Genomic DNA, 57671 nt, shown 5'->3' with positions numbered 1-57671 from the left:
AGCGCTACCATGGCAATAGAGCTATGCCCAATGCCGAATAGATTTATAAATAGACCGGCTGTAACGGTATATAAGGCTGCTAGTATGGTGAAAGTGGTAATAAAGCTAATTATAGCATAAAACCATAAATATCCTTTACCGCGATTTAAATAGCCCTCTATTAAGGTTTTATTGGTGACGTTTGTATATCGAACGCCGAACTCGAAGAAGGGGTATTTTAATATGTTAGCTAAAATTATAGGAATAATCATCAGCCAGCCATATTGTGCTCCGGCTTTGGTAGATAAAACAAGATGCGACGTACCGATGGCCATACTTGCAAACAGAAGACCGGGACCTAAGTTTTTAAGTATCGTTTTTAAATTGAGCATTCTAATTGGTTTTGGTCGGTGCTCCTAAATGTAGTATATTTTATTGTACTAAATTTTGCGACTTATTTTATCTCTATAGCGGTACCGTAGAATTTTGGTTGGGTGTTTAGTATCATATCAATAAATACTTTTACCCTAGCTAAGTATTCTCTTATTTGAACTTTTAACCCTTGACTTGCGGAAACATCTTTAGCATTGAAACCAATTGCATTCAGCCCTTTTTGTTTTGCAATATAAATAGCTCTTTCGTTATGGAATTTTTGAGAGATAACCGTTACGTCATCTAAACCGAAAATAAACTTTGCCCTGAACATAGAATCTAAAGTTCTAAAACCTGCATAGTCTAAGAAAATAACCTCTTCTGGTATGCCTGCTTTTACTAAGTCTTTCTTGAAGGTATCGGGCTCATTGTAATAGATGCTTCCATTGTCTCCGCTAACTAGTATGAATTTAATCTTACCCGCATTGTAGAGCGCTTTGGTTGCGTTTATGCGATAAGTGTAGTATGGGTTTGGAGAGCCGTTGGTTAAGCGATTAGAAGTACCTAAAACAAGACCGACTCTATTGGCTGGTATTAATGCTACGTCTGAATATGTTCTGTCTTCTGCAGTACTTGAAATAATACTATTACAGGCAAATATGATTAGAATTAACGCTATTAGTATTAACCCTGATATTTTTAGTATTTTTTTTAGCATGCATTTGTAATGATAACTAAAGTTAATGAATAACTGAAGACTTCAATTTGAAAAGTATATAAAATAAAAAACCCTTGAAAATCTTTAGATTAACAAGGGTTTTAGTACTCGAGGCGGGACTTGAACCCGCACGCCCCAAAGAGCACAGGATTTTAAGTCCGGCGTGTCTACCAATTCCACCACTCGAGCATACTTGGCTTTAAAAAAAATGTTGACCGGCAACATTTTCTGAGCGAAAAACGGGATTCGAACCCGCGACCTCCACCTTGGCAAGGTGATGCTCTACCCCTGAGCTACTTTCGCAAATTTTTAAGAACGTGCATCTCTTAAAAGATGCGGCTGCAAATTTAAAACAATTCTGTAAAAACCAAAGTAAAAAAGTGCAAAAGAATTAAAAAATTTATGAAGTAGCCTTTTTACCCTTGGTTAACAGCCTTTTAATCTCATTTAATTTCATTAAAGCTTCTACCGGAGTTAGTGTATCTATGTCTAAATTCGTGATTTCGTCCTTGATTTCTTCCAATAAGGGGTCGTCTAAATTGAAAAAGCTCAATTGCATTTCGTCAGAATCACTTTTTAATTTGGCTCCGACATCTTCACTTACATGTTTATTTTCCAACTTCTTCAAAATTTTATTTGCCTTTTGAATTACTTGTTGGGGCATACCTGCCATTTTAGCCACATGAATACCAAAACTATGTTCACTACCACCCGGAACCAATTTTCGTAGAAATAAAACCGTATCCTTTAGCTCTTTTATAGCGACATTATAGTTCTTAATACGATTAAAGGTGTTGGTCATTTCATTGAGCTCATGGTAATGTGTCGCGAACATTGTTTTTGCTCTTGCTGGGTGCTCATGTAGATATTCAGAAATTGCCCAAGCAATAGATATACCATCATATGTACTTGTACCACGACCAATTTCATCTAATAAAACAAGGCTTCGCTCAGAGAGATTATTAAGTATCGATGCCGTTTCGTTCATTTCTACCATAAAGGTAGATTCGCCCATTGAAATATTGTCACTTGCACCAACTCGGGTAAATATTTTATCTACAACACCAATTTTAGCTGATTCTGCAGGTACAAAACTTCCCATTTGTGCAAGTAGTACAATTAATGCTGTTTGTCGTAGTAATGCTGATTTACCACTCATATTCGGACCAGTAATCATTATAAATTGTTGATTAGATCTGTCTAGTTGTAAATCGTTGGCAATATACTGTTCGCCTAAAGGCAGCTGTTTTTCAATAACCGGGTGCCTTCCGTCTTTTATTTCTAAATCTGTAGAATCATTAAGAGAAGGGCAGTTGTATGCGTTTTCTTTTGCAAGTTGTGCAAAACCACAAAGACAATCTAATTGAGCAATAAGGTGTGCATTATTTTGTACAGGGGCAATGTACTCTTGCATCCATACTACTAATTGAGAGAATAGTTGTTGCTCTAAAGTTGAAATACGGTCTTCTGCTCCTAGAATTTTTGCTTCATATTCTTTAAGTTCTTCGGTAATATAACGTTCTGCATTTACTAAAGTTTGCTTACGCGTCCATGTTTCAGGTACTTTATCTTTATGAGTGTTTCTAACTTCTATGTAATAACCAAATACATTATTAGAAGCTATTTTAAGGGATGTTATGCCAGTTGCGGCAGTTTCCCTTTCAAGCATTTTATTTAGAAAGTTTTTTCCTGTAGTTGCTAATCCTCTAAGCTCGTCTAATTCTTCAGAAAATCCTTTTGCGATAGTGCTCCCTTTTAAAATATTTACAGGTGCTTCTTCGCTAAGCATCTCTTTTATTTTAGCACGTAATAAATCGCAAGATTGTATTTGGTCTCCAGTTAAAGCGAGCGATTCGTTTTTAGAAGAGGTCGCTAATTGCTTTATGGGTATTAAGGCTTCTAAAGAATTTTTTAACTGTACTACTTCTTTAGGGTTTACCTTGCCTGTGGCGACCTTAGAAATTAATCGTTCTAAATCGCCCATTTGTTTAATATGGTGCTGAAATTTTTCTAAAACAATTTCTTCATCATGTAAGAAAGAAACAATCTGTTGTCTCCTTTTAATTTTTTCTAAATTTTTAAGCGGTAATGCAAGCCATCTTTTAATCATTCGCCCACCCATTGGTGAGATGGTTTTATCGATAACATCTAAAAGCGTTACTGCATTGATATTGGTAGAATGGTAAAGTTCTAAATTTTTAATGGTGAACCGATCCATCCATATATAATCATCTTCAGCTATACGCTGTAATTTAGATATATGTTGTAATTGTCGATGTTGAGTTTCGCCTAAATAATGCAATACCACACCAGAGGCAATTATACCGCAGGTTAAATGATCTACACCAAAACCTTTTAACGTATTGGTATTAAAGTGAGATGTAAGGTTTTCTAGAGCATAATCTTCTTGAAAAACCCAATCTTCTAGGTAGAATAAATGATGGTTTTTGCCGAATACCTCTAAGAATTCTTTTTTATGTGCTTTAGATATTAAAATCTCATTGGGTGAAAAATTTTGCAGTAATTTATCTATTTGCTCTTCGCTACCTTCTGAGGTTAAAAATTCACCAGTAGAAATATCAACAAACGCAATCCCTATTTTTTTTCTTCCGAAGTGAACCGAACAAAGAAAATTATTAGTCTTAGAGTTTAAGATATCGTCATTCATTGCCACCCCAGGGGTAACCAATTCGGTTACACCTCTTTTGACAATAGTTTTGGTTTGTTTAGGGTCTTCTAACTGGTCGCATATGGCAACACGTTGACCTGCTTTTACCAATTTAGGTAAATAGGTGTTTAAGGAGTGATGTGGAAAACCGGCTAGCTCGGTTCTTTCGCCACCATTATTTCTATTCGTTAGAATAATACCTAATATGCGTGAAGCCTTTACTGCATCTTCACCAAAAGTCTCATAAAAATCGCCTACTCGAAATAGCAATAATGCATCAGGATACTTGGTCTTGATGGTATTATATTGCTTCATTAAAGGTGTTACCTTTTTTGTCTTGCTTTTATCCGCCACTTTAATCTTTATCTCATTAATTTTGCACCTTCACGAAAGTATGGTTTAATCTCTTGAATTTTAATCATTGTTGATATTTGAGGATAAGTTTATAACCAGTTAAACTAATGAAATTGATTAGTAAAGTATGAGAAAATTAAGAAATGAGGAGTTAGATAGAATTGATGTTGAAGGGTATAAGCTTGCCGGTAAATCTCCTATAATTATTGTTCTTGATAATATAAGAAGCTTAAATAATATTGGATCGGTCTTTAGAACTGCCGATGCTTTTTTAATTGAGAAAATATATTTGTGTGGTATTACCGCCAAACCACCTCATAAAGATATTCATAAAACAGCGTTGGGTGCTACTGACAGTGTCGATTGGGAGCATGTTGATGATACAATGGTTTTGGTCGAAAGGTTGAAAAGAGATGGTTGTCATATTATTTCGGTAGAGCAAGCAGAAAAGGCAACTCAGCTTAACGAATACATGCCTGCCAAAGATAAAAAACAGGTGCTTATTTTTGGAAATGAGGTTAAGGGTGTTGCCCAAAATGTGGTTTCTAGTAGTGATGAGGTTTTGGAAATACCGCAATTCGGTACCAAGCATTCATTGAATATTTCAGTTAGTGTGGGTGTTGTGGTGTGGGATTGCTGGAGTAAGTTAAACGCATAAAAAAAGCCTGGTCGTAGACCAGGCTTTTTAGTATAGTTTGAGTTAGTTAGTTGCACGTATGCCTTCACAATAAAAGATTTTCTTTTTATTTACGCAAGAAATAATGCGATTTATTATTGTCATGTATTGGCTAAGGCAAAGTCTTCTATCTTAGTTAAAACAGTTTCATAATCACTTTGGTGACTTACAAAATCAAGCTCGCTTACGTCTATAATGAGTTGATTTTCTTTGGGATATGTTCTTAGAAAGTCAAAATAACCACGGTTAATTTTCTCGAGATATGTAAGTTCTATATTCTGTTCGTAGTCCCTGCCGCGTCTCTTTATTTGCTCTAGTAATCTTTCTGTTGTTTGATACAGATAAACGTATACTTTGGGCTTTTTAACTTCCTTGTACATAAAGTTAAACACCTTTCTATAAAGGTCAAATTCATTTTGTTGTAGAGTAACCTTGGCGAATATCAACGATTTATATATGTCATAATCACTTACCATGAAACTCTTAAAAAGGTCTAGTTGATTTGTATCTTCTGTAAACTGCTGATAACGGTCTGCTAAAAAAGACATCTCTAGAGGGAAAGCATACCTCGCTTGATCCTCATAAAAATTAGGTAAAAAAGGATTCTCGGCAAATCGTTCTAAAATCAATTTTGCATTAAAGTCTTCAGAAATTTTAGTTGCCAATGTTGTTTTTCCTGCTCCAATATTTCCTTCAATGGCAACATACTCCAAACTAGCAAAAAACGTATGCCTGCTTTTAAAAAGTCTTTTTATTTGTTTTGTTATGGTGCTTTTATCTTTGCACTCTTGAAGCAAATTTCTAGTGTCTTTATTAAAAATGGGATGATAGAATTGCGGAGTAATATCAGCAAGTGGTTTTAATATAAACTTTCTGTCTTGCATTTTAGGGTGCGGTACAGTTAAATTTGTAGTGTTTATTACATCTTTTTCGTAATAGAGGATGTCAATGTCTAAAGTTCTACTTTGGTAATTATTTCCTTCACTGCGTTCTCTTCCAAAATCTGTTTCTATCGATAATAATTTAGCAAGTAAGTCTTCTGGGGAAAGCAATGTCTGTAATTCTAAACAGGCATTCAAAAAATCTTCACCTTCAAAACCCCAAGACGGAGTTTCATAGACAGCAGAAACCTGCCTAATTTCGCCGGTTACTTTGCCGATTTCGAAAATAGCTTTTTGTAATAACAATTGACGGTTACCTAAATTACTGCCAATAGATAAGAATGCTGTTTTGTATACTCCCATAATGTTGGGACAAAATAACTAAAACATATCCACATTAGTTATCTTTGTTCACTATTATAATAAAGATTTAAATGAATTTTTTAAGAAATTTTCTTGCTTCCATTTTGGGTTCCCTGTTTGCATTCGGAATCATGTTTGTAATGTTTTTAATTTTTGTAAGCTTAGTTAGTAGTGGTGAAGATACCGTTGCCATTGAAGATAACTCTATTCTTGAGTTGCAATTACAAAGACAAATTTCAGATTATACAGGTAGTGACGAATTAGATCCCTTCGCAGGAATTTTTGAAGAGTCGCAAGGTTTAGATGAAATAATACAAGCTATTGAGGTTGCGAAAAATGATGACCGTATAAAGGGAATTAGTATTAATAACAATTTTATAATGGCAGGTTTGGCACAAACTCAGGCTATTAGAAAATCATTAGAAGATTTTAAGGAAGAAGGTAAATTTATTTACGCATACGCAGATTTTTTTATGCAACGCGATTATTATTTGGCTAGTGTAGCAGATTCTATTTTTATAAATCCGGTAGGGGTTTTAGATTTTAAAGGTTTGTCGACTGAGGTGCTTTATTATAAAGAACTGCAAGAGAAATCTGGAATTAAGATGGAGGTTATTCGTCATGGAAAATACAAAAGTGCTGTTGAGCCCTATCTTGAAAATAACATGAGTGAAGCCAATAGAAGTCAATTAACTTCTTTATTGCAATCGCTTTGGAATTCTATGATTGTAGATATTTCAAAAACACGATCTATTTCTGAATCAGATTTAAATGTAATTGCAGATACCTTAGGTGGTAGAACTCCGAAATACGCGAAGCAATCAGGATTGATTGATGATATTGTTTTTTATGATGAGTATGAGGGTAAACTGGTAAATGCTCTAAAAATTAAAAAAGACGACGACATTAACTATAGCAAATTAGATGACTACGTAAAGTATTCGAATAAAAAGAAATTAAAATCTGGTGATGATAAAATTGCCATTGTTTTTGCACAAGGTGAAATTTTATATGGTGAAGGTGGCCCTAACATTATTGGTCAAGGTATTATAAACGAAGCATTGATCAAAGCTCGTGAAGATGAAAATGTAAAGGCAATTGTTTTACGTGTGAATTCGCCAGGCGGTAGTGCTTTGACTTCTGATATTATTTGGAGAGAGGTTGCACTTGCCAAGAAAGTGAAGCCTGTAATTGTATCCATGGGTAATGTCGCTGCATCTGGTGGTTATTACATTGCTGCTGGTGCTGATAAGATTTTCGCCGAACCTACGACAATAACGGGTTCTATAGGTGTATTCGGTACTGTGCCGAACATGACTGAATTAGCTGGTGATATAGGTATTAATGCAGAGCAAGTTGGTACTAATAAAAATGCTGTCGATTATTCACTTTTTGAGCCTATGCAAGAAAGTTTTAAAAATCAAATTCAAGAGAGTATCGAGGAAACCTATCAAACATTTCTACAAAGAGTATCTGAAGGTAGAAATATGACGATGGCGCAAGTAGATAGTGTTGCGCAAGGTAGAGTTTGGAGCGGTACCGAAGCTTTAGAAGTTGGTTTGGTAGATGAGTTAGGTAATTTAGATGATGCAATTGAAGCGGCTGCTGAGTTAGCTTCGCTGAGTTCTTACGGAGTTAAGAAATTTCCGAAATATAAAAGCGGATTTGAGCGCTTTATGGAAGATTTAGAAGGAGCTAGTCTTCAAGTTAAAGAGAATTTATTAAAAGATGAAATAGGTGATGAGGCATATAAGGTGCTTAAGGAACTGCAATCTTTTAAAGAGCAAAAGGGTATTCAGGCTAGAATGCCGTTTGCATTAGATATTAAATAGTATATGACCTTAAAAGATAGAAAACTAGCAGAGCGTATTTATCTATATTTAGGGGCTTTGTTTATCACTTCTTTAGTGGTATCTAACCTTATATTTCAAAAGTTTTTTTATTGGAATCCCTTTGGGGATTTCACTGTTTTCGGGGTTTCGCTTTTTGAAGTATCTGTAGGTATTTTGCCTTATCCCATAACTTTTTTAATAACAGATTTAATTTCAGAAATTTATGGCAGAAAGATGGCAAACCAAATTGTTACTGCCGGTATTTTTGCATCTTTCTTTTCTATGGGTATTATATTGTTAGCAGAAGTTGCGCCGGCAATCTCTTCTTCACCTATAAATGATGAAACGTTTACAAAAGTTTTTGCGCTGTCGCCAATAGCTGTATTAGCTTCTATGATAGCTTATTTGCTAGCGCAGTATGTAGATGTTGCTATTTATCATTTTTGGAAAAAATTGACTAAAGGCAAGTATTTGTGGTTGCGTAATAATTTTTCGACATTCTTATCACAATTTCTTGACACGTTTACCGTTGTGGGGTTGTTATGTGTCTTTAAAGTATTACCGTGGGAGCTTTTTTTCGGTCTCGTAGTTAGCGGATTTATTTTTAAGATTTTTATAGCATTTCTAGACACCCCTTTTCTCTATTTCTTCGTATATATTATGAGAAAACGTTTTAATCTAAAGCCAAATGAAGAATTGGACTTAGATGTTTTAGATTAAGAATAGTAATAAAACAGTATAAAAGTATACTATGGGTAAGAAAATTTTAAAAATTGTTGGAGTATTATTAGTGTTGATTATTGTAGTTTTAATTGCGGCTCCTTTCTTCTTGGAAGCTAAAATAGGGGAGATTATAAAAAGTAATGTCAATCAGAATGTGAATGCCACATTAGATTTTTCTGAGGCTAACTTAAGCTTGGTCAGTAGTTTTCCGAATGCAGAAGTAGATTTCAAAGATGTTGTGCTATTAAATAAAGCTCCTTTTGAAGGTGATACTTTATTTAAAGCCAGTAGTCTAGATTTGACAATGGGTATTATGCAATTGTTTAAAAGTGAAGGTGATGCTATAGCAATTAATAATATTAATTTAGATGGTGCATTCATTAATGTTGTAGTTGATAAAGAAGAGAATGCCAGCTATGATATAGCAAAACCTTCAGAACCAACTGCCGCTGATGAAGAATCTAGCTCAACCGATGGTTTTAATTTGGACCTACAATCTTATGAAATTACCAACACTAGAATTTATTACACAGATAATTCAACCGGTATAGCCTTTAAATTAGATGATTTTCAACATAGAGGAACCGGAGATTTATCTTTGGCTACTTCTGAGTTAGATACGCATACAGATGCTTTTATTTCTTTAGAAATGGATAGTGTCAATTACTTAAACAAAAACAAGATTAAGCTAGATGCACTTATAGGTATAGATTTAAATGAGAACAAATATTCTTTTTTAAAGAATGAAGCATTAATCAATCAGCTACCATTAGTATTTGATGGTTTTATTAAATTAAATGAGACCAGTCAAGAAATAGATTTAACATTTAAGACTCCGTCTTCAGATTTTAAAAACTTCTTAGGGCTGATACCAGAGATTTACTCTAAAGACATTGAAAATGTAACTACTACAGGTGACTTTGCTGTTAATGGTAATTTTAATGGTATTGTTGATGAAACACATATTCCTAAATTTCATGTTGATTTAAAATCGGATAATGCTTCATTCAAGTATCCAGATTTGCCAAAAGCGGTAAGTAATGTATTTTTTGATATTCAGTTAAATAATAAAACAGGTATTGTAGAAGACACCTATGTAGATGTTAATAAAGCTTCTTTTATGATAGATGAAGATAAATTCAATCTTACATCACACATAACAGAGTTAATGGGTAACACTAAGGTAAAAGCTCATATAGATGGGGCTATGAACTTGGCGAATATTTCAAAAGCATACCCCGTACCGGCTGAGTATGATTTAAAAGGGTTGTTGAAGGCAGATATTACTACTGCTTTTGATATGCAGTCTGTAGAGAAAGAACAATATGAAAAAACAAGTACTACAGGCGATTTAAGTGTAACCAATTTTGAATACAATTCAGAAGAGTTGGCAAACCCTGTAAAATTTAACGCCGCTCGTTTAACCTTTAACCCAAAGACTGTTACTTTAAATCAATTAAATGGTACCACAGGTACCACTGATTTTGATGCAACAGGTACTATAAACAATCTATTAGGGTTTATGTTTAATGATGAAAAGGTGGAGGGTAATTTTAATCTGAAATCTAATTCTTTTGCTTTAAGCGATTTTATGGTTGCAGAGACAGAAGTTCCTGCAACTACAAATGATAGTAAGTCCACTTCTGGTGGAGCAGTACAAGAAGAAAAAATTAAAATCCCATCTTTTTTAGATGCAACTATTAATGCAGATGCTAAAAAAGTATTGTATGATGATATCGTATTAAGTGATGTAAAAGGGGTTTTGAAGATAAAAGATGAAACTGCTACTTTAAGCAATATGACTGCTGGTATGTTTGGTGGTAAAATCGGTTTTAATGGCGATGTATCCACAAAGAATGAGACGCCTACTTTTAATATGAAGTTAGACTTAAATCAACTTGGTATTCAAGAAACTTTTGCTTCTGTTGATTTGTTTAAAGCTATAGCGCCAATTGCGAAAATGTTGAATGGTAAATTAACGTCAGATATTTCTCTGTCAGGTAATTTAACCGACGATTTAATGCCAAATTTATTGTCATTGAGTGGGGACATGTTCGCTGATTTAATGACTGAAGAAGTGAATACCGAAGAGGCGCCTGTTCTAAATTCATTAGTTTCCAACTTGAATTTTATTGATTTAAAACAGCTGAATTTAAAAGACCTAAAAACCTCGTTATCTTTTAAAGATGGTATTGTGGTTGTAAAACCTTTTACTTTAAATTATAAGGATATTGCCATCAATGTTGATGGTAGCCATTCATTTGACCAAAAACTAAACTACAAAGCTACTTTGCAAGTACCTGCGAAATATTTAGGTTCAGATATTACAAAGTTAATTGCTAAGATTGATGATCCTTCTTTGGCTGATTTAACGATACCTGTTGTCGCTAATATTGGCGGCTTATATAATAGTCCAACAGTTACTACTGATATGACTTCAGGCGTAAAGCAATTAACGACAAAGCTTATTGAGGTTGAAAAGCAAAAGCTTATAGCAAAAGGAACCGATAAGGCGAAAGATTTAATAGGTGGTTTAATAAGTGGTAATAAAACAACGACAGATTCTACCAGTCAAAAATCGACCGACACTAAAACAGCTGCTAAAGATATTTTAGGAGGAATCTTACCTACTAAGAAAGATACTGCGTCTACCACATCTGTAAAGAAAGATTCTACTCCTGTTAAAACAGAAGAAGCTGTAAAGGAAAAAGCAAAAGATATATTGGGTGGCTTATTCGGGAAAAAGAAAAACGATAGTACTAACTAATAGTTAAGCCTACATAATAACCTTCGCTACCTCTTACATTGAAAACCGTGTTGTCTTCAAAGATGAGGTATTGACCTTTAATGCCTTTTAATTTACCTTCAAAGGTTGGTGTTTTGCTTAGGTTCAAGCTTTTAACTTTTATTGGGTACTGTAGTACCGGAAATTCTAATTCAGTTTCTGTATTAGAATCTAAAAAATAGGGTAGTGCCCCTTCTGGTATATATTGCTTTAGTTTATCGCGCCATTCTTGAAGATTTTCATCAACAACTGTATTTGTAAGCATGGTGCGCCAATTTGTTTTATCACCCACATGGTCTTTTAAGGCAACTTCGGTTATGCCGGCTAAATATCTATTTGGTACTTCTGCTATTTCTATGGCTTCATGTGCACCCTGGTCAATCCACCTAGTTGGTATTTGTCCTTTTCTGGTTACACCTACTTTTACATTGCTTGAATTAGCTAGGTATACTATATGTGGCTGCAATTGCACCTTTTTTTCATAAGCTAAATCTCGGTCTTCTTGATCTAAATGCGCTTTGCTTAATTCGGGTCTCATTATCCAATCTCCGGCAGATGGTATTTCAAAAAAACATGTTTTACAAAAGCCTTGTCTGTAAATGGGGCGGTCATTACCACAATTTAGACATTGATGTTTAATGAATTCTATTTTTAGTGTTTTGTCTAGAATTTGATTTACATTCAAAAAGTCAGATTCGAACAACATATAATATTGAATCGGACTTCCTATTTCTGCCTGCATTTTTTTAAGTACTCCCTCGTATTGCATTTAAATCTTGCTTATTGAATTATCATTTGAGAATGATAGCTAGATGCGCTATTTTTAACAATACAAAGATACCTATAAATGCCAATTACCCTATTTAATTCAATTGCCTCTTGGTTGCTAAAAAAACGTTACCATCAAATCGAACTTTTTTTAAAGTATCCTGATGAGGTTCAAGAAGAGGTTTTGCTTCAACTACTTGAATTTGCAGAAGATACCGAGGTTGGTAGAACCTATGATTTTGAGTCGATTAATTCGTACAATGATTTTAAAGAACGGTTACCTATAGTTTCTTATGAAGAGATTCAGCCAATTATAGAACGTACTAGAAGAGGTGAGCAAAATCTGTTTTGGCCTACCAAAGTAAAATTATTCGCTAAAAGTAGCGGAACAACAGATGCCAAAAGTAAATTTATACCTGTTAGTGGCGAGGCATTAGAAGATTGTCATTATAAGTCTAGTAAAGATTTATTATGCCTTTATTTAAATAACAACGAAAACTCACAGCTTTTTACTGGAAAGAGTTTACGACTAGGAGGTAGTAAAGAGCTTTACGAGGATAATGGGTCTTTATTTGGAGACTTATCCGCTATTTTGATTGATAACATGCCTTTATGGGCAGAGTACAGTAGTACGCCTAGTAATAAGGTTTCGTTAATGAGTGAGTGGGAGAGTAAGCTTATGGCCATCATTCATGAAAGCGTTCAAGAAAATGTTACTAGTTTGGCCGGAGTACCTTCTTGGATGTTGGTATTAATGAATAAAGTACTTGAAGAAACAGGAAAAGAAAATTTATTTCAAGTTTGGGAAAACCTAGAAGTATACTTTCATGGTGGTGTAAATTTTAACCCTTACAAAGAACAGTACAAAAAGATTCTTCCTAATGGCAATTTTAGATACTACGAAATCTATAATGCTTCTGAAGGCTTCTTTGCTATTCAAGATAGAAATGGAGCAGATGATTTATTGCTGATGTTAGACTACGGTATTTTCTATGAGTTTATTCCGATGGATGTTTATGGCACATTTAATGAAGAGGCGATACCTCTGTGGAGCATAGAATTAGGAAAAAATTATGCTATAATTATTACTACGAACTCAGGATTGTGGAGGTATAAAATTGGAGATACGGTTCGGTTTACATCTAAAAATCCTTATAGAATTAAAGTTACCGGTCGTACAAAACACCATATAAATGTATTTGGCGAAGAGCTTATTATAGAGAATGCTGAAGAAGCTTTAAAAATAGCATGTGCAAAAACGGAGGCCGAAATAATGGATTATACTGCCGGACCCGTTTTTATGGAGGGTAAAGAAAAAGGTGCGCACGAGTGGATTATGGAATTTAGAACCTTACCGGAAGACTTTAGTGCTTTTGTAGAAATTTTTGATGATGCATTAAAATCTGTCAATTCAGATTATGAAGCTAAAAGATTAAATAATATTACCTTGAATGCTCCATTAGTTCACATAGCACGTAAGAATTTATTCTATGATTGGCTGAAGTCAAATGACAAGCTAGGTGGGCAGCATAAAATTCCGAGATTGTCAAATAAGAGGGATTATATAGAAAAGCTTTTGCGAATGAACAAGTAAATAACTCTATTCACACTAATTATTAGTCTAATCACAACAAACTTTTATATAACCTTAATAGTTACTATACATTTGTCTTGATTAATGTAGTTTTTGCCTTAAACCATAGTTGTAGTTGTTTTTGTCTTACTTTATTTACGATAAAATGGACTACACCGATATTTTTAAGCGTGTAAACAATTAAATGGTTGTAAGTGCAGTTATTGTTTCAACTTGCTGAAGTAAAACTTAACCAAAACTATAAATACTATTATTATGGCAGACAAATTAGTGATTGTTTCCGATATGTGGGGTGCTAAAAAAGGACTATGGATTACTTCATACTTAGGGTATCTACAACAATATTTTGATATTACTTTTTATGATAGTCAACAGCTAGCTAATTTAGATATTCTCATTCAAACAGAAGAGAACGTACATAATGCTTTTATAGAAGGTGGTACTGAAACTGCTGCGGCACATTTATTGAAAAAAGAAACGGAAGCTTGCTATTATCTTGCTTTTAGTACAGGGGCGACTATTGTTTGGGAAGCTGCGAAAAAAGGTTTGCCTGTTAAGTCTTTATACGGTGTTTCTCCTACAAGAATCCGTAAATCAAATGATAAACCTATGGTACCTTTTAATTTGGTATATGGTGCTAATGATGAGTTTAAGCCAAGTGAAGAATGGGCAAGTAATTTAGGTGTAGATATGGAGGTATTACCTAATTACGGACATACATTATATACAGATGAGAAAATCATTCAAAAAGTATGTATGGATCTATTACAAGAAGTAACGCAAATTACACCACAGATTAAAAAAGTGGTTTGAAAATAATATAAAGAGTAAAGCATAAAAAAAGCGAAGATTTAAATCTTCGCTTTTTTTATATTCAATACTTTGATAAAATATTATGAAACTGCCTTCAGTTTTTTAATGGTATCGTGAGATAACATTTCTTCGGCATATGGTTTTGTTACTTTGAAATTTGTATCACTTGTACTTGGCATCTCGAACATTGCGTCAGTAAAAATGGCTTCGCATAAAGATCTTAATCCTCTTGCTCCAAGTTTATACTCAATTGCTTTTTCTACAATATAATCTAAAGCCTGGTCTGTAATGGTGAATGTAATATCGTCCATTGCAAACAACTTCTCATATTGTTTTATAATCGCATTCTTAGGTTCTGTCAAGATAGCTCTTAATGTCTTTTTGTCTAACGGATTCATATGTGTTAGAACTGGAAGTCTACCTATAATCTCAGGTATAAGTCCAAAATCTTTTAAATCTCTTGGAATGATGTATTGCAATAAATTACTGTCATCTAAAAAGTTATCAGATTTAGAAGCGCTATAGCCAACAGCTTGCATATTTAAACGTTTTGTAATAGCACGCTCGATGCCGTCAAAAGCTCCACCGGCAATAAATAGAATGTTCTCCGTATTTACTTCAATGAATTTTTGATCTGGGTGCTTTCTGCCTCCTTTTGGCGGAACGTTTACTACGGTACCTTCCAATAATTTAAGAAGACCTTGTTGCACTCCTTCTCCAGATACATCTCTTGTAATTGAAGGGTTATCACTCTTACGGGCAATTTTATCGATTTCATCAATAAAAACAATTCCTCTTTCAGCTTTTTCAAGATTGTAATCTGCTGCTTGTAAAAGACGGGTAAGAATACTTTCTACATCTTCACCAACATAACCAGCTTCAGTTAATACTGTAGCATCAACAATCGCCAATGGTACATTAAGTAATTTGGCAATGGTTTTAGCCATTAGGGTCTTACCGGTACCGGTTTGCCCAACCATAATAATGTTGCTTTTTTGGATCTCTATATCATCTTCTGCAGATGTAGGTTGTAATAACCTTTTGTAGTGGTTGTAAACAGCAACTGACATTACCTTTTTGGTACGCTCTTGTCCTATAATAAAAGTGTCTAAAAATTCCTTAATTTCTTGAGGCTTCTTTAAAACTAGTTCAGAAGAAAGATCGTTGGTCTTTGTCTGTTTTGATTCTTCGGCAACAATGCCGTGAGCTTGCTCTATACAGCGGTCACAAATATGCGCATCTAGCCCAGCAATCAATAAATTGGTTTCTGGCTTTTTTCTACCGCAAAATGAACACTCTAAATTTTCCTTTGCCATTATCTATCTTCTCTATTCTATTCCTTAACGATCAAAAATCGTTTTTGGTTTAAAATCCATTAATTTATTTGATTCAATTAGTCGGATTTACTTCTTTTCCCTTACCAATATTTCATCAATCATACCATATTTAAGCGCTTCATCAGCTTTCATCCAGTAATCACGGTCACTATCATCACGAACTTTCTCAATATCGGTACCAGAGTGCTCTGCTATAATTTGGTACAATTCGTCTTTTAATTTCAATATCTCTCTAGCTGTAATTTCAATATCACTAGCTTGACCTTGAGCACCTCCCATTGGTTGGTGAATCATAACACGAGAGTGTTGTAGACCACTACGTTTTCCTTTTTCACCAGCGCATAAAAGTACAGCTCCCATAGAAGCGGCCATACCGGTGCAGATAGTAGCAACATCTGGCGTAATGAACTGCATGGTGTCATAAATGCCTAAACCTGCATAAACACTGCCACCTGGCGAGTTAATGTAAATTTGAATATCTTTTTTAGCATCAACACTGGCTAAAAATAATAATTGTGCTTGTATAATATTTGCTACTTGGTCATTTATGCCAGTGCCCATAAAAATGATGCGATCCATCATTAAACGTGAGTAAACGTCCATTGCAACAATGTTCATAGAACGTTCTTCAATAATGTTAGGCGTCATGTTCGTTGGGTACATGCTGCTCATTATAGAGTCGTAATAAGTGCTGCTAATGCCTTGATCGTTTATAGCGAAATTCTTGAATTCTTTTCCGTAATCCATAAATTGTATGTCTATATTTTAGAGTAAAAAAAGGTGCCGAAAATTTTATTTCCGGCACCGTAAAGATACTTAATTTATTGTTTGGAATTTATCCGTAAACTTCTTTCACGAAATTTTCATAGGTAACTTCCTTTGTTTTAAGATTTGCCTTTTCTTTGTAAAGATTCAATAATTTTTGACTCATCAATTGTTCTGATAGTCTTTTTACTTCATCTTGGTTACCAAGAACTCTTGCGGCAATACTGTCTAATTCTTCTTCTTTAGGATCCAATTGACCAAATTGTGCCATTTGAGAACGAATAAATCCTTTTGAGAATTCTTTCAATTCATCAAACTGAACTTGTAGTTCATTATCGCGAATTATTTTACCTTCAATTAATTGGTAGCGTAATCCTTTTTCAGATTTCGCATATTCTTCAACAGCTTGCTCTTCAGATAGTGGCTCCTCACCAGTCATTTGAATCCACTTGGTTAAGAAACCAGTTGGTAGTTCAAATTTGGTATTGTCAATGAAATATTCTGTAACGTCATTCAATAATTTTTGATCGGACTGTTGCTCAAATTGCTTTTCAGAATCTTCTTTGATACGCTCTTTTAATTCCTTTTCAGTTTTTACGCTGTCAGGACCAAAAAGTTTATCGAACAATTCTTGATTTAATTCAGCAGCTTCTCTTTCGTTAATTTCAGAAATAGTGAAAGTAACTTCAGTATCTAAAGACTCAGCTTTTTGCTTATCAACACCTAAGGCGCTAGATAACATGTAATCTTCGGTGAATAAACCTTTGGTTTTTAACGTAACAACATCACCAACTTTTTTGCCTTTTAATGCATCTAGAGCTTTTTTACTCTTCAACTTGTCAGTTTCAAGTAAGGTTTTGTTATCAATTTCTTCAGCTTCATTTGTAAATGTACCGCTTACTTCATCATTCTTTCTAACAACATCTTTAGTCACAAGTTTACCGTATTGCTTTTGAATACGTTCAACTTGCTCGTCGATCATTTTTTTGTCGGCAACAATTTTATATTGAGTAATAGGTTTTTTAGTTTTCAAAGAAACCTCGAAATTAGGAGCTAGACCTAATTCAAATTCAAAAGCCAATTCATCTTGATCCCAGTCAAAATTGTCTTGTTGTTTTGGTAATGGGTTACCTAAAACGTCTAACTTTTCTTCAGTTAGGTATTTGTTAAGATTGTCTTGCAACAATTTGTTTACTTCATCAACCAATACGGCTTTACCATATTGCTTTTTAATAAGACCCATAGGAACTTGGCCTTTTCTAAAACCAGGAATATTAGATTGCTTCTTATAATCCTTTAAAATGGTATCTACCTTATCTTGGTAATCTTCTTTTGTGATAGCAACTTTAACTACTGCATTTAAATCGTCTATCTGCTCTTTCGTAATATTCATTCCTTATTATCTATTTGCATGTATAAAATGGGATGCAAAAATACTACATTTTGCAAAGTCAACCAATTTTTTAAAGTATTGAATTTCAAATCACAAGCAACTACGACTTGTCGTCTTTTAACAGTGTAAAAAAGATGGATTGTAAAAAAGATAGCAAGAGGCTAAAAATCAATGCCCACCAAATGTTGCCAACGGCAAAACCATCAATAAGTTTATCTGCCAATAAAATAATTATTGCATTAATGATTAATAGAAATAAGCCAAAGGTAATAACGGTTACGGGTAGTGTTAATATCACTAATATTGGTTTGACAAGCAGATTTAAAATGCTTAATACTACAGCTACGATTACAGCGGTCATAAAACCGTCTACAGATACGTTTGGTAATACATTTGCTAAGATAATTACAGCAACGGCGCTCAATAGAATTCTTAAAATTAGTTTCATGGGTCTTGGTTTTAAATTAGTATAGTTATTTATTCTTTATTGAAAAAGGTGAGTGATTTTTTAAAAAATTGCTCTGGATTTTCAGCATGTAACCAGTGTCCTGCATTATCTATAGTTTCTACAGTTGCTTTTGGAAAGTGGCGGTGTATGATTTCAGTGTCATTTTTGGTAACATATTCAGATTTGTCTCCTCTTAAAAACAATGTGGGGCCGTCAAAACTGTCTGTGCTATTGATGTTGTCCCCAATTTCTTCCATCTTCTCGCTGAGCACCTTTAAGTTGAATTTAAAGCATAATTTTTTATCATCATTTCTATATAAATTTTTCAATAGAAATTGACGAATGCCTGCATTTGAAATGTATTTCTTTAATTGTTCGTCGGCATCTTTTCTTGATTTCAAATTTGTGGTATCAATAGTGTTTAAACCATTAATAATTTCTTGATGATGTGGAGGGTAATATTTTGGAGCGATATCTGCAACAAGCAGTTTGTTTACTCGCTCAGGGTATGTGCATGCAAATTGCATAGCTGTTTTACCTCCCATAGAATGACCGATTATTGCAGTGCTTTCGATATTATGTTCATCTAAATAATTCAGAAAATCATCTGCAAGTATATCATAATTGAAATCTGGTGAATGAAAACTTTTGCCGTGATTTCTTTGATCTATTAGGTGCACACAAAAACCATTTTCTGCATATAAAGTCCCTAGCGTTTTCCAATTATCTAACATGCCAAGAAATCCGTGTAAAATACACAAAGGTTTACCTTCTCCTAAAATTACTGAATGTAATATCTGTTTCATTTTAATCTGTGTAAATACATGTTTACCACATTGTCAAGCCCTAAGTACAATGCTTCGCTAATTAATGCATGACCTATAGATACTTCTAGTAAGTTAGGTATATTTTTAGTAAAATATTCAATGTTGTCTAAACTTAAATCATGACCAGCATTTATGCCAATACCTAGTTTGTTTGCGCGTTCAGCGGCTTCAATAAATGGTTTTATCGCTTTTTCTTTGTTTTGTGCATAATCGGTTGCGTAGCTCTCGGTATATAATTCAATTCTATCGGTGCCAACAGCTTTTGCGCCTTCGATCATTTTTGGATCTGGATCTACAAATATAGAAGTGCGAATACCGGCATCTTTAAAGGTTTTAATGACATCGGATAAAAACTCTTTGTTTTTTAGGGTGTCCCAACCGGCATTAGAGGTAATTGCATCAACAGAATCGGGTACCAAGGTCACTTGTTCTGGTTTTAACTCAAGAACTAGTTCAATGAATTTTGGAACCGGATTACCTTCAATATTAAATTCCGTCGTTACTGTTTTTTTTAAATCTCGTGCATCTTGGTATCTAATATGGCGTTCGTCTGGTCTTGGATGAATAGTGATTCCTTGTGCACCAAAACCTTCTAAATCTTTAGATACCTTAAGTAAATCTGGAACATTACCGCCACGGGCATTTCTGAGAGTTGCAATTTTGTTTACGTTAACGCTGAGTTTTGTCATTATGTCTTATTTACCTTTTAAGAGCATCAAAAATACAAATAAGGCACGCCTTTTGATATTATTAATTGTTATTTTGCGTTATATATAGCCTATGCATATTCAAGAACATATCATTACGAACTTACCAGTATTCGATATTAAGGATACTACTGAGAAAATTCTAGAATTTTTTCAGGACTCAACCTATTCCCATATTGCTATTTTGGAGGAAGGAAGGTTTTTAGGACTTTTCTCTGAAATAGATGCAGACGGGTTGCAGCCAGATGCTAAAATCGAAGAGTTCCGGTATGAGCTGCAAAGTTTTTTTGCTCGTAGAGATACCAATTGGTTAGATGTCTTGGAGATTTTTGCGCGTAATGAAGCTAATCTTCTTCCTGTAATCAATGAGAAAGAAGAAGTAACTGGTTACTACTGTTTAACTGATATTGTTTCTGAATTTATTGATACTCCGTTCTTCACTGATCCTGGTAGTATTTTGGTTGTAGCAAAAGGAACTAAAGATTACTCTTTTAGTGAAATTGCACAGATAGTTGAAAGTAATAATGCCAAACTTTACGGTGGTTTTATTACTAATACCCAAAATGATATTATTGAGGTGACATTAAAAATCACGGCTAATAATTACAATAAGGTAGTGCAGACTTTTAGGCGATATAATTATAATATTGTATTTGGAAATAGTGACGATGAGTTTCTTGAAGATTTAAAGAATCGCTCAGATTACTTGGAAAAATACCTTAATGTTTAATATGAAAGTAGCTGTATACGGTCAAACTTATCAAGATAATGCCATTGAATATCTCATAGAGTTATTAGATGAGTTAAGTAAGGTGTCTGCCGAAGTTTATATTGAAAAGGATTTTTACGATTTATACAGAGTTAAAAATACTACCCAAACATTTTCCACATTTACAATCGATGAAGGTCTGAATGCCTCTTTTGACATGTTCGTTAGTTTTGGTGGAGATGGTACAATATTAAGAGCTACAACTTTTGTAAAAGATTTAGGTATACCAATTGTTGGTGTTAATACCGGTAGGTTGGGATTTCTCTCCACCTTTAAAAAAGAAGACGTTAGAAAAGTAGTTCGAGAGTTTAAGCAAGGTGCGTATACTGTTGTAGAACGTAGCTTGGTTCAGTTGAACACGAAGGAGCTTGATGTGGAATTCGGAGAACTTAATTTTGCATTGAACGAAATTACCGTAAGTAGAAAAGACACGACCTCTATGATAACGGTCGAAACATTTTTAAATAACGAATACTTGACTTCTTATTGGGCAGACGGATTAATTATTTCGACCCCAACAGGATCTACAGGATATTCTTTAAGTTGTGGTGGTCCGGTAATTGTGCCTACCGCAAAGTCATTGGTCTTGACGCCTATTGCGCCACATAATTTAAACGCTAGACCATTGGTAATTTCAGATGATACCGTAATTCGTTTAAAAGTGTCTGGTAGAGAAGAGAACCACTTGGTTTCTTTAGATTCAAGAATAGCATCATTAGAAAATGGTCAAGAAATTACCATTAGTAAAGCACCCTTTACTATTAAAATGATAGAATATACTTCAGAAAGTTTTTTAAAGACCTTAAGAAATAAGCTTCTTTGGGGTGAGGATAGGCGAAATTGAGCCGACTTTTAAACAATAAATGCCCTTAATCGCTGTTTATCTTTTGAGAACATAAAAATTATTGCGTTTTCAATATTAAATATAATATCTGCAATAATTGTAAAATCTATTTTATGCGTTACATAACGTTGTTAGTATTGCTTTTTTCACTGTCAGGTTTGCAGGCGCAGACGTATGAGGTGGGTATTTTTGCTGGTGGTGCCAATACAATTAGTGATGTTGGCAAAACAAATTATCTTTTGCCTTCTAATATTGCTTTTGGCGGATTGTTTAAATGGAACGTAAGTAAAAGGTATGCATGGAGGGGAAGTTTAACGTACGGTAAGTTCACTGCAGATGACAATAAGTCTAATTCGACAGCAAGACAGCAAAGGGGTTATGTAATTGATAATTCTATTTTAGAAGGTTCTGTTGGTTTAGAGTTTAACTTTGTAGAATATAATTTGCACAAACTTGGTCCTGCTTTTACACCTTATTTGTATACGGGTCTTACCTATTTTAGGTATGATTATCAGTATTTTAATGGCGGTGTTCTACAAGATATTAATCAAAGAGAAGGAAGTTTTGCAGTGCCAATGACCGTTGGTTTTAAATATCGTATCAATCAGTTTCTTATTTTTGGGGGCGAAATTGGTGCTAGGTATACTTTTACAGATAACTTAGATGGAAGTAACCCAGAGGGTTCTAACTTTGAAGAATTTCAATTTGGTAATATTTTTAGTGATGACTGGTATGTATTTTCTGGTTTAACCCTAACTTATACCTTTGGTAGAAAACCTTGTATGGATTGTTTTGAGTAATTTTTAAGATGAGTGATATAAACGATATTGATAAACTGAATGTTCCAAAGCACCTTGCTATTATCATGGACGGTAACGGTAGGTGGGCAAAAGAACGTGGTAAACTAAGAGTTTTTGGTCACGAACATGGTGTAAAAACGGTAAGAATTGTCGTTGAAGAATGTGTTCAATTGAAGGTTGACTACCTTACATTATATACTTTTTCTACAGAAAATTGGAACAGACCAAAGATAGAAGTGCAGACACTTATGCGCTTATTGGTGTCTTCATTGAAGAAAGAACTTAAAACTTTTAACAAAAACAACATCCGTTTAAATACTATTGGTAAAATAGATGCGCTGCCTACTAAGGCGTATAGAGAGTTGGTCGAAGTAATGGATCAAACAAAGCAAAACACAGGCATGACGCTGACTTTGGCTTTGAGCTATGGGGCTCGAGAAGAGCTTCAATCTATGGTGAAAGAGATAAGTACCAAAGTTAAAAATAATATAATTTCAATTGAAAACATTGACCAAGAAATTATAAATAGCCATCTTTACACGCATGATTTACCAGACGTAGATTTGCTTATCCGTACTAGTGGAGAACATCGGATCAGCAATTTCTTATTATGGCAAATAGCGTATGCAGAGTTATATTTTATTGACGTATATTGGCCTGATTTTAGAGAGCACCACTTGGTGGAGGCCATAAAAAATTACCAGAACAGAGAACGAAGATTTGGAAAAACAAGCGAACAACTCACTTAAAGATATGACTAGGTTCATATCCTTGAACCACTTTTTAACTACACTTTTATTTTTAACGACCTTTATTGCCGCCGCACAGGATGATACCTATGAGGATGGTAAAAGCTATATTTTAGGTGGTATAGACGTTACCGGGCTGCAAAGTTATAATGAGCAAACCGTAAAAACGTACACAGGCTTAAGAGTAGGTCAACCTATTATATTACCGGGAGAACAAATTAGTGCAGTCATTAAAAAATTGTGGGGTCTTGAGCTTTTCAGTGAAATAGACATCTTTATTACCAATATTGAAGAAAACACCGTTTTTCTTGAATTGAACATAATAGAACGACCTACATTGACCAATGTAAAGTTTTACGGTGTTAAAAAAGGTAAAGTAGAAGGCTTAATTAAGGATACTGATCTTAAAAAAGGAAAGAAAATTACCGAAAGTTTAATTTCTAACTCCAAAAATTACATCACCAATAAGTATAAAAAACAAGGCTATTTAAACGCTGATGTTACTATTGCTACTTCTAAAGATACTATTGAAGGTAATACCCAAAATATGGTGGTTAATGTCAACAAAGGGGATAAAGTGAAAATTCGCGATATCATATTTGAAGGTAACAATCAATTGACTGATAAGAAGTTACGTAAAGCTTTGAAAAGTACCAAACAGAAAAAATTAGGTCGTTTCTGGAAAAAATCAAAATACATTCAAGAAGATTACGAAGAAGATCTTAGTTTACTGGTAGACAAATTTGCTGAAAATGGATACCGTGATGCTCGTGTAATTTCTGATTCTATTATTAAGATTGATGAAAATAACATTGATTTAAAAATAAAAGTTGAAGAAGGCGATAAGTATTACTTTGGTAATATTGATTTCGTTGGAAATACGGTATATACAGACCGTCAATTAAATCAGGTTTTAGGTATTAAAAAAGGTGATACTTATAATGGTGTGTTGTTACGAGAAAGAATAGCAGATAATTCTAAGCCTGATCCAAGTGATGTTACTAGTTTGTATCAAAACAACGGTTACTTATTTTCTACTATAAATCCAGTTGAGATTTCTGCAGCTAATGATACTATTGATTTTGAGATTAGAATTATTGAGGGTAAAGAAACTTTCTTAGATCACGTTACTGTATCTGGTAACGATAAAACGAATGACCATGTTATTTATCGTGAATTACGAACAAGACCTGGTCAGAAGTACAACAAGGCAGATATTATTAGAACTATTCGTGAATTAGGTCAACTTGGCTTTTTCGATGCGGAACAAATTACACCAGATGTCTTAAATGCGAACCCAAATGAAGGTACGGTAGATTTAGCTTGGAATTTGGTAGAGTCTGGTTCTAGCCAAATAGAATTGCAAGGTGGTTATGGCGGCGGTGGTTTCATTGGTACATTAGGACTGTCTTTTAGTAACTTCTCTATTCAGAATTTATTTAAAAAAGAAAAGTACAAACCGGTACCAATGGGTGATGGTCAAACTTTCGCTTTACGTTTACAGGCAAGTCAGACGTACAGGGTATATAGCTTAAACTTTGCAGAACCTTGGTTAGGTGGTAAAAAGCCAGTACGTTTTAATTTAAGTATGTCTAGAACGCAACAGTTTGCAGCTTCTTTTGACACTAGTGGAGATATTGATATTGATAAGGATCAACAGTTTTCTATTACGGGTATAACTGCAGGTTTAGCAAAGCGTGTACAATGGCCAGATGATTTCTTCACCATTTCACACTCACTTAGTTACCAGTTGTATGATTTTAGAAATTATAACATAGGTCTGTTTAACTTTGGTGATGGTAAGGCAAATTCATTAGCGTATACTTTTGGTATCTCAAGAAATGCTACTCAAGGTGGACGTATATTCCCAAGAGGAGGTTCTAACTTTGAAATAAGTGCTAAGTTTACTCCACCATGGTCTGTATTTAGTGATAAAGATTATAGATCTTTGCAAGATCGTTCAGCAGAAATAGAAGATATTGCTTCAGTTAATAGAACTGCCGCTGAACAGGCAGAACTTGAAGAAATTGATCAAGAACGCTTTAGATGGTTAGAATATTATAAAGTAAAATTTAAAGGAGATTGGTATACTACGTTGGTCGACAAATTAGTACTGCGCAGTAATGCAGAGTTTGGTTTCTTAGGTAATTATAACAGTGCAGTTGGAGACGTGCCATTTGAAAGATTTTACGTAGGTGGAGATGGTTTAGGTAATTTTACATTAGATGGTAGAGATGTAGTTCAATTAAGAGGTTATGATGAACAGGCGATAACACCGTATTCAGAAGATGGGTCTGTAGAAGGGGCGTTGATTTATAATAAATTCTCATTAGAGTTACGTTATCCATTAACATTGAAGCCTTCTGCATCTATTTACGGACTGGCATTTTTAGAGGCTGGTAATTCTTTCAACAATTTTCAAGACTTTAATCCGTTTGAATTAAAACGATCGGCCGGTGTGGGGCTGCGTATCTTTATGCCAGCATTTGGTTTGTTGGGTATTGATTTTGGTTACGGATTCGATGAGGATCTTAATCCAGCTTCTGCAGGGCAAGGACCAAGCGGATGGCAAACACACTTCATCATTGGTCAACAGTTTTAATTTTCATTGAATTATTATAATCGTGCTTAGTGCTAATCCTTTAATTTTAAAAGATTTAGTAATTTTGGCACGATATTTTCTATAGGATTAAACGACATTAACAATGAGTACAAAAACAAAAGTTCTATTACTAGTTTCGGTCATCTTCATTACAATGCAGGGTTTTGCCCAAAGAGGGGTTAGAATGGCCTATGTAGATATGGAGTACATTTTACAGAATGTAGATGAATACAGAGAAGCTACCGAGCAGTTAGAAACTAAAGTACAGCGTTGGAAAGTTGAAGTCGAGCAGAAGCAAAGTGTTGTGGAGCAGATGAAGAAAGATTTAATGGCAGAGAAAGTGCTATTGACTCCAGAGCTTATTGCAGAACGTGAAGAAGAAATTCAAATTTTGGAACGTGAAATGATCGAGTACCAACAAGATCGTTTTGGACCGCAAGGAGATTTAGTTTTGCAAAAAAGAAGGCTAATACAGCCTATACAAGATCAAGTGTTCAATGAAGTACAAAAAATTGGCACGAATAAAAAGTATGATTTTATTTTTGATAAATCTGCGGATGTTGTAATGTTGTATTCCGAAAAAAGACACGATATCAGTGATTTAGTGTTAAGGGGTATAGCTAGAACAAGAAAAATTAGCAAACCGACTAAAAAATCAAATGATCGTAGTAGATTAGATGATTTTGATGATGAAGAGGAAGAAGTTGTAAGTGAAGCATTACAAGAGCGTTTAGATAAAGCCGCTGAAGCAACTGAGACAAGAGAGAAAAGTGCTGCCGATGCGAAAGCTGAGCAACTAAAATTGCGTGAAGAACGTAAGAAGGCATACGAAGAAAGAAGAAAGAAGTTGTTAGAGGAACGCGAAGCTAAGAGATTAGAAAAATTAAAGGAAAGAAGCGAAAATAAAGAAGACGAAGAAAATAGCGATACCGAAAAAGACGATAACGGTACTATTTAAATAGGTTTAACAACCATAAAAATTAACACTCAATTAGAATTAAAATTACACTCATGAAACAAGTAAAAAAAATTGCGGTAGCCTTATTGTTGTTCGTAGCAACAACAAGTTTTGTAAATGCCCAAAGTAAGGTAGCTCATATAGACGTTACTCAATTATTATCTGCAATGCCAGAAATGAAATCGGCAGAAGCTGAGCTTAAGAAATTACAAGAAACTTACAATGCAGATATTGAAGGTTCAATGACAGAGTTGCGTAACAAGTACACACAGTACCAAAACGAAGCAGCGGCGAAGTCTAAAGAAGAGAACGAAAAAAGAGCTATAGAATTACAAGGTTACGAAAAGAATATTGGTGAGGCTCAACAAAGAGCTCAACAAGAATTCCAAAAGAAACAAGCTGAGTTATTCGCTCCTATTTCTGAAAAAGCGAAAGCAGCAATTGAACAAGTTGCAGCGGCACAAGGATTTGATTACGTTGTCGATGCACAAGCTGGTGGCGGTCTAATCGTTGCAAAAGGAAAAGACCTTTTAGCTGATGTTAAAAAACAATTAGGTTTCTAATAAGAGCCTTATAGTAAAAAAGAAAGCCATCTAATTAGATGGCTTTTTTTATGCTTTGATTTTTCTTTTAATATTCGTCCAGCGTAGGGTTTTGATGAACTTGCCTTCTTCGGCAGTTACCAAATAAGAGGTCTTATTTTGAGAGGCCTGTACATAACCAGACATGTTGTTCCAAAATGATTTTACAGATTTATTTTTCATAGCCATTTTCATCGAGGCAATACATGTGATTACGAATCCATAACGCATGGTATACATAGCTTTACCTTGTAACCTTTTCGCTTTTGCATTATATGCCTTCCCTGTAGGTCTTAGATGTTTTACTTTAAGTGTTGTATCAGTATATATTGTAAAGTTATGAAACCTTGCTAAGAGCTCATCTACCGTATCCCATCCAATTGCATTCTTCAATCCTCCTATGGTTTTAAAACAAGCTTTAGAATAGGCTTTAATGGCACCTCGTACATGATCTTTATCCATTGGGTGGTTCAATATCCATTCCCCAGCGTTATTTTGCTCATATATGAATCCACCACAAATACCTAAATTCTTAATTTGCAGATAGTACGAACATATTACTTTAAAGTAATTAGAAGGTAAAATAACATCGGCATCTAGTTTTACGATAACATCATAATTATCGTCCAAAACTTCTAATCCCTTATTAAATGCATTAATTACTTTACTGCCTGGCATATGTTGTGTTGAAGAGGTTGTATTCAACTTTTGAAACAGACTGTTCGCTGTACAGTATTGGTCTATAATGTTTTCTGTGCCGTCAGTAGAATTATCATTAACTAGAACAACTTTTTTAGGGGCTAATTTCTGTTGTAAAATAGAGTCTAAAGTACTTTTTAAAAAAGCCTCCTCGTTGTGTATAGGAATAACTATGTAGTAATCCATTTTAAACATAGTCTCTTATTTTCTGGTAGCGTAAACAATATAGTACCTCGGTGTAAATAAACGTAGAAAAGGTCTGAAGCCCATTTTTTTTACTGGATGGGCCCATTTCTTAGAATCTTGAATTTCCCATCCGGCTTTTTCTAATAGCCAGTCAAATTGCCAATCTTCAAATTCATGATAATGCCTGTCCCATTTATCTGTTTTGCTTCTATAGGCAGGAGAAAACCATAATTTCAGAGGTATGCTCGCAACTAATTTAGTAGCCTTGGTATTTGAAAGTAAATTCAATGGAGCTAAAAGATGTTCAAAAATCTCGAAAGCAGTAATGACATCTGCATTTGTGTTTGATACCGCGCTATAATCGATATCTAAATCTTCACCTTGGGTATTCTTTACCGAATAACCATCTTTTACCATGATTTTGGTAAACGGATTCTCAACACCCAAATCTAATATAGATTCGTCGGTGTTTATGTGCTTACGTAAAAAATGAAGTGTGTGTTTGTAACGTTTGTTTGGAAAACTGTTTTCGTACATGTTTAGATTCTGTATACCATTGCATTGACGTTCATTCCGGCGCCAACACTAGCAAAGATAACAACATCTCCCTTTTTAATTTCCTGATTTTCTAATTTACCGTCCTTTACAAGGTCAAATAAAGTGGGTATAGTGGCAACAGAGCTATTACCTAGCTTTGAAATACTCATGGGCATAATACCTTCGGGCATTTCTTTACCATATATTTTGTAGAAGCGTTTTACTATCGCTTCATCCATTTTTTCATTTGCTTGGTGAATAAATATCTTTTTCACCTCATCAATCTTAATACCGCTGTTATCTAAGCACGACGCCATAGCAGATGGTACGTTTGTTACCGCAAATTCATAAATTTTTCTACCGAGCATTTTTATATAGTAAGCCTTTTTCTCGTCCTCTTTATTGTAAGATTCTCCAAAAAAAAGAAAGTTGGCTTCATCGTTTGCATAGGTTGCAGATTCGTGACCTAATATTTCACCACCGTCAGTAGAGCTTTCTAAAATTGCAGCACCTGCACCATCAGAATATATCATAGCATCGCGATCATTATCGTCTACAATTCTTGATAAAGTCTCAGCGCCAATAACCAAACATTTTTTGGCAATACCACTTTTGATGAACGCATTGGCTTGAATCATACCTTCGAGCCAACCTGGACAGCCAAAGATTAAATCATACGCAACACACTTCGGATTCTTTATCTGTAATTGGTGCTTTACTCTAGTGGCTAAACTTGGTAGTGTATCGCCTTGAATATAGCCCTCTTTTAAGTCACCAAAATTATGGGCGACAATGATGTAGTCTAAACTTTCTTTGTCTATTTGAGCATTCTTAATAGCTTTTTCAGCAGCGAAAAATGCTAAGTTAGACGTAGTGAATTCTTTAGGAGCATATCGCCTTTCTTCAATACCAGTAATGGCTTTAAACTTCTCTATAATAACTTCGTTATTATGTTTGAAGGATGTGCCGTCTAAATTTAAAAAATTATGGTTATTAAAATCTGTGTTAGAAATTTTTAAATCAGGAATATAGCTTCCTGTTCCCGTAATTGATATGCTCATTTTAATTTTTTGAATTGTGCCCGGCAATTTAAGTAAATTATAAAAATATTATATGCATGCATAGTAAATTTTACGATGGTCAATGCACATTTCTTAAAATAAGTCAAATTAAAAAAGCCTTTTCGAATTGTCGAAAAGGCTTGGTAGTATGGCTTTAGAGCTATTATTCAGTTTCCATGTACGCCTCAATTGGTGCGCATGTACAAATTAAATTACGGTCTCCATATGCATCGTCAACTCTACGTACCGAAGGCCAAAATTTATTTTCGGCAATGTATGGTAATGGAAAAGTTGCTTTTTGTCTTGAGTATGGAAATTGCCAATCATCTGTTGTGGCCATTTCTAATGTATGCGGAGCATTTTTAAGTACGTTATTTGACTCATCAGCATTAGATTCGTCTATTTCTGATCGAATAGAAGTCATTGCTTCGCAGAACCTGTCTAGCTCAGCTAAATTTTCACTTTCGGTAGGCTCGATCATTACTGTTCCTGCAACAGGAAATGAAACCGTTGGAGCGTGAAACCCGTAGTCCATTAATCGCTTTGCAATGTCGGTTACCTCAATGCCGTTTTTCTTGAAAGGCCTACAGTCCAATATCATTTCATGAGCTGCTCTCCCTTTTTCACCCGTGTATAAAACATCAAATTTACCTTCAAGCTTATGCTTAATATAATTGGCATTAAGAATGGCAATCTTTGTTGATTGGGTAAGACCATGTTCACCTAACATTTTAATGTATCCGTAAGAAATTAGGCAAACCAATGAACTTCCCCATGGGGCTGCAGAAATTGCTGTAATAGCATCTTCTCCACCTGTTGTTATTACTGGGTTACTTGGTAAAAATGGAACCAGTTGTGGAGCAACGCATATTGGACCAACACCTGGTCCGCCGCCACCATGTGGTATAGCGAAAGTTTTGTGTAAGTTTAAATGACAAACATCTGCACCAATGGTTGCTGGGTTTGTTAAACCAACTTGTGCATTCATATTGGCGCCGTCCATATAGACTTGACCACCATGATCATGAATTAATTTTGTAATCTGCTTAATTGATGATTCAAATACACCATGTGTAGATGGGTATGTCACCATTAACGCAGCTAAGTTGTCTGAATGTAATTTTGCTTTCTCTTCAAGATCCGCAACATCAATATTTCCTTTCTCATCTGTCTTGGTTACCACAACTTTCATACCTGCCATTACAGCAGAAGCCGGGTTGGTACCATGTGCCGAAGATGGAATCAAGCATATGTTTCTATGAGATTCTCCTCTAGATTCATGATACGCTCTAATAACCATTAACCCTGCATACTCGCCTTGTGCACCAGAATTTGGTTGCAATGAAGTGTCTGCAAAACCTGTAATTACCGAAAGATCTTTTGCTAGTTCTCTTAGAATAGTTTGGTATCCTTCTGCTTGGTCAATCGGTACAAATGGGTGAATATTTCCCCAGTTAGAAGAACTTAATGGCAACATTTCACTAGCTGCATTTAATTTCATGGTACAGCTACCCAAAGAAATCATACTATGATTTAGAGCTAAATCTTTGCGTTCCAATTTCTTAATGTAACGCATTAATTCAGTCTCTGAATGGTATGAATTAAACACCTTGTTTTCCATGAAAGCACTGCTACGCTGAATATTGTTTGGTATTGAAGTTGAGCTTAGCAAACTAGTGATTTCTGTTGCAGACTTGCCAAGAGCCTCAGTGAAAATGGATATAATCTGATTGATATCGTTTAATGAGGTAGCTTCATTGACTGCGATTGAAATAGTATCATTATCTACATAGTTGAAATTAACTTCATTTGCTTCTGCAATTGGGCGTATTTTTTTAGCATCTGCTTTTACCGTAATAGTATCGAAATAAGCTGAGTTAATCTGGTATAGACCCAAATTCTCAAGAGCATCAACTAACGTAACTGCGGTAGCGTGAATTTTTGAGGCTATGTATTTTAGCCCTTTTGGACCGTGATACACCCCGTACATACCTGCCATTACCGCCAATAATACCTGCGCCGTACAAATGTTGGATGTTGCTTTGTCTCTTTTAATATGTTGTTCCCTAGTCTGCAATGCCATTCTTAAAGCAGGCTTCCCATCGGTATCTTTCGTTACACCGATTATTCTACCAGGTATATTTCTTTTAAATTCTTCTTTTGTAGCAAAGAAGGCAGCGTGAGGACCACCATAACCTAACGGAATTCCAAAACGCTGTGTAGTACCAACAACTACGTCTACACCAAAATCTCCAGGAGGAGTCAATAGCACTAAGCTCATGATATCTGCAGCTACAGCTACCTTGATTTCATTTTCCTTTGCTTTAGCAACAAAATCAGCATAATCAAAGACTTGTCCGTATTTGCCAGGATACTGTAGTAGGGCACCATAAAAATCTGTACTGAAGTCAAATTCTTCATGATTGCCAATTACCAGTTCGATACCTAAAGGAGTCGAGCGGGTATTTAAAAGTGATAGTGTTTGCGGTAAAATTTCTTCTGATACAAAGAATTTTACAATGTTGTTCTTTTTTTGATCACGGCTTCTTACATCAAAAAGCATGGTCATTGCTTCTGCAGCAGCTGTACTTTCATCTAAAAGCGAAGCATTTGCAAGTTTCATTCCTGTTAAATCTGAAACTATGGTTTGAAAGTTTAATAATGCTTCTAATCTACCTTGGGCAATTTCAGCTTGATATGGAGTGTAAGCAGTGTACCAACCCGGGTTTTCAAGAATATTTCTTTTAATTACTGACGGAATCAAACTTTCGTGATATCCTAAACCAATATAAGTTCTAAAAACTTTATTTTTTTTAGATAACGCTTCTGTGTGTGCAAGAAACTTATGCTCACTCATTGGTGGATCTAATTTTAGGGGCTCTTTAAGGCGAATATGTTCTGGTATGGTCTCAAAAATAAGCTGTTCCAGATTTTCAACACCTACCGTGTTGAACATGGTATTTAAATCTTCATCCCTAATGCCGATATGGCGTAATGCAAACACGTCAGTCTTCATAGATACTATTGTTATATAATGTGTAAAATTACCACTTTTATGTGTTTAAATTAGTGCTGTAAGCTATTCATATCTTGAAAGTTTTTAACCAAAACAAAAGGTTATAAACACTTTAACTACTTTTGTTTAATGACCATAATCAAAAAGATTTTTGATTTTTATCTTGATGCTAGTATTCATGTCGCATTGGCGATATTTAGCTTGGTTCATGTTACTGCGCTAACTTTAAACATAAATGTACCTTTAGAACTCTATTTTTTTATTTTTTTCGGTTCTATTAGTTGCTATAATTTTGTAAAATTTGGAGTAGAGGCAGAGAAGTATATTCTTGTAGCCAACACATATCAAAAAAACATTCAATTTTTTAGTTTTGGGTGTTTGCTTGTTGCAGGGTATCAGTTGTTTTTTTTGCCTGAACGAATTTTTATTGGATTACTTGTATTGGCAGTAATTACGGGTCTTTATGCCTTACCTGTTTTGCCGAAGAATAAAAATTTTAGAAGTTTTAGCGGTTTAAAGATACTTATAGTTGCAGTTGTTTGGGCTGGTACAACAGTAGTATTGCCAGTTATTTCTAAACTAGAAATTGTTTCTTGGAATGTAAAGGTAGAGACGGTACAACGTTTTCTGTTTGTGCTGGTTTTATTGGTGCCTTTCGAAATCAGAGATTTAAAATATGATAGTGTAACTCTAAAAACTTTGCCACAAAGAGTAGGGGTGAAGGGAACAAAAATGATAGGGTATAGTTGGGCAATACTTTTTTATGCTGCTACCTTTTTGAAAACAGATTTAGATGTTACCCACATTATTGTGAAGACAGTTCTATTCTTAGTATTAATGTTGATGATATTTAAAACAAAAATAAATCAACACAAATACTTTTCATCTTTTTGGGTAGAAGCAATTCCATTATTGTGGTGGTTACTTTTTGTTATAAGTAAGAGGTATTTTATTTTGCTTTAGAAAAGGTTTCTTTCATTTTTTTCTTTTCTTCTTCAGACAGTACAGCAAGTCTAGCTTGATTGCAAAGAGAAGTTAACTTAGTATTGTCTTTACTGTGCTTTGCACAGGTTTTACACATAAATAAATGAAATTTTAATTTTATTTTATCCCAACCAGAAGCTTCTTCGTATTGAGCTTTATCGCAAATATTTGCTGCCTTTTCACATGAAATCATCATAACTAAAACCAATTTTGATTTAAACAACCCATTAAGCCTGTTCTGGCTCTATGTATCATTACCCATAGGTTAGACGCGTTAATTCCTAAAGCATTACAAATATCTTCAGTTTCCATTCCTTCAATAGTTTTCATGGTAAAAACTTGAGCTTGCTTTTTAGGTAACTTAGAAATGCAATTTTGAATGGCAAAGCCCAATTCTTCGTTCTCAAGAGCGTCATTTTCAAAATTACTATTGGGGTCGGCAATGCGTTCTTCTAACCAATCACCTTCAGCATCGGTCTGTGAACTATAGCTCATACGTACCTCTGCTTTTCCCTTTTTTGAATTAATTTTGCGATAGTGGTCAATGACCTTACGTTTGAGAATTGCAATTAGCCATGTTCGTTCTGCCGCATCACCTTTAAAGTTTTTGGCAGATTTTAGACCAGCTATAAAAGTGTCTTGAACAAGGTCTTTTGCGATTTCTGCATCGCTTACCCTAGTTACGGCGTAGTTAAATAGATAATCTGCATAGAGATCTACCCACTTATCAGGATTTAGATTGTTTATTTCCATTTTTTATTCTGCATGTCAAAAGTAATTGAATTTTGGCTATTATGTTTACTTTTGGTTCTAAACGCTATTATCATGAGAAATATACTAATTTTTCTGCTGCTTTTTGTTACTCAGTTTGCTATAAGTCAAATAGAGTCAAAGCCGATTTCTGAATTTATTGATTTTGATGAATCTGCAGAAGTATTGTTAGATGTAAGAACACCAGCAGAGTTTGAAGCAGGTTGTATAAACGGAGCTATTAATATTAATTGGCTTTCAGATGAATTCAATCAACAAATACAAGGTTTGGATAAAAGCAAAAAAATCTTTGTTTACTGTAAAATGGGGGGTAGAAGTTTAAAATCTCAAGAGAGGTTAGCAGAATTTGGCTTTAAGAATGTAGTAAATTTAGAAGGTGGTTATGATGGTTATTCTAGTAAATAGTATAACATAAATTTATTTTTGGGTGTTTATAATTCTGCTAGAATTTTTGTCAATTGGTTATCTCTTATAGGTTTGACGATGTAGTCTGATACTTCTTTTATTTTTTTTGTCTTTTCAAAATCGACCAAGTCTACAGATGATGAAAGAATATATACGGTTATTTTTTTTGTAGCTTTTGATATCAACTTAATGTATTCATCCATAAACTTGTACCCATCCATTACTGGCATATTAACATCCAGAAAAATAACATCTGGTAATATGTTATAGTTGTCAATATTTTTATTAAAAAAGTTCATTGCTTCTGCACCATCGGTAAATGGCATGATGTTGCTGACAGATTTATGAGACTGTAAGGTGTGAAGTATGGTATATTGAAAAACTTCGTCATCATCTATTACGCAAACTTGAATATTATTGTCCATCTTTTTTAATTTAAAATGATAAAAAATGTTGTTCCGACGTCAACTTTACTTTTTGCCGAAATGGAACCGCCCATAGCTATTATTTGGGCCTTTGTCAAAAACAGACCGATGCCTTTTGCATCTGGGTGTTTATGAAATACTTTGTTAAGTCCGAATAATTTGTGGCCATTACTTTTCATATCTATTCCTAACCCATTATCTTCAAATTCTAATGTTGTTCTTCCATTTACAGTATTTGAGGTAATTGAGATTTCTGGTACTCTATCTTCGGATCTGTATTTCAGTGAATTACTTACTAAATTAAGGAAAATACTTTCTAAATAGATAGGATTGTATTTTACATTTTTCGCTTTAGAAAAATCACATCTTATGTTGGCGTTACTTTCTATTAATTCGGCAGCTAATATTTCTTTGGTTTTTAACAGCGTCTGTTCAAAGCAAAGTTCTTGAGTTATCTCAACAGCTGAGTGTTTTATTGATATCGTTTCTATTAGGGCGTTAAGCGTTTCCGTCAAATGGTCTATTACGATTTCAAACTTTCCAAAAATCTCTACTTTTTTGCTCTCGTTTTTGGTGCTTTTATATAGACCTAATAGTGCGTTCAAGTTGCTTACCGGGGATCTTAAATTATGTGATGTAATATGATTGAATTCAGCAAGTTGCTTGTTTTTTGAAGTTAAGTTTGTCGTTGATTTTTCTAAACTTCTATTGGTGTTCATTATTTTTTTTTGAGCTTCTATTTGCTCAGTAATATCTTGACTAGAACCTATTAGTTCTATAACTTTGCCCTCAGAGTCTAGTATTACTTCTCCAATTAATATTATTGATCTAATAGAATTATCATTCTTTATGATTCTATGATGAAATTTGTCAAACTTTTTTGTTTTTATTATTTTTCGGCTAACATCAATTACTTTTTCGCGATCAGCTGGGTGAACTCTGTTTATATATGTATTGAAATTAAGTTTCGTTTCTTGATCAAAATCTAAAATTTTCAATAAATTTTCCGATTTCTCCATAACATCATTGACAATGTCCCATTTCCAATAACCAATACTGGAGAGCTGTTCGGCGAAATTTAAAAGTTGGTTTTTTTCTAATAAATCTTGTTCTCTTTTAATACGGTCTGTTACATCTTGTGCGGTGCCAATTAATTCTATCATTTGGTCATTACTGTCCTTAACTACTTCGGCCATTAGCTCAAGAGATCGAATTGAATTGTCATTCAAAATAATTCGGTATGATAAAAGAGTTTCGCTTTTTTGTGTAGAGACTATATGTTCTATATGCTCAACGACCTTTTCAGAATCTTCTGGATGTATTCTTGATAAGAATAAATCCATATCTATTGATATGCCTAATTCAAGGTCATAGAGTTTATAAAGATTGTCTGACCATTTTGATTTGCCTGTATGGGGGTTCCACTGCCAAGATCCCATCGAAGCCATTTCTTCGGTAAAAGAAAGTAGATGGTTTTTTTCTTTTAATAATTGTTCTGTTTCGACGATATGTGTAATGTCTTGGGTCGTACCCAATAATTCAATATTTCCATGTTCGTCTTTAGAAATTTCACGTCTAACTTCTAAGGTTTTAATTTCATTATTGTTTAATATAATTCGATATGTAGACCTTGGCTCTTCTATGCCATTTAGTAAGTTTTTGATTACTTCTTTTACCTTGTCTTTATCGGGTGGGTATATCATGGATATGGCTTTGTCCATATTTACTTCTGATCCCAGTTCAAATCCATAAATTTTATAAAGACTATCAGACCATTGAAATATATTTTTTTTTGGTTTCCATACCCATATACCTAACATAGCCATTTGCTCTGCAAGGCTGAGCTGTTGGTTGATTTTAAGTAATTCTAGTTCATTGTTTTTAGCTATAGTTATATCTTGGCATGTGCCTGACATCTCAAGAACTTCACCTTTACTGTTTAGGGTGATTTTACCGACAGATTTTATGATTTTAATACTGCCATCGTCTAGTTGAATTCTATACGTGGATTCTAGAAAATTGCCAGTTTTCATCGCTGTTTTAAGGTTGGCGACTACAGCTTTTTTATCTTCTTCATGTACATAATTAATATAAGTTTCGAAAGTTAAAGGTTCTTGTTTATCGTGACCATAAATAGCATGTAAATTATCGGACCAAAAAACCTCGTTGGTGGGTGTGTTCCATTGCCAATAACCAATCATTGCCATCTTTTCTGCAACGTTTAATTGTTGGTTTTTTTTAGAAAGTTCTAATTCTCTTGACTCATTATCCGTAACATCTAAACATGTGCCGAGTAATTCGTGCAAACCATCATTTCTGTTTTGGGTAACCTTGCCTATAATCTGTATAATTCGTATGGTGCTGTCACTAAGAACAATTCTATGTGTAAAATCATAGAATTTATTATCGTGAATAGATCGATCGATCCTTTCTTTTACGAATGCTTGATCATCTGGGTGTATTCTATTGAAATACGAACTAAAAGATAATTGCTCTGTTTTAGGTAAATCGAACATTTTAAATAGGTTGTTCGACCAAAAAACATCATCGGTTTCAGGTTTATATCTCCAATACCCCATTGTTGTCAGATGCTCTGCAAAATCAAGTAATTGGTTTATTTCTATTAACTCATGTTCGATTTTTATGCTATTGGTAATATTTCGTGCAGTACCAATTAATACCTTATCGTCACTTAAATTATTTGATAAAATATCTGCAGAAATTTCTAATGTTCTAACGCTACCATCCTTTGTTATAAGACGATGATTGAAAGTTTGCTTTATTCCACTTTCTTGAACCAACTTCAGTACTTTGTCAACGTGGTGCTTATCATCTGGGTGTATGCGAGCATATAGCATTTCAAAACTTATAGCTTGGTCAGATTCAAAATCTGTTATTTTATAAAGATTGTCTGACCATTTGAATGCACCTGTGCTTGGGTTTAATTGCCAGGTACCAGCCTCATTAATTGTCTCAGTTAATTTTAATTGTTTATTGGTATGTGAAAGTTCTTTTTTAATAGCAATGCGTTCTGTTATGTCTTGACAGGCTCCTAGCACGGTTATAATCTCACCTTTTTCATTTGGGACAACTTTACCTTTTGAAATTAGTGTTTTTATTGTGCCATCCTTTAACCGAAGTCGGTATCTAGAATCTGGAAATTCTTTTGTTTCTAAAACTGATTCGAATTTTCTAGCTATTTCTTCTTTATCATCTTCATGAATATAGCTTAAGTAAACATCATAAGATATTGGATTGCTTTTGCTATGGTTGAAAATTTTGTAAAAATTATCTGACCATATTAATTCTCCCGTGAGAACATTCCAATTCCAAGAGCCAGATTTAGCTAATTCTTCAGCATAGTTTAATTGATGTTTTAGTTGAATATTTTGTAGGCTTGAATCATTACCTAGGTTTATTTCTTTAACTATCCCATAAATACTAATACATTCCCCGTGGTATGTAATTGGCTGTGCGGTAATTTGTAATAGACGAGAATTGCCTTTTGCGGTTATTATTTCATAATCCAACTCGAACGAAACATCATTTTCTATAACATTTTTATGTGCTTGTAGAATTTTGTTTTCTGAATCAACATTCTTGAAGTTTCCATAGCAGTTTTCGATATCCGGAATATAATCTAATGGAACTTCGTGAATTTTTTTTAAAATGATGTTCCAATCTATTGACTTAGATTTTAAATCAATCTGAAATATAGCCAGCTTAGGCTCTTTGTTAAAAGACTCCGGAAATTTCTTTATATACGAAAGAGTGTTCTCTTTACTCATTCCAATTATAGATTATATAATTATGTAGAAAAGTTAAATATATTTACTGGCTTTAAAAAAATAATATTGTAGCTGTATGGCTACAAGATAATTATTAAATATTTCATTTATAGTGTGTTTCGAGATTTTGTGATTTACACGATAGACGAAAATATTGTAATTGACTCTTTTCAGAATCACAATATTTTTTAATACCAGATGTTGAAGTTAGAGTGTACTTTGATTTTTATAACTCAAACTACTATTTTAGTCAGCTTGTACCGTTACAAATAATATTTTAAAAAAATGTATGTTTAAAATTATCTCACTTAAGTTTAAAACTTTACCCAATTCATTATCAATGGTGTTGACTATTTTAGTGTTTTTTGTTTTTTCATCAATTCAAGCCCAAAACGACACTGTATTTTTCGATGCTAAATGGAAGATCACTTCTAGAGAAGAAGCTTCTTTTTTTAGACCCAAAATTGAAAAGATGGGCAACTTATACAAGGTTGAAGACTATTACATAAGTGGTAAACTACAAATGCGTGGTATGTCTTCAAGTAAAGAAAAAGACATATGGTTTGGTTTGGTTACCTGGTACAAAGAAAATGGGAAGGCTTATCGCCAAAGCACATATGCAAACAATAGGCTAGATGGTGAATTTATTTCCTATGACGGCGATGAAAAATATATAGCATATTATAAGAACGGTTCTTTTATTTCTGGCAAAATGATTTCAGATTATGGAGAAGGCCACTTTTATCAAGAAAAAGCAGGAGATACGTTAGTGCAGGTTTATTATGATGGTGAGCGAAAAGGTATTAGATATGAGAATTATAGTACCTTAAAAAAAGGAAATTACCATTCTAAGTACTATGGTGATGGTGGTAAATTAATAGGTGATCGTACGCTACTTTCAAATGGTTATGCAAAAGGGGTAGAGGTGTTTTATTATTATAATCCCATGAGAGTTCAACAAATTAGATATCTTCCATATGGCCGAGAACTTATTTCTGCAACCTATTATCATAACGGGCAGGTTCGAGAAAAGGTCAATACTAATGGTAAATGGTCAAAAGAATATTATTCTAAATCAGGTGAGCTTTTAGGTAAAATCGAGTATGCTTTAGATGGTGATTACTTGCGTCCTACAAATGGTAAACTCATTAAATTTCAATTAAATACGACTAAAGAATATAATGGGACAATTGGTTCTATAACTATATATTCTGATGGGAAAATTATAACGGAAGAGGTTTATAATACCAATAATAAATTAACGACTTCTTCCAAATTTGAAAATGGCTTTAAATCATTGCAAATAAATTTTGATGATAATGGTAACGAGATCCATAGAATGACCTTTAAAAATGGGTTGCCTTTACATGGTACGGAAATTACCAAATATCATAGTATTGTTTATGAAGACGGTGAATTGGTAGAAGAGATTGTATTTTATAGAAATACTCAGAAACCGCAGAAAAAGATGAATAAGATCAAAGAAGTTTATTACGACTTTGACGGCAATATTCTAGGTGAATTAAAAATTAATTTTGAAAACGGATTTAGTTCTCCCTACGAAGGTAAACGGTTTACCTTAGGGTCAGAGAATGGCGAAGTGTCCGGTATTAATGAGTTTAAAGAAGGTGTGTTGGTAAAGCGTACAGATTTTAGAAAGCGCTTGGTCGCTAAAGATACCTATAAGACCTTCAAGAAGATAGAAGAATATGATAACAACGGCTATGACAAATTAAGAGAGATTCGTTTTTATAGTAATGGACAAATACAGAGTGATATTACCTATGCTAAGTATAAGGAAGTAAAGGGTGAATTTTTTGATATGCAAGGTGAGCAGCTGGGCGTATTTGATTACAAGAACAAAGAGGGAAAATTATATAAATTTTTTGTAGACAGTAATGACATACAATTAATAGACGTTTATGAGAATGGTATGGTAGTATCTTCAAAAAGATATGAAATGCAAAGAAATGTAGATTATGACAAGCAGAAAGCTATTTTAATACATGACTTTGATATTACTTGTTGTGAATCTTTTTATAGTGATGAAACAGCAGAATTACTTGGTCGTGTTGAATATGTAAACAAAAAACCTTGGCAAGGTATTGCTTACAGCACTGCAGATAAAACAAAATATGTAATTGATCAAGGTAAACGCAATGGTGATTATGTAAAATATGATTACTCTGGTAAAATTAAAGAGGAAGGTAAATTTGTAAATGATAAGAGAGAAGGCGCGTTTAATTATTATAACTATATCGAAGTTTTAAAGAAAACTGAAAATTATACGAATGACATATTAAATGGTGATGTAGTATACTACAATGATGAAGGTATATTGATTTCTAAAGTAGAATACAAGAATGGCGAACCTTATAATGGTACAATACTTTTAAATACATACTCCAAACGTGGTGCTAACGAGGAGTCTTACGAGAAAGGTGTTTTAGTAAAACGTATAACCTACGGGGAGAATGGTAAAAATGTAACTACGTATGTAAACGGGATAGAAGATGAGACCGTTTCATATTATCCTGAATCAGATTTTATAAGGCTTAAGTATCGGTCAAAAAATAATTATATAGATGGCGATGTAATTAGATATAATGAGAAAGGTGATCAAGAATATAAAGCCAATTTAAAAATGGGGGTGTTGATATCGGGTACAATCCTGTTAACTACAAACAATTATAATAACAGAGTAAGTTATGTTAAACTTACCAAAAGCGATGAATATATAAAAACGGAAGTAATCGATATTGATGGCATAGTTATTTTCGAGGCTAAAGAAAAAATAATTTTAGGTTCTCGACCAGAATATTTAGAACGCTTAAATATTGTTACAAAGTTTATTGATAGCTATCATTTGTATTAATGTAATATACATAACTACGGTGAATATTTAAAAAGGGATTCGATCTAAATCGACTCCCTTTTTTTAGTTTTTAAGTAACATATTACGATTGTAATAATCCGGCTCTTTCTAGCAATGCCTCAACATTTGGTTCTGCTCCTCTAAATCTTTTATAAAGTGTCATTGGGTTTTCAGTACCACCTTGCGACAATACATTGTCTTTAAATTTAGTTGCGACTTCTTTATTGAAAATACCTTCTTCTTTAAAATAGGCAAAGGCATCTGCATCTAACACTTCAGCCCATTTGTAGCTATAATACCCAGAAGAATATCCGCCTTGAAAAATATGAGAGAATGCGGTACTCATACACGTTTCTGGTGTTGCTGGGTAAAGACTGGTGTCTTTAAATGCTTCATCTTCGTGTGCTTTTACATTGGTAATACTTGTTGGGTAAATTCCGTGCCAAGACATATCCAATAATCCAAAACTTAACTGTCGTAGTGTTTGCATACCTTCTTGAAAGGTTGCCGATTCTTTTATTTTCTGTACCAATGCCATGGGTATGGTTTCGCCGGTTTCGTAATGTTTTGCAAACAGTTCCAATGCTTCTTTTTCATAACACCAGTTTTCTAACACCTGACTAGGTAATTCTACGAAATCCCAAAAAACAGATGTTCCAGAAAGGCTAGGGTAGGTAGTGTTTGCCAGCATACCATGTAACCCATGTCCAAATTCATGGAATAAGGTCGTTACCTCATTAAAAGTCAATAAAGATGGTTTGCTTTTAGTTGACGGAGTAAAGTTGCACACGTTAGATATATGCGGACGCACATTTTCTCCGTTTCTTTTCCATTGCGATTTGTATGAAGTCATCCACGCGCCACCTCGTTTACCTGCTCTTGGGTGAAAATCTGCATAGAATAATGATACGAAATTTTTATCGGCATCATAAACCTTATACGTTTTTACCTCGTCATGATATTTTTCAATGTCATGTACTTCTTCAAATTGTAAGTCGAATAGGTTCTCGGCAACTTTGAAAACGCCGTTAATAACGTTTTCTAATTTAAAATAAGGCTTCAGCTTTTCGTCATCCAAATTAAATAACTCTTGCTTTAATTTTTCAGAATAATAACTGCTATCCCATTTTTCTAAACGGTCAATATTATCTAGTTTTTTGGCGAAATTTTCTAGTTGTTTAAACTCACGCTCTGCAGCTGGCTTCGCTTTTGAAAGCAATTCGTTTAAGAAAGAATGAACTTTCTCTGGTGTCTCTGCCATACGTTCTTCAAGAACGAAGTTGGCGTGTGTTTTATACCCTAAAAGATTGGCTCTCTCAAAACGTAACTTGGCAATATCAAGAACGTTTTCTTGATTATCTAACTTGTCGTTATGAAATGCTCTACTGCCAAATGCCATTGAAAGTTCTTTTCTTAACTCTCTATTCTTGGCATACTTCATAAACGGAATATAGCTTGGGTAGTCTAACGTAATCATCCAGCCATCTTCTTTGCCTTTTGAAAGTGCTAAATGAGCAGCAGCTTCCTTTTCACCTTCTGGTAATCCGTCTAAATCTGCTTCATCCGTTAGGTGCAATTGATATTTATTGGTTTCGGCTAGTACATTCTCACCGAACGTCAATTTAAGTTTAGCCAGTTTGGCATCTATAGCTCTTAAGCGTGTTTTCTTTTCTTCAGATAGATTAGCTCCGTTTCTACTAAAACTCTTGTATTTTTTATCTAAAAGAGTGTTTTGCTCCACAGTAAGGTCTAAACTTCCTTTTTGATCATAAACTGCTTTTACTCTTTTGAACAGGTCTTCGTTTAATGTAATGTCATTACCGAATTCTGATAATAACGGAGAAACCTCTTGAGCGATTTTTTGAATCTCCTCGTTTGTTTCTGCAGAATTTAAGTTGAAAAATACACTTGATATTCTATCTAATTGCTGTCCTGAAAATTCTAAGGCTTCTATCGTGTTTTCAAATGTAGGCGCATCGGTATTTTTAGTGATAGCATCTATTTCTGCCCTAGCGTCTTCAATAGATTGTAGAAATGCTGGCTTAAAATGCTCGTTTTCTATTTGTAAAAATGGAGCGGTATCAAATGGGGATAATAATGGATTCATATTTCTAGTATTGAGAAATTAGATTTGAGAATTGAAATTTCTTGTAGATGACTATTTACCGTTTACAGCTTTAGCGCCATCAATTACTTTTTGTTTTAAACCTTCTTTATATAAGATAATTTTGTCCAAAACACACTTGTCTGAGCTACCTATAATTTGTGCAGCTAATATTCCTGCATTTTTTGCTCCGTTTAATGCAACAGTGGCAACCGGTACACCACCAGGCATTTGAAGGATAGATAAGATAGAGTCCCAACCATCTATAGAATTACTGCTTTTAACAGGAACTCCAATTACAGGTAGCGGAGACATAGAAGCTACCATACCTGGTAAATGAGCAGCGCCACCGGCACCTGCTATAATTACAGAATAGCCATTAGTGTGTGCATTTTTACTGAAATCGAATAATTTTTCTGGTGTTCTATGTGCAGATACTATATCGACATCTACTTCTATATCAAAACCTTTTAAAATATCTATGGCATCTTGCATTACGGGCATGTCACTTGTACTACCCATTACTACGGCTACTTTACTCATATTTTTTATTTTGAAATCACTTGAATTGTTTCCTTTACTTTTTCGGCAATCGCTCTCGCTTTACCTAAGTCATTATTTACGATGGTAACATGTCCCATTTTACGAAATGGTCTGGTTTGTGCCTTTCCGTATATATGCGGAGTAACACCTTCCATCGCTAAAATTTCTTCTATATTTTTATAGACAACATCACCTGTGTAGCCTTCTGCGCCTACTAAATTGACCATTACACCAGCAACTTTGCTATCGGTTATTCCTAAAGGTAAACCTAGAATACTACGTATGTGTTGTTCAAACTGGTTGGTGTAACTAGCCTCAATACTATAATGACCACTGTTATGTGGTCTTGGTGCCACTTCGTTCACCAATATTTTATCATCTTCGGTTTGGAACATTTCAACTGCTAACAAACCTGTAAGTCCTATTTTATCCGCTACTTTTAATGCTAGTGCTCTTGCTTTTTCAGCCACTTTCTCATCAATACGAGCAGGACAAATAACGTATTCTACTTGGTTGGCTTCTGGATGAAACTCCATCTCTACAACGGGGTATGTCTTAATTTCTCCTTCAGAATTTCTTGATACGATTACTGCTAATTCGTTTTTAAACGGAATCATAGTTTCGGTAATGCATTCTCCCGTAGGTAATCCTTGTAAATCGTCTAAACTGCGAACAACTTTAACTCCTTGTCCGTCATAACCGAATTGAGCTACTTTCCACACAAACGGAAATTGTAAACCTCCGTTTTCAATACTATCTTCAATTTCACTCAAGTACGCAAAGCGCTGAAAATCTGCAGTTGGTATTTCGTTATCTACATAAAATAACTTCTGTTTTGCCTTATTTTGAATAATACGTAACGCTTTTGGTTGCGGATATACTTTTACGCCTTCATCCTCTAATTTCTCTAAAGCATCAAGATTTACATTTTCAATTTCTATGGTCAACACATCTACATCTTTACCAAAATTGTAAACAGTGTCAAAATCTAAAAGACTTCCTTGTACGAATTCGTTACATGACATTCTACTTGGTGCTTCAGAAGAAGCGTCTAGAACTTTGGTGTAAATATCCCATTTTCGCGTTTCGTACAACATCATTTTACCTAGTTGACCACCACCTAATATGCCTAATTTAAAATCTGAAGAAAAATAATCCATATAATTGTTGCTTTTGGCAGTTGAAAAAACGCCTTAAGTACTACAAAAATACGGTTAAATCTTAGAAACCAATTCCTTTCTAATCAAAAACACAAGGCAATACCTTATCTTTGCAGACCTTGATAATTTATGAAAATTGATACAAATTCACGACAAGTTTTTTAAACCTTACCTCAGCGAATCTGAAATTTTGCAGGCTGTAAAAACGGTTGCAGATAAAATTGCCGAAGATTATAAAGATGAGACGCCCATTTTTGTAGGTGTGTTGAATGGGTCTTTTATGTTCGTTTCAGATTTAATGAAAGCCTATGAACACCCTTGCGAAGTTTCTTTTGTAAGACTTAGTTCTTACCAAGGCTTAACATCTACGGGTATTGTAGAGACATTGTTAGATGTGCCAGAAAATATTGAAGGGCGTAGTGTCATTATTTTAGAAGATATTATTGATACAGGGCGTACCTTGCAGAAATTGGTGCATTTATTTTCTAAAACCAAGGTTAAAGAATTTAAAATAGCCAGTCTTTTTTATAAGCCAGATGTATATAAGGGCGAATATGCCATCGACTATTTTGGCTTGGCAATACCTGACAATTTTATTGTAGGTTATGGTCTAGATTATAAAGAACAAGGACGAAATTTAAAAGAAGTATACCAACTAAACCAGAAACATATGATTAATCTTGTACTCTTTGGTAAGCCAGGAGCCGGCAAGGGCACACAAGCACAATTTCTAAAAGAAAAATATAATTTAAAGCATATTTCTACCGGAGATGTTTTTAGATTCAATATCAAAAATGGAACGGAGTTAGGTACTTTGGCTAAGTCATATATTGATAAAGGAGAGCTAGTGCCAGATGAGGTAACGATTAAAATGTTGCAAGAAGAAGTGGAGAAGAACGCTGATGCTGACGGATTCATTTTTGACGGTTTCCCAAGAACTGCTGCACAAGCCGAAGCTCTTGATAATTTCTTAGAGTCTAAAGATATGAGTGTTAACGCTACTATTGCTTTAGAAGCAAATGACGAAATTTTAATTGATCGTCTTTTAGAAAGAGGTAAAGTTAGTGGCAGAACAGATGATCAAGATGTCGTTAAGATTAGAAACCGTTTTGATGAGTACAATGCAAAAACTACTCCTGTAAAAGAATTTTACGAGGCTCAAGGTAAGTTTCATAGCGTAAACGGTATTGGCTCAATAGCTGATATTACCGAGCGTCTAACGAAAGTAATCGAAGGCTTAAAATAATATTGATTTTTTATAGCAATTTGTTTGCTGTAAATTTTTGAACTGAAAGAATAACAATGACCGAAGGTAATTTTGTAGACTACGTAAAAGTGGGTTTGACTTCTGGTAAAGGAGGCAAAGGATCTGTGCATTTGCACCGTGAAAAATTTATTACCAAAGGTGGTCCTGACGGTGGTGATGGTGGTCGTGGCGGACATATAATTGTTCGAGGTAACGAGAACCTTTGGACCTTGATTAATTTTAAATATACAAAACATTTTAAGGCAGGTCATGGTGCGCACGGTAGTAAAAGCCGAAGTACTGGGGCAGATGGTGAAGATGTATACCTAGATGTTCCATTAGGAACTGTAGTAAAAGATTTTGAAACCAAAGAGGTGCTTTTTGAAGTTACTGAACATGGTGAAGAAAGAATTCTACTTAAAGGTGGTATGGGGGGTCGTGGTAATTGGCATTTTAGAACATCTACAAACCAAACACCTAGATATGCCCAACCCGGTATGGATGGCTTGGAAGGGGAATTTCTGTTAGAGCTTAAAGTATTGGCAGATGTTGGTCTTGTTGGTTTCCCAAATGCAGGTAAGTCTACTTTGTTGTCTGTAATAACATCGGCAAAACCAAAAATTGCCGATTACGAGTTTACCACATTAAAACCTAATTTAGGTATTGTGGAGTATCGAGATTTTAAGAGTTTCGTAATGGCAGATATTCCAGGTATTATTGAAGGTGCTGCAGAAGGCAAAGGCTTAGGTCACTACTTTTTAAGACATATAGAACGTAATGCGAATTTGTTGTTCTTAATACCTGTAGATAGTAAAGATATCAGCAAGGAGTATGAGATTTTATTGGATGAGTTAAGACGTTATAATCCCGAGTTATTAGACAAAGAGCGTCTTATTTGTATTTCTAAAAGCGATATGCTAGATGATGAGTTGATGGATGAAATGAGAGCTGAGCTAGAAAAAGATTTAAACGGTACACCTTTCATGTTTATATCGTCTGTAGCGCAAATGGGTATTGTAGAATTGAAAGATAAACTTTGGGCAATGCTTAATTCTTAATACGAATTATGAAACAATACCTTAAAAATATTGTTGAAATAAATGATAATAGAAAAAGCAGAATTTTTGCTTATTTCATTCAGATTTTAATCTTCATTTCTATTGTTGCTTTTTCATTTGAAACAGTACCAGATTTAGAGCCCAATACCAGAAAACTTTTAAGAGTAATTGAAATATTCTGTGTGGTAGTCTTTACCATAGAATACTTGCTTCGTATTTATGTTGCAGATACCAAACATAAATTTATATTTAGTTTTTTCGGAATAATTGATTTTTTAGCGATACTACCTTTTTATTTAGCACTAGGGGTTGATTTAAGATCTCTTAGGGCGTTACGCTTTTTAAGATTATTCCGTATTCTTAAACTAATGCGATATAATAAAGCTATTAAGCGTTTTACAGCTGCAATTAGTACGGCAAAAGAAGAAATACTTCTGTTCTTATTTGTTACTTTAATATTAATTTATTTTGCGTCTGTAGGTATTTACTATTTTGAAAATGAAGCTCAGCCTGAGCATTTTGCATCTATTTTTGATAGTCTTTGGTGGGCAATTATTACACTAACTACTGTTGGTTATGGAGATGTTTATCCCATTACAGTTGGCGGTAAAGTTTTTACTTTTTTTATTTTAATGATTGGTTTAGGAGTCGTAGCTATTCCTACAGGAATAATTTCTTCAGCGCTTACCACGTCTGTTGATAAGAAAGAATAGGAGTATAGGAAGCTTTAGGTATAACGCTTAGTCGAATACCTTCTCAAAAACATATATTACTATTTTATTTTCTTTAAATTTAAGAAAATGCAATATCATGAGAATCCTTTTTTTTAGTGTTGTACTACTAGTTTTAATTTCTTGCGGATCAGCGAGGGTCAATTATGATTACGATGATCAGACCGATTTTACATCGTATGCTACCTATAATTATTTTGGCGACATGGAAACCGGTTTAAGTGAATTGGACGAGAAAAGGTTAATGGATGCTATGGATGCTACTTTAGGGGAAAAAGGATTTATGTTCGCTGAAGAACCAGACATGTTCATTAATATTAAGAGTACTGTCTTTAAAGCTCAAGCAGCGAACAACGTAGGTGTTGGTCTCGGTGGTGGTAACAGAGGTATTGGTGGCGGAGTGTCAATAGGTATTCCCGTTGGTGGACCAAAAATGACCAGAGAACTAAAAATTGATTTTGTTGATTCTAATAAAGATATGTTGATTTGGCAAGCCGTTAGCGAAAGTCCTTTTCGTGAAGGCGATACGCCTCAAGAAAAATCAGAGAAACTACAAGCTGTAGTCGATAAGATATTCAGCAAGTATCCACCAGAATAGTACTATTTTACCTTAATTACATAAGTAGCAATCAATTGTTCTTCAACTGAAATATGAACGTCGTACAGCCCTTTCTTTTCAAAGTTTTGTACTAAGCTAATCTTACCTTCTTTCTTTATAATATTTGGATTCCCATTTTTTTGACTCCCACCTTTGTTCAGCAATAGCTGTGTATTTCCAATAAATTCTTTTGGTACTTGTAGTGTAAAAGTTACCGATGCTCCTTTTTGAATATTATTATGCATTGCAACTGGGGCAATAGGAATTATCGGTGCTAAAAAAGCTTCTTTGTAAATGACTGGTCCCGCAATAAAAGCATCTAGATTTTCCTTTTTTATAGGTTGACTTCCTTCTTTTTGTATTGGAAAATGATTTTTTGCAAATAATTCAGCATCCGCAAGAAAATATCCGTCGAAATAATCTTGCTGAAATAATGGTGTGCCGTTAATAACCATTGTTTGCCCGGCAGACCAAGTAGCATCACACAGATACCATTTTTCATTAATCTTGATATTGTTCCAAGAATGGTTGGGTGCGCTATCCGCTTTTAAAAGTAAGGTAGGTGTACGTCCGTAGCCATCAATAATATCACAATTAAATCCTGCTAAATTTGCCATTTCCTTTACCAGATACGCATAACCCGTACAGGCAGTTTTTCGGTCTTCTAATAAACTTTTAAAGACTTTAGGTGTAATGCTTGTATTCCAATCTAAAAAGGCTTGCCTGTCTTTTGCAAACCTTTTTCTCTTGGTGCTTATTTTTACATAAGAAGAATAGTCATTGGCTATGTTTGTGCTAATCCATGTGTATATCGCTCTAAATTTTTCGACATCAGTTTCTAATGATGTGGTCAAATTATGAGTAAGTACGGGTAAATTTCTTAGGCTAGCATCTTTATAATAATCAGCTATGCTATCTGCTTTTTTAAAATCGATATGATTAAAATCTGAGCGTTGAGCAAAGCTCATTAATGAAAATAAGAGCGTTGAAAGGAATATGAAATTTCTCATTATTTAAAAATATCTCCGATCTTCTGAAAAATATTTCTTTTGCTAGAGTAGGTGCCATCGATTACAATATCACCCATCAAAACCATGTCGTATTCATCAAAAGTAATATTGATGTCTATGTTAGAACTACCGTTGGCTGCAACTTTGTACGTTTTGGTTTCATAACCTATAAAGCTAAGTACTAGAATGTCATTTTCTACTAGCTGTTGAGGGAATTCAAATTTACCGTCAAAATCTGTCTGTGTGCCTATTGTAGTTCCTTTCAAGACCACATTTACACCTGGTAATGGTTCATTTGCTTCATCGACAATGGTACCTGTTACGGTGTGTTTTTCTTGTACAATTTCAACATATGAAATATCGCCCATAATATCTGTAGAAACTACTTCAATAGGTGGTTCTATACTGGCGGTTTCTTGACCTTTAACTTCAGTAGCGCAAAGAGCCAATAAAGAAAAACTCATCATTGCAATTCCTTTATGTAATATAGAATTATTCATGGTTTGTAGTGTATGGGTTTCATAAGATTTTAATTGCGATGCCTTAAACATACCACAAGTTTTTTTCTTTGAGTTACTTAAATAGTTTACTAGTTCTGTATCAGAAAAATTGGTAAAATCAATTACCTCTTTTTCACAACTTTGGCAAAAACCTCCTTTTTCGGTTTTACTAAAATTAGTGAAATTTTCTTTGCATGGTTCTTTTACGTCAATTGTTAATGTGCTTTTCATAATTCGGTTTTTTAATTAGTACACCTCTAAAGTATAAGGAACACTGATCTTATAAAATGCAAAATGAGTGTAATGTCACTTTCAATGAGTCAACGCGATTTTATAGTTGTTATAAGATTTTGAAATTACTTTTTCTGATGTAATAAGGTAGTCTTCAAATGTTAATGTTAGTATTTGTGAGTGTAAAAAAACGTATTGAAAGTAAAATCCTGTTATTTTTGTAACAAAACTCAAAACGTGCGTCATATAGACTAACACGTTAAAAACTAACTCACACAAAATGAAAAAGATTTATTTTCTTGCTGCCGGTTTGGTAGCCTTAGCTTCTTGTAAAGAGGAAGCGAAACCTGCTGCTGAAGTAGAAACAATACCAGGTATCGTTCTATCGAACATGGATACTACTCAAAACCCAAAGTCAGATTTTTATAACTATGTGAACGGAAACTGGATGAAGTTTACCGAAATTCCTGATGACAGAACTAGCTGGGGTGGTTTCAGTGTACTTCGTAAATCCACTGACGACGATGTTTTAAAAATATTAGCTACCGCAAAAGAAAGTGGTAATTACGCTGCAGATACGGATCAAGCCAAAGCATTGGCAATTTTTGATACTAAGTTAGATTCTGCTGCTAGAAACAAAGCGGGTATTACTCCCTTAACTTCGGCATTTGAAGCAATTGCTTCGGTAAAGAATTTAAAAGATTTACAAACCGTATTGGCAACCAATGCTGCTGTATCTTCTCCGTTCTTAAATATTGGTGCAGGTGCAGATTTAAATAACAGTAGTATGAACGCTGTGTATTTAGGTGCTAACGGATTAGGTTTGCCTGATCGTGATTTCTATTTAGAAGAAGATGAGAAGTCTGTTGAAATTCGTGAAGAGTACAAGAAGCACGTATCTAAAATGTTACAGAAATTAGGTGATTCTGAAGCTGATGCAACGAAAGCTGCAGATAAAATTCTAGCTCTAGAAACGCAATTGGCAGAACCTCGTTTAAATAAAGTAGAGCGTAGAGATGCTAGAAACTACAATAACCCTAAAACTATTGCTGAGGTAGATAAAATGATGTCTACTATAGACATGAAAAAACTTATCTCTGATTTAGGGATTACTAAAAAATTCGATACACTTTTGGTTACTCAATTAAGATATACCGAAGCTTTAGACAAGTTCTTAAAAACGACTCCGATTGAAGATATCAAAACTTTGGTAAGATGGGATACCTTTAATAGTGCTGCCGGAAAATTAACAACTGATATTGAAACTGCAGATTGGGAATTTTATAGCAAATACCTAAGAGGTGCAAAAGAACAACGTGCTGCAGATGAGCGTGCATTAGCAACTGTAAACGGTACCGTTGGTGAAGCTTTAGGTCAGTTATATGTTGATGCAAAGTTTCCGCCAGAAGCGAAGGCAAATGCTGAGTTGATGATCGCTAATGTAATCGATGCTTTTAAAGAACGTATTTCTGTTTTAGATTGGATGAGCGATTCTACAAAAACAAAAGCAATTGAAAAGTTAGATAAATTCACTGTGAAGATTGCTTACCCAGATAAATGGGAAGATTATTCTACTATGGAAGTTTCTGCAGACAAGTCGTACTTCGAGAATATGACCGCTGTTAATAAGTGGGGCGAATTAAAGAACTATTCAGAAATTGGAGAGCCTGTTGATAAAACAGAATGGGGAATGTCTCCACAGACTGTAAATGCATATTTTAACCCGTTGAACAATGAGATTGTTTTTCCTGCTGCAATCTTACAGCCTCCATTCTATAACTATACTGCTGATGAAGCTGTAAATTATGGTGGAATTGGTGCTGTTATTGGACATGAAATCTCTCATGCTTTTGATGATAGCGGTTCTCGTTTCGATGCTGATGGAAATCTTAAAAACTGGTGGACAGATGCTGATTTAGCTGCATTTACTGAAAGAGCTGATGCTTTAGCGGTACAGTATGATAGTGTTATGGTATTGCCAGAAGTTTATGTAAACGGTAAATTCACATTAGGTGAGAATATAGGTGACTTAGGTGGATTACTAGGTGCTTATGACGGACTTCAGAAATACTACGCTGAAAACGGTCGTCCTGAAGATATTGATGGTTTTACTGCTGAGCAACGTTTCTTTATGTCTTGGGCTACAGTTTGGAGAACTAAGAGTAGAGATGAGGCTTTAAGAACTCAAATCAAAACTGATCCACACTCTCCAGGTATGGTTAGAGCAACACAACCTTTGTTGAACATTCAAGAATTTTACGATGCCTTTGATATTAAAGAAGGTGATGCTATGTATTTAGCTCCTGAAAAGAGAGTTAGTATTTGGTAGATTATTTTTTAGTAAAAGACGAAAAGGGCGCTACATTGTAGCGCCCTTTTTTTGTGTTTTAACTCGTCTTTGCGAGGAGTATTTTCGCGACGTGGCAATCTGTGTGACAAGAGTAGTGGCTGAGTTATTGGTCAGCCCATAAGCAGATTACTACACTACGTTCGTAATGACGTTAATTTTCCACCGTTACACGAACCCCTTCACTATGACTACTAAATTCTGGTGCATACATACTTTGTATGGTAGTAATGCCATTACTGAAATCGCCAGCATTATTTACACGTACATCATATTCAAATACATAAACTCCTTTTGGTAAATAGTCAAAGAAGAAATTGGTACTTGCATCTTTGGTGCTTTCGTAATATCCTAAGCCGTCTTGCCACTTGTATCTTGAATTTACGTTTACAGGTTCAAAACCTGCTGCTCGCATATCTTTCATGTGTATGAATTCCATATCTCTATCTGATCTCAATTCAATTCTAATCTTAACCAAGTCGCCTACTTTTAAAGTAGTATTATCGGTCACTTCAGAAATCACTTCGCCAGAATCAGTATTCTTTTTCAAAAAGATTTTTTTCTTTAATTTCAGCGGAGTCTCAGCGCTTGTAATTTTATCTAAGTCTTCAAAATACTGCCAGTACAAAGCTCCCCAAGCAATTCCGTTGCCTTTTTTGCTGATTTGTACTTCTCCCATTTTAGGTTCAATCTCGGTAGTGTTCCAAGAGGTTTTAAAGTAACCAGTTCCTGCTTCTACCTTTACATCTTCTAGGGTAGAAGGATCAATCTTTTCACCGCCAATTAAAACTTCAACTGCGTCTGTAACTGACAACCACTCGCTACCTTGTAATAATAAAGCGTAGACAGCTTCTGTGGTTGCTTTAGTAGTGCTCCATTGATTGGTCTGCTTATTCTTAAGTAGCCAAATTTTTAGATTGTCTACAGTTTCTATGTCGGCAGGGCGGATTTCAGAAAATGCTTCAATCAGTAAAGCTTGTGTTTCTATAGGTGCTTGATACCAAAACCATGAGCTGGTATTACTCTTCCAGTACATGCCCAATTCATCGCTGGTAATACTATTTTCTTCTAACGCACGTAGAATTTTGGCAGATGTTTTTATATCATCTTTTCTGTTTAGAATTAATGCTAACATTCCCTGTGCATACAAACCTCTTTTTGTCCAATATTTCTGAGATTGCTTTAAATAATACGCGGTTATCTCATCTACTTTCTTAGAGGTTTTAATTTCTGGAAAAAGACTACGCATATATAAATAATGAACCTGATTTGCACTTAAATGATCATCGTTAATATTCGATGTGTATTTCTTCATTTGCTCGTACTCTTTCACAAACTCAGCATCTAAATATGAAATTGCATTTTCAATCATTTCTGATTGAGAGTTGAACGAAGTTGATAAATTTTGGTTATTGGTCGTTGTTGAGGTGATTAATTTATTCAAATGCCCCATTCCCGAAATAATATGTTGGGTAATGTATCTGTTATCTGGTCCGCCATTAAACCAAGACCAAGCTCCACTTGAATTCTGATTTTGGGCAAGCTTGTTTAAAGCTGATTGTTGCTCATTTTTCATCTTGTTCAAATTGAACAATAATCCGATTCTTTTCTTTTGTTCGGTTTCAGATTGTGCATCCCGCAACCAAGGTGTTTCTTGAATTAGTAGCGATTTTAATTCCTCATTCTTTTCTAGATTGCTCAATAAGGCATCTGAATTTGCCCATTGGTCAAACACCTCACGAATTCTCGGGTTGCTATTTGCAATATGACTAGCCAAGGTGTTTGCGTAATACCTTGAGAATGTCTGCTCGTTACAATCGTATGGGTATTCCATTAAATACGGCAATGCTTGCACTGCGTACCAAGCTGGGTTAGATGTCATTTCTAAAGTTAGCTTATAGTGCTTCAGCGTAGTCGATGAGGTGTTTTTTAACTTGTCTAAAGTAAAGGTCTTGGTTTGGTCGCTATGAATCCACATAGGTAATGTTTCAGTTACCAAAGTTCTATTTGATAATACAGGCAACATGTTTTGTTCGCCATCAGAAAAATCACCTGCTTTTGCAATGATTTTATATTGAACCGATTGCAACCCTTCCGGAATATTCAATTTCCATGAAACTTGGGTGTTCCCCATAGCATCAACTTCAAAAGATGCTGTCTCTAGTATGTTGGAAGCCTCTAACAATTGTGTTGATATATCCACACTAGTTACTGCATCGGTCAATTCTAATTTCGCTTGACCAGAAAGTAGCTTTTCTGTTAGATTCGAGATTTTACTGCTAATTGTTATTTCATCTCCTTCTCGTAAAAATCGTGGTGCATTTGGTGTCACCATCAACTCTTTTTGGGTCACCGTAGTGAGATTGGTTATCGTGCTTTCCAATTTTTTAGTATGTGCCAAGAGCTGTAAATTCCATCTGGTTAAAGCTTCAGGTGTAGTAAAGTTGAACGATACGTTTCCTTCTTTATCTGTCTGTAATAATGGAAAGAAAAAAGCGGTTTCTTGTAGATTCTTACGAATGGTCACCGATCCAAAATCTTCTTTCTCTTTCTCGGGTTCAGGTGAGGCTTCGTTTATTTCAACACCTGCGACTCTGCCTTCTAATTTACTTTCTTTGCTTGCAGTTGAATCATCAAGCATTACCATTTCTTCTAACTCAGCACCATCTGCCATCATCGATTTTCTCAAGGGTGCGGAACTATAACTAATAGCTCGCGATTCATAGAAATTTCCATACGTATGAAAATCTAACCCGAACGAATCGAAAGAATCAAATCTTAGACTTGGGTAGCTCATGTCTAAATAATTCGAAAATGTATAGAAGCTGCTGGTCGAAAAGCTGTCATGAGCATTCGTTCTAATTCGCGAATAGTAATTTGGTCTGTTTAATGGATAAAAACTCCAAGAATGAGGGTTGAACTGATCTAAAGAGGCATCGTACATACTTGCCAATAACTCAGCGCTTACTTTTTCACCTTTAGGACCTTTGACCTTAAAAGACCAAGTTTCATCAACACCCGGAGCAATTTTATCTCTAAAGGTCGTAGTCTCTATTTGTAAATCGCTAGAAGGGTAGGGTACCAAAATATTACGAGCGTTCCATTCAAAATAATTGGCAAATGCATAACCGTAAGTAACTACAAATCCGCCTAAATCATTTTCGGTAACCGGTACCGATATGGTTTTAGAGTTGTTGTTCAGCGTAATTAACTTTTCTTCAACAATTGTATTGTTTTTTTCGACTCTTACATAAATATTCAAATCTTCTGCACTTGAAAGAAATGTTATTTGAGCTTTGTCGCCAATCTCATATTGTGCTTTATCTGTTTTTATATGAAACAATTGGTTGTCAGCTAATGTTTGCTCGTTACCAGTAAATGTAATAATGGCGATATCTTTTACGGCCTGCCCAAATTTGTCTTTTGAGTTTAATTCTAACCTGTATTTACCAGGTTCCCAATTCTTAGTTTTACCGAAATTTATATCCTTAGAATTTTGAGTGTTGAATTTAGATTGCCAAACCATTTTACCTTTTTTCCAATTGGCAGAATTGTCTTCGTCTTCAAAAGCGTCATGCGGATAAAGTTTTAAGAATTCATCTTTTGAAAAAGTTTGATAATCTGGGGCAGACCACTGTCTTGGGCGTATTACGTTTTCGGGTGCCTGTAACTTGTATAATTTTATCTCGCCTGTTGCCGCTACAAATTCTCCGTTTAAATTTCTGCTGGTAATAGTAAAGCCTGTATCCTTTAGGGTCTTGTCAATGGTCTCCTCCACTACTAAACTTACGTTTAGAGCATGATAGCCAACTGCCACATTCGTAACTGTACTTCTAGTTTCTCCATTAATATCGGTTACATCTGCTGTAACCTCATAATTAAAAGTGGGCAGATTTTCTTTGGCAATACTATTATCGGGTATCGCCTTAAATTTTATTTTATAATTACCTGCTGCATCGGTAACGGTCTCGCCTTGTTCAATTTCTTGAGAAGAACCATTAAAATAGGGTCTAAACCAATAATACCATCTTGGTAGATTCACCACTCTTTTTACACGGTAAACTACTTTTGCATCTGTGATGGAACTACC

46 protein-coding genes and 2 tRNA genes (2 of these 48 cut by a window edge) are annotated in these 57671 nt (G+C 34.5%); 21 read left to right on the top strand and 27 right to left on the bottom strand.

Translation table 11 applies throughout. From position 1 onward, the window contains the following. From Q0871_RS09015 to mutS, 5 genes are all read right to left on the bottom strand, one after another. Positions 1-371 carry the beginning of an NRAMP family divalent metal transporter gene (locus Q0871_RS09015; RefSeq protein WP_299321188.1) on the bottom strand. The gene continues 880 nt to the left of window position 1, outside the view, so the window shows 371 of its 1251 coding nt (coding positions 1-371); it begins with the start codon at positions 369-371; its stop codon lies beyond the left edge, outside the window. A gap of 62 nt (positions 372-433) precedes the next feature. Next, on the bottom strand, positions 434-1069 hold the full coding sequence (locus Q0871_RS09010; protein ID WP_299321187.1) for an ElyC/SanA/YdcF family protein: 636 nt from the start codon (positions 1067-1069) through the stop codon (positions 434-436). A 105-nt stretch (positions 1070-1174) separates the two neighbouring features. Beyond that, positions 1175-1258: transfer RNA gene (locus Q0871_RS09005), tRNA-Leu, on the bottom strand. A gap of 42 nt (positions 1259-1300) precedes the next feature. After that, positions 1301-1372 (bottom strand) — tRNA-Gly (locus Q0871_RS09000). 97 nt (positions 1373-1469) lie between these two features. Further along, positions 1470-4052 (bottom strand): DNA mismatch repair protein MutS, encoded by a 2583-nt coding sequence (mutS, locus tag Q0871_RS08995; protein WP_299321186.1) that lies wholly within the window; start codon positions 4050-4052, stop codon positions 1470-1472. A gap of 166 nt (positions 4053-4218) precedes the next feature. On the opposite strand from mutS, the gene Q0871_RS08990 reads away from it, so the two are divergent. Beyond that, positions 4219-4749 carry an RNA methyltransferase gene (locus Q0871_RS08990; RefSeq protein ID WP_299321185.1) on the top strand — a complete coding sequence of 177 codons (531 nt, stop codon included), beginning with the start codon at positions 4219-4221 and terminating at the stop codon, positions 4747-4749. A gap of 119 nt (positions 4750-4868) precedes the next feature. Here Q0871_RS08990 and folK read toward each other — a convergent pair whose 3' ends face one another. Beyond that, entirely contained in the window at positions 4869-6011 is a 1143-nt protein-coding gene (gene folK, locus Q0871_RS08985; RefSeq protein WP_299321184.1) for a 2-amino-4-hydroxy-6-hydroxymethyldihydropteridine diphosphokinase, read from the bottom strand. Positions 6012-6082: 71 nt separating this feature from the next. Between folK and sppA the strand changes: the two genes are divergently transcribed. Genes sppA through Q0871_RS08970 form a run of 3 tightly spaced genes read left to right on the top strand, consistent with a single transcriptional unit; the run spans position 6083 to position 11333 of the window. Next, on the top strand, positions 6083-7843 hold the full coding sequence (gene sppA / locus Q0871_RS08980; protein WP_299321183.1) for a signal peptide peptidase SppA: 1761 nt from the start codon (positions 6083-6085) through the stop codon (positions 7841-7843). A 3-nt stretch (positions 7844-7846) separates the two neighbouring features. Next, positions 7847-8563: a queuosine precursor transporter gene (locus Q0871_RS08975; protein WP_299321182.1), complete on the top strand. Its 717-nt coding sequence runs from the start codon at positions 7847-7849 to the stop codon at positions 8561-8563. Positions 8564-8594: 31 nt separating this feature from the next. Beyond that, on the top strand, positions 8595-11333 hold the full coding sequence (locus Q0871_RS08970) for an AsmA-like C-terminal region-containing protein (RefSeq protein ID WP_299321181.1): 2739 nt from the start codon (positions 8595-8597) through the stop codon (positions 11331-11333). Here Q0871_RS08970 and Q0871_RS08965 read toward each other — a convergent pair. Continuing rightward, positions 11326-12120, bottom strand: a complete 795-nt coding sequence (locus tag Q0871_RS08965; RefSeq protein ID WP_299321180.1) for a DUF2797 domain-containing protein — start codon at positions 12118-12120, stop codon at positions 11326-11328. The two genes, Q0871_RS08970 and Q0871_RS08965, sit on opposite strands and share 8 nt — an antisense overlap. Before the next feature lie 78 nt (positions 12121-12198). On the opposite strand from Q0871_RS08965, the gene Q0871_RS08960 reads away from it, so the two are divergent. Beyond that, the gene (locus Q0871_RS08960) at positions 12199-13713 is read left to right on the top strand and encodes a GH3 auxin-responsive promoter family protein (RefSeq protein WP_299321179.1); all 1515 of its coding nucleotides are present in this window, start codon (positions 12199-12201) and stop codon (positions 13711-13713) included. A gap of 255 nt (positions 13714-13968) precedes the next feature. Further along, positions 13969-14526, top strand: a complete 558-nt coding sequence (locus Q0871_RS08955; RefSeq protein WP_299321178.1) for a hypothetical protein — start codon at positions 13969-13971, stop codon at positions 14524-14526. 80 nt (positions 14527-14606) lie between these two features. On the opposite strand, the gene clpX is transcribed toward Q0871_RS08955, so the two are convergent. The 6 genes from clpX to Q0871_RS08925 all read right to left on the bottom strand — a co-directional run bounded on the left by clpX (position 14607) and on the right by Q0871_RS08925 (position 19985). Next, positions 14607-15842 (bottom strand): ATP-dependent Clp protease ATP-binding subunit ClpX, encoded by a 1236-nt coding sequence (clpX, locus tag Q0871_RS08950; RefSeq protein ID WP_299321177.1) that lies wholly within the window; start codon positions 15840-15842, stop codon positions 14607-14609. A gap of 87 nt (positions 15843-15929) precedes the next feature. After that, positions 15930-16610, bottom strand: a complete 681-nt coding sequence (gene clpP / locus Q0871_RS08945) for an ATP-dependent Clp endopeptidase proteolytic subunit ClpP (protein ID WP_133671851.1) — start codon at positions 16608-16610, stop codon at positions 15930-15932. Positions 16611-16698: 88 nt separating this feature from the next. Further along, positions 16699-18021, bottom strand: a complete 1323-nt coding sequence (gene tig / locus Q0871_RS08940) for a trigger factor (protein WP_299321176.1) — start codon at positions 18019-18021, stop codon at positions 16699-16701. Between the two features lie 100 nt (positions 18022-18121). Further along, a complete protein-coding gene (locus tag Q0871_RS08935; protein ID WP_073242464.1) occupies positions 18122-18469 on the bottom strand; it encodes a phage holin family protein in 348 nt (115 codons plus the stop codon). Positions 18470-18498: 29 nt separating this feature from the next. Next, the gene (locus tag Q0871_RS08930; protein ID WP_299321175.1) at positions 18499-19275 is read right to left on the bottom strand and encodes an alpha/beta fold hydrolase; all 777 of its coding nucleotides are present in this window, start codon (positions 19273-19275) and stop codon (positions 18499-18501) included. Next, positions 19272-19985: a pyridoxine 5'-phosphate synthase gene (locus Q0871_RS08925; protein ID WP_299321174.1), complete on the bottom strand. Its 714-nt coding sequence runs from the start codon at positions 19983-19985 to the stop codon at positions 19272-19274. Before Q0871_RS08925 ends, Q0871_RS08930 begins: the two co-directional genes overlap by 4 nt. Positions 19986-20076: 91 nt before the next feature. Between Q0871_RS08925 and Q0871_RS08920 the strand changes: the two genes are divergently transcribed. The 7 genes from Q0871_RS08920 to Q0871_RS08890 all read left to right on the top strand — a co-directional run bounded on the left by Q0871_RS08920 (position 20077) and on the right by Q0871_RS08890 (position 27288). After that, positions 20077-20733 carry a CBS domain-containing protein gene (locus Q0871_RS08920; protein ID WP_299321173.1) on the top strand — a complete coding sequence of 219 codons (657 nt, stop codon included), beginning with the start codon at positions 20077-20079 and terminating at the stop codon, positions 20731-20733. A gap of 1 nt (position 20734) precedes the next feature. Further along, on the top strand, positions 20735-21616 hold the full coding sequence (locus Q0871_RS08915; protein ID WP_299321172.1) for an NAD kinase: 882 nt from the start codon (positions 20735-20737) through the stop codon (positions 21614-21616). Positions 21617-21729: 113 nt separating this feature from the next. Beyond that, complete coding sequence (locus tag Q0871_RS08910) at positions 21730-22416, top strand: DUF6089 family protein (RefSeq protein WP_299321171.1); 687 nt, start codon at positions 21730-21732, stop codon at positions 22414-22416. A gap of 8 nt (positions 22417-22424) precedes the next feature. Further along, positions 22425-23165 carry an isoprenyl transferase gene (locus Q0871_RS08905; protein ID WP_299321170.1) on the top strand — a complete coding sequence of 247 codons (741 nt, stop codon included), beginning with the start codon at positions 22425-22427 and terminating at the stop codon, positions 23163-23165. A gap of 4 nt (positions 23166-23169) precedes the next feature. Continuing rightward, positions 23170-25767, top strand: a complete 2598-nt coding sequence (locus Q0871_RS08900) for a POTRA domain-containing protein (RefSeq protein ID WP_299321281.1) — start codon at positions 23170-23172, stop codon at positions 25765-25767. Between the two features lie 103 nt (positions 25768-25870). Continuing rightward, positions 25871-26725, top strand: a complete 855-nt coding sequence (locus Q0871_RS08895) for an OmpH family outer membrane protein (RefSeq protein WP_299321169.1) — start codon at positions 25871-25873, stop codon at positions 26723-26725. A gap of 53 nt (positions 26726-26778) precedes the next feature. Next, positions 26779-27288 (top strand): OmpH family outer membrane protein, encoded by a 510-nt coding sequence (locus tag Q0871_RS08890; RefSeq protein WP_299321168.1) that lies wholly within the window; start codon positions 26779-26781, stop codon positions 27286-27288. 48 nt (positions 27289-27336) lie between these two features. Here Q0871_RS08890 and Q0871_RS08885 read toward each other — a convergent pair whose 3' ends face one another. From Q0871_RS08885 to gcvP, 4 genes are all read right to left on the bottom strand, one after another. Next, positions 27337-28191, bottom strand: coding sequence for a glycosyltransferase family 2 protein (locus tag Q0871_RS08885; RefSeq protein WP_299321167.1), 855 nt, complete (start codon positions 28189-28191; stop codon positions 27337-27339). Between the two features lie 15 nt (positions 28192-28206). Next, on the bottom strand, positions 28207-28728 hold the full coding sequence (locus tag Q0871_RS08880; protein WP_299321166.1) for a methyltransferase: 522 nt from the start codon (positions 28726-28728) through the stop codon (positions 28207-28209). A 2-nt stretch (positions 28729-28730) separates the two neighbouring features. Then, on the bottom strand, positions 28731-29789 hold the full coding sequence (locus Q0871_RS08875; protein WP_299321165.1) for a 3-oxoacyl-ACP synthase III family protein: 1059 nt from the start codon (positions 29787-29789) through the stop codon (positions 28731-28733). A gap of 163 nt (positions 29790-29952) precedes the next feature. Next, a complete protein-coding gene (gcvP, locus tag Q0871_RS08870; RefSeq protein ID WP_299321164.1) occupies positions 29953-32805 on the bottom strand; it encodes an aminomethyl-transferring glycine dehydrogenase in 2853 nt (950 codons plus the stop codon). A gap of 129 nt (positions 32806-32934) precedes the next feature. Here gcvP and Q0871_RS08865 point away from each other — a divergent pair, with 129 nt between their 5' ends. Further along, positions 32935-33768 carry a hypothetical protein gene (locus tag Q0871_RS08865; protein WP_299321163.1) on the top strand — a complete coding sequence of 278 codons (834 nt, stop codon included), beginning with the start codon at positions 32935-32937 and terminating at the stop codon, positions 33766-33768. Here Q0871_RS08865 and Q0871_RS08860 read toward each other — a convergent pair. Continuing rightward, on the bottom strand, positions 33755-33985 hold the full coding sequence (locus tag Q0871_RS08860) for a hypothetical protein (RefSeq protein WP_367275135.1): 231 nt from the start codon (positions 33983-33985) through the stop codon (positions 33755-33757). The genes Q0871_RS08865 and Q0871_RS08860 overlap by 14 nt on opposite strands. 2 nt (positions 33986-33987) lie before the next feature. Beyond that, positions 33988-34542, bottom strand: coding sequence for a sigma-70 family RNA polymerase sigma factor (locus tag Q0871_RS08855; RefSeq protein ID WP_299321162.1), 555 nt, complete (start codon positions 34540-34542; stop codon positions 33988-33990). Positions 34543-34614: 72 nt separating this feature from the next. Here Q0871_RS08855 and Q0871_RS08850 point away from each other — a divergent pair, with 72 nt between their 5' ends. Beyond that, complete coding sequence (locus Q0871_RS08850; RefSeq protein ID WP_299321161.1) at positions 34615-34965, top strand: rhodanese-like domain-containing protein; 351 nt, start codon at positions 34615-34617, stop codon at positions 34963-34965. A gap of 26 nt (positions 34966-34991) precedes the next feature. On the opposite strand, the gene Q0871_RS08845 is transcribed toward Q0871_RS08850, so the two are convergent. Then, the gene (locus Q0871_RS08845; RefSeq protein WP_299321160.1) at positions 34992-35390 is read right to left on the bottom strand and encodes a response regulator; all 399 of its coding nucleotides are present in this window, start codon (positions 35388-35390) and stop codon (positions 34992-34994) included. A 5-nt stretch (positions 35391-35395) separates the two neighbouring features. Next, positions 35396-39178, bottom strand: coding sequence for a PAS domain-containing protein (locus Q0871_RS08840; RefSeq protein WP_299321159.1), 3783 nt, complete (start codon positions 39176-39178; stop codon positions 35396-35398). 289 nt (positions 39179-39467) lie between these two features. Here Q0871_RS08840 and Q0871_RS08835 point away from each other — a divergent pair, with 289 nt between their 5' ends. Next, the gene (locus Q0871_RS08835) at positions 39468-42053 is read left to right on the top strand and encodes a hypothetical protein (protein ID WP_299321158.1); all 2586 of its coding nucleotides are present in this window, start codon (positions 39468-39470) and stop codon (positions 42051-42053) included. 82 nt (positions 42054-42135) lie between these two features. On the opposite strand, the gene Q0871_RS08830 is transcribed toward Q0871_RS08835, so the two are convergent. The 3 genes from Q0871_RS08830 to Q0871_RS08820 are packed head-to-tail and all read right to left on the bottom strand — an operon-like array spanning position 42136 to position 45860. Next, on the bottom strand, positions 42136-44160 hold the full coding sequence (locus tag Q0871_RS08830) for a M3 family metallopeptidase (RefSeq protein WP_299321157.1): 2025 nt from the start codon (positions 44158-44160) through the stop codon (positions 42136-42138). Between the two features lie 51 nt (positions 44161-44211). Further along, complete coding sequence (gene purE / locus Q0871_RS08825; RefSeq protein WP_299321156.1) at positions 44212-44700, bottom strand: 5-(carboxyamino)imidazole ribonucleotide mutase; 489 nt, start codon at positions 44698-44700, stop codon at positions 44212-44214. A gap of 5 nt (positions 44701-44705) precedes the next feature. After that, positions 44706-45860 carry a 5-(carboxyamino)imidazole ribonucleotide synthase gene (locus Q0871_RS08820; RefSeq protein WP_299321155.1) on the bottom strand — a complete coding sequence of 385 codons (1155 nt, stop codon included), beginning with the start codon at positions 45858-45860 and terminating at the stop codon, positions 44706-44708. 136 nt (positions 45861-45996) lie between these two features. Here Q0871_RS08820 and Q0871_RS08815 point away from each other — a divergent pair, with 136 nt between their 5' ends. The 4 genes from Q0871_RS08815 (at position 45997) to Q0871_RS08800 (ending at position 49493) form a co-directional block, all read left to right on the top strand. Next, positions 45997-47106 carry an adenylate kinase gene (locus tag Q0871_RS08815; RefSeq protein ID WP_299321154.1) on the top strand — a complete coding sequence of 370 codons (1110 nt, stop codon included), beginning with the start codon at positions 45997-45999 and terminating at the stop codon, positions 47104-47106. A 56-nt stretch (positions 47107-47162) separates the two neighbouring features. Next, positions 47163-48164 carry a GTPase ObgE gene (gene obgE, locus Q0871_RS08810; protein ID WP_299321153.1) on the top strand — a complete coding sequence of 334 codons (1002 nt, stop codon included), beginning with the start codon at positions 47163-47165 and terminating at the stop codon, positions 48162-48164. Between the two features lie 8 nt (positions 48165-48172). Then, positions 48173-48877 carry an ion transporter gene (locus tag Q0871_RS08805; RefSeq protein WP_036152049.1) on the top strand — a complete coding sequence of 235 codons (705 nt, stop codon included), beginning with the start codon at positions 48173-48175 and terminating at the stop codon, positions 48875-48877. Positions 48878-48974: 97 nt separating this feature from the next. After that, positions 48975-49493: a DUF4136 domain-containing protein gene (locus Q0871_RS08800; RefSeq protein ID WP_299321152.1), complete on the top strand. Its 519-nt coding sequence runs from the start codon at positions 48975-48977 to the stop codon at positions 49491-49493. A gap of 2 nt (positions 49494-49495) precedes the next feature. Here the strand turns inward: Q0871_RS08800 and Q0871_RS08795 are convergent, their stop codons facing one another. Both Q0871_RS08795 and Q0871_RS08790 read right to left on the bottom strand, forming a co-directional pair. Next, complete coding sequence (locus Q0871_RS08795; protein WP_299321151.1) at positions 49496-50503, bottom strand: transglutaminase domain-containing protein; 1008 nt, start codon at positions 50501-50503, stop codon at positions 49496-49498. Next, positions 50503-51234, bottom strand: coding sequence for a carboxypeptidase-like regulatory domain-containing protein (locus Q0871_RS08790; protein ID WP_299321150.1), 732 nt, complete (start codon positions 51232-51234; stop codon positions 50503-50505). The genes Q0871_RS08795 and Q0871_RS08790 overlap by 1 nt, the downstream gene beginning before the upstream one ends. Positions 51235-51514: 280 nt before the next feature. Between Q0871_RS08790 and Q0871_RS08785 the strand changes: the two genes are divergently transcribed. Further along, positions 51515-53563, top strand: coding sequence for a M13 family metallopeptidase (locus Q0871_RS08785; RefSeq protein ID WP_299321149.1), 2049 nt, complete (start codon positions 51515-51517; stop codon positions 53561-53563). Positions 53564-53735: 172 nt separating this feature from the next. Here Q0871_RS08785 and Q0871_RS08780 read toward each other — a convergent pair whose 3' ends face one another. Further along, a protein-coding gene (locus tag Q0871_RS08780; RefSeq protein WP_299321148.1) for an alpha-2-macroglobulin crosses the window boundary here: on the bottom strand, positions 53736-57671 show its 3' portion. It continues 2118 nt past the right edge of the window; the window shows 3936 of its 6054 coding nt (coding positions 2119-6054); its start codon lies off the right edge, out of view; its stop codon occupies positions 53736-53738.

Origin of the sequence: uncultured Maribacter sp. (genome assembly GCF_947500985.1) — a bacterium.
Taxonomy (GTDB): Bacteria; Bacteroidota; Bacteroidia; order Flavobacteriales; family Flavobacteriaceae; genus Maribacter.
Note: the sequence above shows the minus strand (reverse complement) of the source record. Positions and strands in the feature narration are given on the sequence as shown.

Coding starts and splice junctions, on each gene's coding strand:
- Q0871_RS09010 (WP_299321187.1), bottom strand. CDS start 1,069: ATGCTAAAAAAAATACTAAAAATATCAGGGTTAATACTAATAGCGTTA.
- mutS (WP_299321186.1), bottom strand. CDS start 4,052: ATGAAGCAATATAATACCATCAAGACCAAGTATCCTGATGCATTATTG.
- Q0871_RS08990 (WP_299321185.1), top strand. CDS start 4,219: ATGAGAAAATTAAGAAATGAGGAGTTAGATAGAATTGATGTTGAAGGG.
- folK (WP_299321184.1), bottom strand. CDS start 6,011: ATGGGAGTATACAAAACAGCATTCTTATCTATTGGCAGTAATTTAGGT.
- sppA (WP_299321183.1), top strand. CDS start 6,083: ATGAATTTTTTAAGAAATTTTCTTGCTTCCATTTTGGGTTCCCTGTTT.
- Q0871_RS08975 (WP_299321182.1), top strand. CDS start 7,847: ATGACCTTAAAAGATAGAAAACTAGCAGAGCGTATTTATCTATATTTA.
- Q0871_RS08970 (WP_299321181.1), top strand. CDS start 8,595: ATGGGTAAGAAAATTTTAAAAATTGTTGGAGTATTATTAGTGTTGATT.
- Q0871_RS08965 (WP_299321180.1), bottom strand. CDS start 12,120: ATGCAATACGAGGGAGTACTTAAAAAAATGCAGGCAGAAATAGGAAGT.
- Q0871_RS08960 (WP_299321179.1), top strand. CDS start 12,199: ATGCCAATTACCCTATTTAATTCAATTGCCTCTTGGTTGCTAAAAAAA.
- Q0871_RS08955 (WP_299321178.1), top strand. CDS start 13,969: ATGGCAGACAAATTAGTGATTGTTTCCGATATGTGGGGTGCTAAAAAA.
- clpX (WP_299321177.1), bottom strand. CDS start 15,842: ATGGCAAAGGAAAATTTAGAGTGTTCATTTTGCGGTAGAAAAAAGCCA.
- clpP (WP_133671851.1), bottom strand. CDS start 16,610: ATGGATTACGGAAAAGAATTCAAGAATTTCGCTATAAACGATCAAGGC.
- tig (WP_299321176.1), bottom strand. CDS start 18,021: ATGAATATTACGAAAGAGCAGATAGACGATTTAAATGCAGTAGTTAAA.
- Q0871_RS08935 (WP_073242464.1), bottom strand. CDS start 18,469: ATGAAACTAATTTTAAGAATTCTATTGAGCGCCGTTGCTGTAATTATC.
- Q0871_RS08930 (WP_299321175.1), bottom strand. CDS start 19,275: ATGAAACAGATATTACATTCAGTAATTTTAGGAGAAGGTAAACCTTTG.
- Q0871_RS08925 (WP_299321174.1), bottom strand. CDS start 19,985: ATGACAAAACTCAGCGTTAACGTAAACAAAATTGCAACTCTCAGAAAT.
- Q0871_RS08920 (WP_299321173.1), top strand. CDS start 20,077: ATGCATATTCAAGAACATATCATTACGAACTTACCAGTATTCGATATT.
- Q0871_RS08915 (WP_299321172.1), top strand. CDS start 20,735: ATGAAAGTAGCTGTATACGGTCAAACTTATCAAGATAATGCCATTGAA.
- Q0871_RS08910 (WP_299321171.1), top strand. CDS start 21,730: ATGCGTTACATAACGTTGTTAGTATTGCTTTTTTCACTGTCAGGTTTG.
- Q0871_RS08905 (WP_299321170.1), top strand. CDS start 22,425: ATGAGTGATATAAACGATATTGATAAACTGAATGTTCCAAAGCACCTT.
- Q0871_RS08900 (WP_299321281.1), top strand. CDS start 23,170: ATGACTAGGTTCATATCCTTGAACCACTTTTTAACTACACTTTTATTT.
- Q0871_RS08895 (WP_299321169.1), top strand. CDS start 25,871: ATGAGTACAAAAACAAAAGTTCTATTACTAGTTTCGGTCATCTTCATT.
- Q0871_RS08890 (WP_299321168.1), top strand. CDS start 26,779: ATGAAACAAGTAAAAAAAATTGCGGTAGCCTTATTGTTGTTCGTAGCA.
- Q0871_RS08885 (WP_299321167.1), bottom strand. CDS start 28,191: ATGGATTACTACATAGTTATTCCTATACACAACGAGGAGGCTTTTTTA.
- Q0871_RS08880 (WP_299321166.1), bottom strand. CDS start 28,728: ATGTACGAAAACAGTTTTCCAAACAAACGTTACAAACACACACTTCAT.
- Q0871_RS08875 (WP_299321165.1), bottom strand. CDS start 29,789: ATGAGCATATCAATTACGGGAACAGGAAGCTATATTCCTGATTTAAAA.
- gcvP (WP_299321164.1), bottom strand. CDS start 32,805: ATGAAGACTGACGTGTTTGCATTACGCCATATCGGCATTAGGGATGAA.
- Q0871_RS08865 (WP_299321163.1), top strand. CDS start 32,935: ATGACCATAATCAAAAAGATTTTTGATTTTTATCTTGATGCTAGTATT.
- Q0871_RS08860 (WP_367275135.1), bottom strand. CDS start 33,985: ATGATGATTTCATGTGAAAAGGCAGCAAATATTTGCGATAAAGCTCAA.
- Q0871_RS08855 (WP_299321162.1), bottom strand. CDS start 34,542: ATGGAAATAAACAATCTAAATCCTGATAAGTGGGTAGATCTCTATGCA.
- Q0871_RS08850 (WP_299321161.1), top strand. CDS start 34,615: ATGAGAAATATACTAATTTTTCTGCTGCTTTTTGTTACTCAGTTTGCT.
- Q0871_RS08845 (WP_299321160.1), bottom strand. CDS start 35,390: ATGGACAATAATATTCAAGTTTGCGTAATAGATGATGACGAAGTTTTT.
- Q0871_RS08840 (WP_299321159.1), bottom strand. CDS start 39,178: ATGAGTAAAGAGAACACTCTTTCGTATATAAAGAAATTTCCGGAGTCT.
- Q0871_RS08835 (WP_299321158.1), top strand. CDS start 39,468: ATGTTTAAAATTATCTCACTTAAGTTTAAAACTTTACCCAATTCATTA.
- Q0871_RS08830 (WP_299321157.1), bottom strand. CDS start 44,160: ATGAATCCATTATTATCCCCATTTGATACCGCTCCATTTTTACAAATA.
- purE (WP_299321156.1), bottom strand. CDS start 44,700: ATGAGTAAAGTAGCCGTAGTAATGGGTAGTACAAGTGACATGCCCGTA.
- Q0871_RS08820 (WP_299321155.1), bottom strand. CDS start 45,860: ATGGATTATTTTTCTTCAGATTTTAAATTAGGCATATTAGGTGGTGGT.
- obgE (WP_299321153.1), top strand. CDS start 47,163: ATGACCGAAGGTAATTTTGTAGACTACGTAAAAGTGGGTTTGACTTCT.
- Q0871_RS08805 (WP_036152049.1), top strand. CDS start 48,173: ATGAAACAATACCTTAAAAATATTGTTGAAATAAATGATAATAGAAAA.
- Q0871_RS08800 (WP_299321152.1), top strand. CDS start 48,975: ATGAGAATCCTTTTTTTTAGTGTTGTACTACTAGTTTTAATTTCTTGC.
- Q0871_RS08795 (WP_299321151.1), bottom strand. CDS start 50,503: ATGAGAAATTTCATATTCCTTTCAACGCTCTTATTTTCATTAATGAGC.
- Q0871_RS08790 (WP_299321150.1), bottom strand. CDS start 51,234: ATGAAAAGCACATTAACAATTGACGTAAAAGAACCATGCAAAGAAAAT.
- Q0871_RS08785 (WP_299321149.1), top strand. CDS start 51,515: ATGAAAAAGATTTATTTTCTTGCTGCCGGTTTGGTAGCCTTAGCTTCT.